The sequence below is a fragment of the Flavobacterium cerinum genome (assembly GCF_024496085.1).
Classification (GTDB): domain Bacteria; phylum Bacteroidota; class Bacteroidia; order Flavobacteriales; family Flavobacteriaceae; genus Flavobacterium; species Flavobacterium cerinum_A.
In genome coordinates, this window is the sequence record NZ_CP101751.1 from 1,557,128 (window position 1) to 1,614,798 (window position 57,671).

Here is a 57,671-nt window from a genome sequence, read left to right on the forward strand (position 1 = left end):
AGAACTACCGGAAGATGTAAAGCCATTAATGGAGCAGGCAGTGGAGATTAGAAAAAAAGCATATGCGCCTTATTCAAGATTTAAAGTAGGAGCCGCAATTTTATTGGATAACGGAAAAGTGGTTGTCGGTTCAAATCAGGAAAATGCAGCTTATCCGTCAGGACTTTGTGCGGAAAGAGTAGCCATTTTTCAAGCCGGGGCATTGTATCCGGATGCTCAGATAGTAAAAATTGCTATTTCGGCAACTTCCGAAGATAAACCGGTTGAATCGCCGATACCACCTTGTGGTGCATGCCGCCAGTCGATAGCAGAATATGAATTCAAACAGGAAAAACCGATTGAACTCTATTTTATGGGAGAAATCGGAGAGGTATATAAATCAGAATCCCTGCAAAATATATTGCCGTTCCACTTTGATAAAAAATTCCTGTAGCGAAATGTTATTCTTGTAACGGTTTTGTGTGGAATTGTGAAGAGATGCTAAGCGGAAATGGTATTGTTTTAAAAAGAAGGGCGTATAAAGGCCTTGTTTTTAAAAGTTGACAAAAAAATAACAAAAATACATTCCGGTAAATTTTTACTTCTTCTTAGTATGTCTTATTTTTGCCCTTCGCAAAATTGTGTAATGTGCCGTGTTCTGTTTTGGCAGATTAATGCAGTGCAACAGCAAAAGAAAAAGCAATATGAAAGAAATCACAAAAGAAGTTTACCTTAAATGGTATGAAGACATGCAGTTCTGGAGAAAGTTCGAAGACAAACTGGCTGCATTATATATACAACAAAAAGTTAGAGGTTTTTTGCATTTGTATAACGGACAGGAAGCTGTTTTAGCAGGTGCGCTTCATGCAATGGACCTAAGCAAAGACAAAATGATTACAGCTTACCGTAACCACGTTCAGCCAATCGGAATGGGAGTTGACCCAAGAAGAGTTATGGCCGAATTGTTAGGAAAAGCGACAGGAACATCTAAAGGATTAGGTGGTTCAATGCACATCTTCTCTAAAGAACACGGATTTTATGGTGGACACGGTATCGTTGGGGCGCAAATCCCGGTAGGTGCAGGTATTGCTTTTGCTGATAAATATTTCGGAACCGGTGGCGTTACATTAACGTATTTCGGAGACGGAGCTGCTCGTCAGGGATCACTTCACGAAGCATTCAACATGGCCATGTTATGGAAACTTCCTGTAGTATTTATTGTTGAAAACAACGGATACGCAATGGGAACTTCTGTAGAAAGAACAGCAAATCATACCGATATCTGGAAATTAGGTTTAGGATATGAAATGCCATGCGGACCGGTAGACGGAATGAATCCGGTAAAAGTAGCGGAAGCGATGTCTGAAGCGATCGAAAGAGCCAGAAGAGGTGACGGACCGACTTTCATTGAAATGAAAACGTACCGTTACAGAGGACACTCAATGTCCGATGCACAACATTATCGTACTAAAGAAGAGGTGGAAGAATACAAAAAAATCGACCCGATTACTCAGGTATTAGATATCATTAAAGAAAATAACTACGCTACGGAAGCTGAAATCGAAGCAATTGATCAACGAGTGAAAGACCTGGTTGAAGAATGTGAGAAATTCGCGGAAGAATCGCCGTATCCGGATTTAAGCGTAATGTATGATGTAGTATACGAACAAGAGAATTACCCATTTTTACCACATAAATTATAATCGATTATGGCAGTAGTTGTTACCATGCCCCGTCTAAGTGACACCATGACTGAAGGTGTTGTGGCGACTTGGTTAAAGAAAGTAGGAGATGTTGTTAAAGAAGGCGATATTCTTGCAGAAATTGAAACAGATAAAGCAACAATGGAGTTCGAATCGTTTAATTCGGGAACCTTATTGCACATTGGAATACAAGAAGGAGAATCGGCTCCGGTAGACGCTTTGTTAGCAATTATCGGTGCGCCGGGTGAAGATATCTCTGCTTTATTAAACGGAGATCACAGTGCAGTTGCTGCTCCGAAAGAAGAAGCGACTTCTAAAACAGAAGAGGTAAAAACAGAAACAAAAACACCAACGGCTGAAATTCCGGCTGGTGTAAAAGTAGTTACTATGCCGCGTCTAAGTGATACGATGACTGACGGAACGGTAGCAACCTGGTTGAAAAAAATCGGTGATGCGATTTCAGAAGGCGATATTCTGGCTGAAATTGAAACCGATAAAGCAACAATGGAATTCGAATCCTTTAACTCCGGTACACTTTTATATATCGGTGTACAGGAAGGACAATCAGCTCCGGTTGATAGTATTCTTGCCATTATCGGACCTGCCGGTACTGATGTAAGTGCTATTGCAGCAAATTATACTGCCGGCGGTGCTTCGGAAGCAGTAACGGAAACGAAAACAGAAACAAAAGAAGCTACGGCTGCACCGGTTGCAACGCAATCAACAGCTGATAACGGACGCGTTTTTGCTTCACCGTTGGCTAAGAAAATCGCTCAGGAAAAAGGAGTAGATCTTACACAGGTAAAAGGAACCGGTGAAAACGGTCGTATTGTTAAAAAAGACGTAGAAAATTATACACCTCAGGCTGCTGCTCCGGTACAACCGCAAAAAGCAGCAGAGTCAGCTACTGTAGCTGCTGCACCTCAGGTGAAACCATTTGTACCGGCTGGTGAAACTTACGTGGAAGAAGTGAAAAACTCGCAGATGCGTAAAACGATTGCCCGTAGATTAGCGGAATCGAAGTTTACTGCACCACACTACTATCTTACTATTGAAGTAGCAATGGACAATGCAATGGCTTCCCGTGAAATGATTAACGGATTGCCGGATACAAAAGTATCATTCAATGATATGGTGATTAAAGCATGTGCGATGGCATTGAAAAAACATCCGCAGGTAAACTCACAATGGAAAGATGATGTAACAGTGATCAATCATCATGTGAACATCGGTGTTGCCGTAGCCGTTGAAGACGGATTAGTAGTGCCGGTATTGCGTTTTGCGGATCAGATGACATTGTCTCAGATCGGAGGAAATGTAAAAGATGTAGCCGGAAGAGCCCGAAACAAAAAATTACAACCTAACGAAATGGAAGGAAGTACGTTTACCGTTTCGAATCTGGGAATGTTCGGAATCACCGAATTTACATCGATTATCAATCAACCGAATTCAGCAATTTTATCTGTAGGTGCAATTGTTGAAAAACCGGTAGTAAGAAACGGTCAGATCGTGGTAGGGAATACAATGAAAGTAACTCTGGCATGTGATCACAGAACTGTAGATGGGGCGACAGGAGCTCAATTCTTGCAAACATTAAGACAATATCTGGAAAATCCGGTAACAATGCTGGCTTAATTCAGAAATATTCTAAATAAATCAATCCCGTCTTGAAATTCAGGACGGGATTTTTATTATTTTAGCGAAAGTGTAAAAACAAAAATCCCCATGAGAAAAACACTTTATCTGCTGCCGTTTCTATTATTGGCATGTGCAACTTCAAATACAAAAAATAACGGAAAAGAAGCGTCAACAACTGCTTTGCCATATGAAGTGAAACAACAAGATGTTGTCAATACATTACAATACTTGTCGTCAGATGAATTAGAAGGGCGCGATAGCGGAAGTAAAGGAATCGAAAAAGCAGCGGTTTATCTGGAAAACCTGTTGAAAGAAAATAAAATCAAACCCTATTTTAAAACCTATCGTGATACTTTAGGGAATTACCATAAACCGGCTTTTAATATCGTTGGCGTAATCGAGGGGAATGATCCGAAACTTAAAAATGAATTTGTTATTATCGGAGCACATTATGATCATATTGGAAGAGTTTCTACAGCTGTAAATGGCGATGATATTGCTAACGGAGCTAATGATAATGCTTCCGGAACAACAGTGATGTCGGAAGTCGCGAAATATTTTGCAAAAAACAAAACCAATAAAAGAAGTATACTTGTAGTGTTCTTTTCTGGAGAAGAAAAAGGGTTATTAGGTTCCTATCATTTAGCTAAAAAACTAAAAGGGCAAAACTTTAATCTGTATACGATGCTAAACTTTGAAATGTTGGGCGTGCCGATGAAAAGAGAGTTTTCTTCTTATATAACCGGATTCGGAAAATCCAATATGTCGGAAAAAATCAATGAATACACAAACAAAAAAACGGTTGGATTTTTAGAAATTGAATTGCAATACCGCTTGTTCATGGCGTCTGATAATTATCCGTTTTTTGTAGAATTTAATGTACCGGCACAAACGGTATGTACGTTTGACTTTGAAAATTATTCGTATTACCACCATCCGTTAGACGAATTTAAATTGATGGATACGGCACATATGAAGGCCTATGCCGAAGAAATTATTCCGGCTGTATTGGGAATGACAAATTCAAAAGGACATGAAATTAAACTAAATTAAAACTAAAAGCGATTCGCTTTTTATAGTAGAATGAAGAATATTATTATTACAGGAACCAGTCGGGGAATTGGGTATGAATTGGCTTTAGGATATGCAGAAGCGGGACACCAGGTATTGGCCTTGTCACGAAAACAACCACAAGCATTACTCGAAAATGAGAATATAAGTTGTTTAAGTATCGATTTGTCCGTTGAAAGTGACTTGGAAAAAGTGCGACAGTTTATCGAGACAACCTGGAAAAAAGTAGATATCATTATCCATAATGCCGGAGCGTTATTGCTAAAACCTTTTGGTGAAATTTCGGCTTCGGAGTTTGAAAATATTTATAAAGTAAATGTGTTTGGCGTAGCCAATCTTACTCGGATTTGTATTCCGCATATGGAAAAAGGAAGCCATGTGATAACGATTAGCAGTATGGGCGGAATACAGGGAAGTATGAAATTTGCAGGTCTTTCAGCCTATAGTTCCAGTAAAGGAGCTGTTATCACGCTATCGGAATTATTAGCAGAAGAATATAAAGAAAAAGGAATTTCGTTCAATGTACTGGCTTTAGGAGCGGTTCAGACCGAAATGTTGCAAGAAGCTTTTCCGGGGTATGAAGCACCGGTAACAGCAAAAGAAATGGCTGCGTATATAGCCGATTTTGCGATAAACGGAAATAAATATTATAACGGAAAAGTATTACAGGTTTCTTCAACAACGCCTTAAAAGGTTAGGGGAGGATAAAGATGAAAGATAAATTAGCACCGTATATACCGGAAAATGCGCTCGATGCGGTCTTTGAACTGATAAAACTCAATCGGGTACATCTGAAAATTGTTAATGAACGGGTAACCCGGCATGGTGATTACCGGAAACATCCGGACGGTTATCATCAGATCACAGTAAATGCCAGTCTGAATAAATACCGGTTTTTAATGACGCTGATTCATGAAATTGCCCATTTGGTCGCTTTTGAAAAATACGGGCGAAACATTAAACCGCATGGCGATGAATGGAAACTTACATTTCAAAGGTTAATGGTGCCGTTTTTACGCCCGGAGATTTTTCCGAATCAGTTATTGCCTTTGTTGGCACGTCATTTCAGAAACCCGAAAGCGAGTAGTGATACCGATTCAACTTTGGCATTAGCCTTAAAACAATTTGATCCTGCTAACGATAAAAATTATATATTTGAAATTCCATACGGAAGCGTTTTCCGGATTCATAATGGTCGGATTTTTAAAAAAGGAGCACAACGTCTCAAACGATTTGAATGTATGGAAGTAAGCTCAGGTAAGGTGTATTTGTTTAATCCCAATGCCGAAGTAGAATTGTTGCCAAGATAATAAACTAAAGAATAAGCCATTTTGTGGCCCCAAACAATGAATAAGAACTATTATGCAATATTAATGGCCGGAGGTGTAGGATCTCGCTTTTGGCCGGTTAGTACCGTAGATTTCCCGAAACAGTTTCACGATATGCTGGGTACGGGAGAAACCCTGATCCAGAAAACGTTTAGCCGACTTTCTAAAATTGTACCGAAAGAAAATATACTGATCTTAACGAATGAACGCTATAATCAGTTAGTTTTGGAACAGTTACCGCAGGTAAAACAAGATCAGGTAATTCTGGAACCGGTAATGCGAAATACGGCACCTTGTATTTTATTTGCTTCATTAAAAATACAACGACAAAATCCGGATGCTTTGGTTGTAGTAGCACCAAGCGATCACTGGATTGAAGATGAAGATCAATTCGTAGCCAACCTTCATAAATCATTCGAATACTGTTCTCAAAATAATGTATTAATGACATTGGGAATTTTACCGACTTTCCCGAATACAGGATACGGTTATATCGAATACAATAAACTGGATAACAATCCGATTAAAAAAGTAGTGCAATTCCGTGAAAAACCGGATTATGCTACAGCAAAAGCGTTTATTCAGAGTCGTAACTTTTTATGGAACGCCGGAATATTTATATGGAGTATCCGATCCATTACCGAAGCCTTCGAAACGTTTTTACCTGAAATGATTCATCTTTTTGAAAAAGGAAAAACATTTTATAATACATCACGGGAACAGGAATTTATCAATGAGATTTATGCCGATGCTGAAAACATTTCAATTGATTATGCTGTTCTGGAAAAAGCCCGAAATGTGTATGTTTTACCGGCTACATTCGACTGGAATGATCTGGGAACATGGGGATCTCTTCATGAAAAACTGCCAAAAGACGAACAGTTTAATGCGGTTGTTAATGCCACGATGATTCTGGAAAACGCATCCAATAACATTATCCGGACAGAAGGTAAGAAGTTGGTAGTGATTAACGGACTTAGTGATTTTATTGTCGTGGACAAAAATGATACCTTGTTAATCTTTCCTAAAGATAAAGAACAGGAAATTAAAAAAATAAGCATGTTGTTAGATCAGAAATAACAAAAATAAATAATAGAGAATACCCCCAAATAGCATAATCTGTTTGGGGGTATTTTTTTTGTTGCTTGTTCATAGGATTCGCATGTAGACTGAAAGATATCGTAAAATCTTAGATTGAGGAAATAAAGATGTTTTTTTTTAAACATTATTTAAAGATCGGACATATTATTTTATGATCAGGTCAATTAGGTGGTAAAAATAAAAGAAAGGAAAGAAAAGACTAATTTTAAAATGATTCGAATCATAAGAATGCCTTTGAGAGCTGAGTGTTAATTTAATAGCAGTTACTCTGTGCTGAAACACTTGAATTATTTTCTCCTGTTCAAATCAAGTGAGCAACAGAAGCAAGATTATCAGAATATCACGATTAATAATAGACATATTGTTGTGTGTTGTGTTCCGATAATCTGCTGAAAAGTTTTGCCTTTTCTAAAATAGATAAGTATAAAGCTTTAATAATTACTAAAAGGTAATTGGAAAACAAAAATCTCCCTAAAACTCTGAAAGCCCTTTTGCAGTTGTTTAAAGAAATAAGCGAAGCTATTATGCATGCCATGCTGGGATTTTATTTGGACTAAAGTAATCAGAGACAGGCTTATTCTTTTTTAGACATGTCACTAATTTATTAAAAACTTTAAAAATTAAATTTTATGCCATTACCGCCACCAAAACCTGTTTTGACTTGGGAGAGACTTCTAAGTGAAATTTTAGAACTGGCAACAAATCAAGAATCCAGAGGAGAACTTGAAACATATTGTAATAACACTTTTAATAGATTAAAAGATAATTTGGATAATTATCATAATCTAACCGATCATCAACAGCTAGGTGAAGAAGGATTTCGTTTGTTGATAATGACACGAGATGAGTTGGAGCTTCTTAAAGACGTATCGATGAATTCTGTTGATCCGATATTTGAAAATAATCCGGAAGCAAAACTGGCATTAGTCAATATAATTGAAGTGCAAACACTAAATATAGGAGAGAATATTCTCTCTTTGGGAACAAATGAGGTAATGTTGGAAGATATATTTCATTTGGTAAATATCTCATATGCATTTTCGAGATATGATGTCGGAAATATTGAAGCTTGGTGCATTGCACAAAGTAGAAAAGCAATACCTTCTACAGTGAACTTTTGGTCGGATAGAAATAATCTGATGGTGCATGATTTATATGACGAGATACATCAACATGTTATGAATCGGGCTACTCTTAATTGGAGAATAAGATATCCGGAACGATTGAACCTCCCACAGCAATTAAATGATATGGAGCAGCAAGAAAGAGAGTTGCAGGCTTTGTATGATAATAATCCAACAAATGAATTATTACATCAGATAAATGCACTACATGTTCAGCTTCTCGAATTAAGAAATACTAGAGTCGTTTATTTAGAAGAGTTCAAAAAGGGTATACCTCCTTTGGAAATTCCTATTCAGGATAATGCCTATAATTTTATAAAAGATAGACCTGTTGAAGAATGGGATAATTTGCGGATACGTTTTATGCAGGAGCAATTAAATTTACCCCAAAATAGAATACAAATGTTTACTGCAAAACTAAATGCTCGAAGAGCTGCACTCAATGTAATACAAGATATTCTACCTCCAAAATATCCTCATTTTGCTTCTCGTGATGTCTCTGAAATACTTGATTCACATCCTGATTTAGCTCGCTATTACAAACGGGAGCTACTCTTACGAATGGATTACAGAGCAGCGCATAATATCTTTTCTTTAATCGTATTAAATACGGAAGGTGGGAATGTTCTTGAAACGGGTTCCTTACCACAATTTAATAGTGGTATAAAGAATATTATTGATCTGCACACGAAGAATAAAGGAGGTTTAGGTAGAAATGCAGAACCGTTTACGATCTCTATATGCGATAATTTGAATACTGTTGAGATGGCAGTTAACGAAATGATTACAGGTAAAAAGCTGTTGCAGACTGCTCAACCTTTGCTTCTTCATTATAATGAAACAACTGCCGGTGATCGACAAAGGGTCGATGCTATTTGGAATGATTTGAAAGAATTACCGATTGAAGGATTTTTTAAAACAATTGTAAATAATCCTATTTTTAAAGATTATGTTAAGCATTCGTACCTTTCTAATAAAGCAAATTTTTTTCCATATCAAAGCATTCTTAGTTCACGTAGTGATTCTGCGGGATTACAGAAAATTATAGATCGTGTCAAGGAACACAACAGACAAATAGAGCAAATTCTGCCGCACCTTTCTGTAAATATGACAGCAGAAAGTCTTATTGCTTTTAAAAATGAGGTGTTTAGTGAAGAAAATTATGAAGGTTTAGATGATGATGCCCGTTTTTTTAAAGATAAAGAGATTGAAGCAATTTATAAATACAGATTTGGAAGATTCTTTGATAGTAGAAAAGATTTTGATGATTTGTTAAGTGGTTTGGGTATTGTAAATGAAGGGCTTACGGAGTATTGTGTTCAACAATATGGAAGGGGTTTTTCTGATTTTATTATTGGGATAATATTTGATGGATTACATCCGCAATATTTCTCTCATTTTGTTAATGATGCTTCTTTTACTCACTCAAATACGTTTTTGAATTTGCCAGTTCATGCTGAAATAAGGGCTGTAAATCCAAATGTGGAAGTCGAATTAGAGACTGTCTTACACTTCCGTGATTTTTTTGAGAGAAAGGCGATGCAGTTTTATGAATTGGGAGAAGCGCATTCCGCGGAATCGATTCAGTTTTTACCACAGGATTTATTGCTGTCTTCCTATGAATATCCGGAAGGATTGTGTTTGAGCTTGTCGTTGCTTCAAGGAATGGCTGATGATTATCTGGAAGGCGCTACTATTTTTGCCTCGGATATTTCGGCAATATCAGCACTTCAGGTTGGTCAGTTACGTAATCAGTTGTCACAATCAGATGCCGGATTGTATACAGAATATTCCCGACAACTACGGGAATTGAATAAAGTGGCCAATAAAAATTTTTTTAATGAAAGCACCTCTGTGTTTCAAAATACCGGAAGTGCCACTTTAGCTACTCTTGAAACCGTGTTAAGCAGCCTTACCTTTGAAAGGGAAGTTCGTTATTTACTGACCACGACCAATCATGGGATGACCTTAAGTCGTAAAGGTGATTTGTATACATTTTATGATTCCAATATCGGATATGTTCGTTTTGATAGCCAAGAGAAAGTGGGTGCCTTTATCCGGGCTCATCTGGATCTAAAGCATGGATTGGGCACCTATTACGGATTAACGGATGCGACTACGGTGAATATCTCCGGCTATACAAACTCCGATTTATGGGCCTTTGATAACGTAAGGTATTTTAGGAGTATCCTTTCAGAAGGAGGAGCTGAACTAACCGTAGACCGACTTAGTTCATTAGATCGGGAAAACGGTATGCTCAGTATCGGTACAGCCCGTTTTAAGCGTACCGAATTGGTGGCTATGGGAGGTAAATATAAAGGCTTTGCGATGGATGAGAACACACCGTTTGCCACCGCCGACTTTTGGGATCAAGTGACTTTTGATAGTCAGAAACTCCTTCGTTTTATCTACGACCATGAAGCGGATACTGCAACAATTAACCGACTGGAGGCGTTAAAACAGATCGGAAAACTGCAAACCGACGGTGGTATTGTATCGCTCGCGGATCTTACAGGCGGAAAAGCCACCAACCATATTGATCCGCTGCATTATACGATCTTAGAATCATCCAAACAGATTGCGGATCTGTATGATCGTTTTTCGATCAGGTTAAAGAACATGGTGGATCAATTAGGTCTCAACCTGGAGGAATACCGATTTAAAACCGGAGAAGTTGAAAAGCTAGCGGATCATCAGTATAAAATGGTTTTGGTTCATAAAGAAACCGGTCAGGAAGTCCCGCTTACTCTGGATGGCAAAGAATTTGAAAATGTCGTGAGTGAGCATATTGCTACTTTGGGCGAAAGCAGTGAATCGGCTCTTGTATTGGGCGGAGCAGGTCTTGGCCTTATGGGTTTAATTCGTGGTGCTACGGCACTTCGTAGCGGTCATGGTAGCGGATATGATATTGCATCGGTTGTTTTGGGCGGCAAACAATTAGCCGATGCGATACTGGGAACTGTCGCCATGACGGTTATCGGTGATACGCTAACGGCATCCGGGACGGTCTTTTCATTTTCGATAGAAGGTACTTTAGCCAATTTGTGTGAACAGACGGCTGTTCGAATAGGCGGAACTATCGGAAAACTGCTGACTTCGGTGAGTATGTTTTTAAAATTACCGTTAATCGGATTAAATGTCTGGGGATTATATGAAGATGTGACGTATTTGAATAGTGCCGATTCGGGTCCTGCCCGTGCAGTAGCGATTAGTCAGCTGGTTACCGATTCTATTGTAACGGCACTAACCCTGGCTTCATTCGCGGTTCCGGAAGTAGCCATTCCGGCTCTTATTGTCGGAGCAGTAGGAATGGGTGTTACAGCGATTGTTCAGAATCTGGCCAATGCTCATGATCGGTATTATAAACTAACCGAATGGCAGGATCGATTACGGGAGATTGCCAACAGTTATAGTCCGGTGCCTAATACCCGAAATCGCAATTTGGCGGATCTGTCTAAAAACCAACTTTGTGGTGATGTCCGTTTGGTATTGAGCGATGATAGAAAAAATCCGCATCAGTTAACCTATACCAAATCCTGCGATACAGCGATCCGTTATGGTCATCATCCGGAGAAGAGCCCGCAAGAAGTGAGAAATGCTATTGGTTACGGTTATAGCTATACGAGTCCGATCGGACCTTTTGCCAGAGAAGAATTTTTTGATCCGATTCGATCACCGTTTAATATCGGATGGGGATTGATTGACAGGGTTATACTGGGCTACGGTAGTCGTTATCAACTCATGACTCAGGTGGAATATATTTCCGACTGGTTGCTTTATGATTCCCGAAACGGCAGAGCCAGCGGTGGTTATTGGGAAACCTTCTATACCCGGGCGAATTATAATTCTATCCAACAGGACGGAGCAAGTTGTACCGTTATCGGGAACAGTTTGGATAACACTTTTATTACACCGGATATTGTGAACTGGTCGGATGCCAGGGAAGCTTCATATATTATAGAACAACATGCAAATTATCAGTTTAACATTACTACCGGACCGGGCAATAATGTGGTGGTGTTAGGACAAACAGGGCGATATCTCCTTGATGGCGGTTCGGGAAATAATACATTGGATCTTTCTCAGGTACAACTCAACTTAAATGTCGATTTGGATATTACCGGTTATCAGCCTGTTTATATGGGAAATGACCGCTATTCAAACTGTATAAAAGTAGCTGTTTCCAATTTTAATATTGTCCGATGTTCGTTGTCTAATTTTGAATTGCATAGAGAAGTTGTGGTCAAAGGACAATCGAATAAACCGAATGTATTTGTTTTAGGTAGGATGTCCCGGGTAAGTGTATACGGAAGAGGCGGAGGAAATACGTATATCTTGAATAAGATCAGTAACCGTAGTGCCGAGTTCAGTCAGATAATTAATCTGTATATACTACCGCCGGTTTCGGGTAATATAGATGTATCGGTGGAGCGTGTTCATTTTGAAGAGTACAAACTCTCGGATTTGAATAACGTTACTTTTTCATTAACCGGCGGAGTAAAACCGGTGTTGACCTTAGAAGGACTCGCCTTGCAACTGCTTTATATTGACGGTTGTAAAGTACATGATAATACGGTAAGCAATGTACAGTTTTCTACTCTGGACGGCTTTTCCTTTTACTACGATCATAAGTTGAGAAAAGGTGTCGTGACTCAGATCGATATTGATAAATGGAATGATAGTAATCGGGAGTTTTATAAACAAGCATTTCATTTTGGTTTATTTGAAACGATATATAAGGGCAAATTTGTTGTTGCTGATGAAGTGATTTGTATTAGTACTACAGGAACTTTTTTCATTAATACCAAGACTAAAAAAGCAGTTTTATTTGCAAACTTAAAAACAAAAGTGTTAACCATACCAGAGGAGTTTAAAGATTTTGCATGGACAGTGTCAGCTAATCATACGGTACATGTAACAGTAATTCGTAGGTATATGTGTAATGCACAAAAGCCGTTGATTGTTTTTGAAGCACATTCATTAGCGAATGTACAAAATACGATTGAAATGTTTGATTTTGGTAAAACCTATACTATGTCGGTAAGTAAGGAACGTAATTCCTTATTAGTTCATTTACTAAACAGAAGTAACTCGAACGAAAGATTAACCATTTTGTTTAGAGATATCTATAATCAGGATATAACACAAACATTAGCCAATACGGATGTTTACTTACGAAGAAGTATTCGTAATAAAATAAAAATTAGTTTTTTATGGGAGCTCTGTAAAGATTTTTCGGATGAAGAGTCTGTAGTTATTCCCTTCTCAGAATAAATTGTGTTCTGACAAAAAAGAAAGCCTTCTGTAAAGAAGGCTTTCGTATTATAATTCCCTGTTTTGGGCTTTTCGTACTTTTTTAAAGAGATTTGAAGAATAAACAAAATCAACAATAGCTTCATTATCGGTTTTAAAGATCTCTTTTTTGGTTCCTTCCCAAGCCAGAATACCTTCTTTTAAAAAAATGATTTTTTCACCGATTTCCATTACAGAGTTCATGTCATGGGTATTGATTACCGTTGTAATATTGTATTCTTCTGTGATTTCCTGAATCAGGTTGTCGATTACAATTGAAGTTTTGGGATCCAGACCGGAGTTCGGCTCATCACAAAATAAATATTTAGGATTGTTTACAATGGCACGGGCAATAGCTACACGTTTTTGCATTCCTCCTGATATTTCTGAAGGTTTTTTTGTATTAGCATTGATCAGTTTTACACGATCGATAACAAAATTAACGCGTTCCTGAATTTCACGTGGATTCTTATTGGTAAACATCTTTAACGGAAAACCGATATTTTCTTCCACGGTCATTGAGTCAAACAACGCACTTCCCTGAAATACCATTCCGATTTCTGTCCGTAAATCCCGTTTTTGATCATTTGTAAGGTCTGAATAAATTCGTCCATCAAATGAAATGGTTCCTTTATCCGGAGTATGGATGCCTAAAAGACTTTTTAATAATACAGTTTTACCGGATCCGCTCTGACCAATAATCAAATTGGTTTTGCCGGTATCAAAAACAGTGGAAATTCCTTTTAAAACTTTGGTGTCACCAAATGATTTCTCGATATCTTTTACTTCTATCATGATTATTTGGTTAATAGTAATTGTGTTAAAATATAATTCGCAAGGATAATGGCAACACTGGTCCATACGAATGAAGTCGTACTGGCTTTACCGACTTCTAACGCACCACCTTTCATGTAATAGCCGTGAAAGGATGGAATAGTGGCCAGTAAAAGGGCAAATACAACGGTTTTAAGAAAGGCATAGGTTACGTGGAACGGATTAAACTCTACCTGTAAACCGGTCATAAATTCATCACTGGAAGCAAAACCTCCGTAAACTCCGGCAATCCATCCGCCTAAAATTCCAAGAAACATACTTAATCCGATAACAAAAGGATATAAAAGCAACGCAATCACTTTTGGAAATACCAGATAATTCAGAGAATTAATTCCCATGACTTCCAATGCATCGATTTGTTCGGTTACCCGCATTGTACCAATACTGGAAGTGATAAAAGATCCCATTTTACCGGCCATAATGATCGAGATAAAAGTAGGAGCAAATTCAAGGATTACCGACTGACGTGTGGCAAAACCGATCAGGTATTTCGGAATTAATGGATTGGTAAGGTTTAAAGCAGTTTGAATGGCAACAACACCACCCACAAAGAACGAAATGAACGCTACAATTCCCAGTGATCCGATAATTAAATCATCTATTTCTTTGAAAATTAGCTGCTTCATAGCCGACCATTTTGTCGGTCTGTTGAAGACTTCTTTCAACATCAGGAAATATTTCCCTATTTGTGACAGATATCTAAGCATAATATTTAATAAATCTTGGCTAAAATACCAATAAGTTACGAGTTATGTCGTATTGTAGCGTAGTTTTTTGGATTATAAAAGCTTTGACTTCATCTTTTGAAACCGGTAATTCCTGATAAAACGACCTTGTTCCGGTGTGACCAAATACGGTTTTTTATTTTTCCGGGCTTTTAAGAAACCAACGATATAATCAATAAATAGTAAGGGTTTCTTTTTCATCATTGCGAGCTTTAAGGAAGCAATTGTTGTAATAAGAAAACCGTAACGAAGACTGTAAAATGCTTCGCCTTGTTTGTAACGTGCCGTTTTGTTATAGTTGGCTCCGGTTGGTTTTAAATGTTTTACGATAAGACTTTCGTCGGTTACCACTTTCCAGTTGTAAAATTTACAAAGCAGTTCGTCTACAGTGTCCCAACCCATAGCTGCTTTTAAACCGCCGATTTGTTGAAAACAGTCTTTTCGATATGCTTTAAAGGCACCTCGGATATGATCTTTGTCGGTAAGATTTTCCAAGATCCAATGACCGTTTTTCTCAATATAAGCAAATCCGCCGGCCATACCGACAGTCGGATCACTCTGGAATTTTCCGATGATTTTTTCAAAATAATCCGGCGGTAAAATTAAATCGGCATCCAACTTTACAATCACATCATAATTGTTGTCCAGTGTATCAAAACCTTTTTGGAAAGCCTGAATGACTTTGCTTCCGGGTAAATGAATCGCATCCGATTTTTTTTCGATGATCGAGATCCAGGGATGTTTAGCTGAAAAATCGCTTACAATTGCATTGGTGTCATCCGTAGAATTATCGTTAACCACAACTACTTTTTGCGGTTGCAGTGTTTGTTCAACCAACGATTGTAGTGTTAAGGCGATAAAAGCCGATTCGTTATGAGCAGGAATAACAATATAGTATCTCATTATTTTACTTTTTCAGCATAAACAATGTAATATCTCGGTGTAAAACGACGAAGTAAAGGGCGAATACCAAACTGTTTTACCGGGTTGGTAAACTTTTGGCGATCCAGGATTTTCCATCCGGCCTTTTCCAGTAACCAGTCCAGTTGCCAGTCTTCAAATTCGTGATAATGACGATCCCACATATCGGTTTTGCTGCGATATGCCGGTGAAAACCACAATCGCATCGGAATGGAAAGTACCAGTTTATCCGATTGGATATGCTGTAAAACCGTATAAGGATTCAATAGATGTTCGAAAATTTCAAAAGCAGTGGTTACCTGGTATTTATTTTGCGAAAGCGCACTTTGATCGATGTCCAGATCTTCGCCTTTCGTATTGGTTACCGTATAGCCGTTTTCTTTCATTATTGTAGAAAACGGATTTTCTACGCCCAAATCCAAAATAGATTCGGAAGTCGTTATGTGTTTTTGAAGAAACTCTAAAGTGTGTTTGAACCTTTTGTTCGGAAACGTTTTTTCGTACATAATTATAATCGGTAAACGAAGGCGTTTATGTTCATGCCTGCGCCTACGGATGCAAAGATAATAACATCTCCTTTATGAAGTTCCTGATTTTCAATTTTTCCTTTTATCAGCAAATCATATAAAGTAGGAACCGTTGCTACACTGGAATTTCCGAGTTTATGAATACTCATCGGCATTACACCTTCCGGCGGTGTTTGTTTGTATAATCGGAAAAAACGCTGAATGATCGCTTCATCCATTTTTTCATTAGCCTGATGAATCAGTACTTTTTTTACTTCACTAATGTCGATTCCGCTGTTATCAAGACATTCTTTCATGGCTTTGGGAACCTGACTTAATGCAAATTCGTAAATTTTCCGACCGTACATTTTAATATAACGTACATCGGGATCGTGTGTGTCGTTAAACGAATTTCCGAAATATAGAAAATAGGCTTCATCATGGGTGAAAGAAGCGGTTTCATGGGCTAATACACCGGTAGTTTCCTCTTCGGTAGCCTCAATTATTGTTGCTCCGGCACCATCGGAATAAATCATACTGTCGCGATCGTGTATATCCACTACACGTGACAATGTCTCGGCACCGATAACCAGACATCTTTTTGCCATCCCGGATTTAATATAGGCATTGGCTTGAATTACGCCTTCAATCCATCCCGGACATCCGAATAAAATATCATAGGCGACACATTTCGGATTTTTGATTTTTAAGCTGTGTTTAACCCGGGCGGATAAACTCGGAAGAATATCAGTCTGAATAGCACCTTGTTTTACGTTACCGAAGTTATGTGCGAAAATAATGTAATCCAGTGTTTCGGGATCAATTCCGGCATCGTCAATGGCTTTTTGAGCAGCAAAATAAGCAATATCCGAAGCTAACAAGTTGTCTTCAACATACCGGCGTTCTTCAATTCCGGTAATCTCTTTGAATTTTTGAGCAATTACATCATTAGGGTAAGGAAAAGGAGAACCGTCTTCATTTAAAAACTGATGTCTGGCAAAATCAAGATTGGTTACGGTAACGTTTGGAATATAACTTCCGGATCCGATTATTTTACTATTCATAAGATTAACTTTGTACTAAGTTATTGATTTTAAACGCTTCCGATTGGTGAAAAATTTTGTTTAAAATAATTATTATGAAATAGTTATTTAAAAGAGTTTAAAATTATGGATAGTGAAATTAATTGTGACTTTTTTGAGAAATCTTTAGCTGCATAACCGTAGCAATAGAGAGGGCGCGTGTCTTGATCAGTTCTGAACGATCGCCTTTAAAGTTTTCATCAACTGTTTTGTTGAAATGTTCGAGCCAAACGGTAAAATGTTCAGGCGTAAGTTTTTCTTTGGCATTAAGATCCAGATGAAGTTGCATTACGTTTTTTCGATAACTTCCCTGATGTAAGATTGTCTGTTCCCAGAAATCAGTTAGATGAGGCAAATGGGCTTCCAGATCAATCTGAGCTATGTCGGTAAAAATATATTGGATACGGTTATCTGATAAAAGCTTGGCGTAAAACTTTTGCATTAACAGAAAAAGGTCAGTTCTGGAAGTAATGTCGTGCATACTGTGGAAATAAAAATTTGGATCGTCTTTATAGGATATAAAAAGAGCCGCTTTATTGCGGCTCTCTTAGGTGTTTATTTTAGTGTTCCATATAAGCCTCGATCGGCGCACAAGAACAAACTAAGTTACGGTCTCCGAAAGCGTCATCAACACGACGAACAGAAGGCCAGAATTTATTTTCAGCAATGTACTCCAACGGATAAGCTGCTTTCTCTCTTGAATAAGGGAAATCCCATCTGTCAGCAGTTAACATAGCTAATGTATGCGGTGCATTTTTCAATACGTTGTTAGTATCATCAGCAGTAGCATTTTCAATTTCTTTACGAATCGAAATCATAGCATCACAGAAACGATCCAGTTCTTCAAGATTCTCACTTTCGGTCGGTTCGATCATTAACGTTCCGGCAACCGGGAAAGAAACTGTAGGAGCGTGGAAACCGTAATCCATCAAACGCTTAGCGATATCGGTTACTTCAATTCCGTTTTGTTTGAAAGAACGACAGTCTACGATCATTTCGTGAGCAGCACGTCCGCATTCGCCTGTGTATAGAATCGGGAAGTGTACTTCTAAACGCGCTTTCATATAGTTGGCGTTTAAGATCGCATGTTGCGTTGCCTGTTTTAAACCTTCAGCGCCTAACATCGTAATGTAACCATAAGAGATTAAACATACTAATGCCGATCCGTATGGTGCTGCAGAGATCGCAGAGATCGCCTGATCACCACCGGTAGCTACTACAGGATTCGTCGGAAGGAACGGAACTAAGTGCGAAGCCACACAAATCGGTCCAACACCAGGTCCTCCTCCTCCGTGAGGAATTGCAAATGTTTTGTGTAAGTTCAGGTGACAAACGTCAGCTCCGATTGTAGCAGGATTTGTCAAACCTACCTGAGCATTCATATTAGCACCATCCATGTATACCTGACCACCGTTTTCGTGGATCAGTTTTGTGATCTCGATAATAGAACTTTCATATACACCGTGTGTAGACGGATAAGTAACCATTAAACAAGATAAATTGTCTTTATGCTGAATTGCTTTCGCTCTTAAATCTTCAACATCAATGTTTCCTTCCGGAGTTGTTTTAGTAACGATGATGTCCATTCCGGCCATAGCAGCAGAAGCCGGGTTGGTTCCGTGAGCCGATGACGGGATTAAACATACATTACGATGTCCTTCTCCTCGGGAGATATGATAAGCGCGAATTGCCATTAAGCCGGCATATTCACCCTGAGCACCTGAATTAGGTTGTAAAGAGGTACCTGCAAAACCGGTTACAACGTTTAATTGTTCTTCCAGTTTTTTAAGCATGGTAAGATAACCTTCTGTCTGGTTAGCCGGAGCAAAAGGGTGGATGCTGTTCCAGTTAGCCATGCTTAAAGGTAACATTTCTGCAGCAGCATTTAGTTTCATCGTACATGATCCTAAAGAAATCATAGAATGATTTAATGCTAAATCTTTTCGCTCTAATTTTTTGATATAACGCATTAAAGCGGTTTCAGAATGATGACTGTTGAATACATCATGTTGTAAAAACGTTGATGTTCTAACTAGTTTTTCCTGAATATGAGTGCTTTGGTCTAAATTCGTTACTACAACGGTTTCTTTTCCGGCAACCTCAGCAAAAATAGCTACGATCTGGTTGATGTCGTTTAAGGAAGTTGTTTCGTTAAATGAAATCGAAATGGTATCGTTGTCGATATAGTAGAAGTTTACTTCGTTTCTTTCTGCAACTGCTTTTACTTTTGCAGCATCTGCTTTTACAGTAATCGTATCGAAGAAAGCCGAGTTGATTTGAGAAACACCGATTTTAGCTAAGGCATTGGTTGTTGTTACAGCTGAAGCATGTACTTTATCAGCAATATATTGTAATCCTTTCGGACCGTGATATACGGCATACATACCGGCCATAACAGCTAATAATACCTGAGCCGTACAAATGTTTGATGTTGCTTTTTCACGTTTGATATGTTGCTCACGTGTTTGTAAAGCCATACGTAAAGCGCGGTTACCGTTTGTGTCTTGTGAAACTCCGATAATACGTCCCGGCATACTGCGTTTGTATTCTTCTTTTGTTGCAAAGAAAGCTGCGTGAGGTCCGCCAAATCCCATTGGAATTCCGAAACGTTGTGTAGTTCCTACAACCACATCAGCTCCTAATTCTCCCGGAGAAGTTAATTTTACAAGGCTTAAGATATCGGCAGCAACAGCTACTTTTATTTCTTTCGATTTAGCCGTATTGATAAAACCGGCATAATCGTAAACTTGTCCGTGTTTGCCAGGGTATTGTAAAATAGCACCGAAGAAGTCATCTGAAAAATCAAATGTTTCATGATTTCCTACAACTAACTCAATTCCGATAGGAGTAGAGCGCGTTTCTAATACCGATAAAGTTTGCGGTAAAATTTCTTCGGAAACAAAGAATTTATTAACGTTATTTTTTTTCTGATCTCTGGTTCTTACATCAAAAAGTAAAGCCATAGCTTCAGCAGCTGCGGTACTTTCGTCAAGTAAAGAAGCATTGGCAATTTCCATTCCGGTTAATTCAATAACCGTAGTCTGATAATTTAAAAGAGCTTCTAAACGTCCTTGCGCGATTTCAGCCTGATACGGTGTATAAGCGGTATACCATCCCGGATTTTCAAAAATATTACGTTGAACAACCGGAGGTACGATAGCCGGGTGATAACCCAATCCGATATACGATTTGAATACTTTGTTTTGGGCACCCAGTTGTTGGATATGCGTTAAATATTCATATTCAGTTAAGGCCGGGTCCAGTTGTAAATCATTTTTTAAACGGATTCCGTCCGGAAATGTTTCATACAATAATTGATCCATGTCTTTCACCCCAATGGTTTGGAACATGTGCGGAAGGTCGCTCTCTCTTGGACCTAAATGTCGTAAAGCAAATGCGTCTGTTTTCATCAGTTCTTAATGTCCTGTTTATAAACGTTTGATATTCTCTTAACGTGAAATAAATCAAACTGTCGTTAAGTTGTGTTTTAAGCGAACAAAAATAACTATTAATCTCTTAATAAAATTCTTTTTTAACTCCATTTTTTGTTGAATTTTCAACCAAATTTAAATGTTATTAACATATTGATTATTTTTGTAAGTATGCAACTACTCAAGAAATTACTTGATTTTTATATAAACGGAAGTATCCATGTTGCCGTTGCCGTATTTGCACTGGTACAAATGACCTTTCATTTTTTTCATATTCCTTTTGACGGACCGATGTCGTTATTTGCATTTTGCGGAACGATTGTAGGTTATAATTTTGTGAAATATGACGCTTTAGCTCGTGCTAAAAAGTTGAAAATGAGTCGGCAGTTAAAAGCAATTGTAGTCTTAAGTGCGATTGCACTCGGCGGAACATTGTATAGTTTTCTTTTATTACAACGGCAAACACAAGTATTGGCATTGGCCTTTTTAGGTTTGACATTGCTTTATACGCTGCCGGTTTTTCCGAAGCTCGGAAATGCGCGAAACTGGGCCGGTGTGAAAATATATATCGTCGCATTTTGCTGGGCCGGAATCACGATGTTTTTGCCGGTCTTAAATGCCGGACTGGATTTTTCACCGGACGTTTTCCTGAAGTTTTTTCAACGATTTCTATTGGTAATAATATTGATCCTTATTTTTGAAATTATTGACTTAAAACAGGATAATGTTGCGCTGCAAACAGTTCCGCAGCGATTGGGCGTACAGCGAACGAAATGGCTGAATTTATTTTTATTGATCCCGTTTTATTTACTGGAATTTTTTAAAAGTGATTTTCAGATCATACAGTTGTGGATCAATTTGATACTGATAATTGTAATTGCACTTTTTACACTTTTTTCTAGTCCGAAACGCTCGGATTATTATACTTCTTTCTGGGTCGAAAGCATTCCCGTTTTCTGGTGGCTGCTGGTTTTGTTACTGCGATAATCTTTTCATAAGAGCAATAGATATTGATGACTTACCCTGTAGGCTCATCTGTTTTTATGGACTTTAAAAAGTTTTTAAAGAAAAAACCTACGTTGAAATTATTTTACCTGTTTTGATTTTTGGGGGAAATCACGCTGTTTTTCTCGGGTTTATCGTAATAGCTTTGGAATTGTTAAATCGAAACAAAGTGAACCGAAACACTAAAATGGCGGGGCGGAAACTGAAAAGCCTATGAGTAAGTATGCAACCAAATCTTTATACATTATGGAATTAGAAGTAGTATCACAGGGAATGGTGATTAAAACTTTCGGTGGAACCGGAGGTTCTGAATTTGCCGCAGATTATATCCAGTCAATCGGATTATATTGCGGAAAAGAAGTAGACTCTATTACAATTAACGGAAACAAACACGGCGGTGGCGGTGGCGGTGATGCCGGAGCACTTATTTTAAGTTCGGATGAGTATATCAGTAAAGTAGTAATCCGTTCAGGGGAGCGTATCGATAAATTAATGTTAACAACAAACAAGGGTAGAACCATCGGTGGCGGTGGCGGTGGCGGAAGTGAAACCACTCTTGATAATATCCGTGTAGTCGCTATCGGCGGAAAATCAGGTACCCGAGTAGACCAGTTAAAAATCACGTATGTTGAAAATTATGAGCCTTCATCATTGGTTGAAAAAAGAGGACAGTTTGTTGTTGGTTTTACACCACAGGGAACAATCTTAAAAGAATATACTGAGTCTACGTCTAAAACATCGGATAGTTATGAAAATGTAACGGAGACAATGTTAAGTCAGCAATATAATGCCAGCGTAGAAGCAGAATATTATGCGAAAGTGGCTTTTTCTACTGAAATCAAATATGTAAATACGCAGCTAACTACAATTAAAAAAGAATTGTCTACTCAGTTGATCAACCAACAATCGAAAGAAGTAACGATCGAAAAAGGTATGGTTGGAGTATTACTGGTTGACGGTGCTGTAATGAAAGGATCAGACGGAGTGTACTGGATGTATCCGAATACATTATTAAGTTATGCGGTTATTGCCGTGACAGATTATCAAAATATCCTGAATCACTATGATCTTACAGGAGAATTGGCGACTCAAATGCCGGAATTGCTGAAATATAAAACAGAGAAAAACGACTATGTGTTTTACGAAAAAACACCGGTACGTTAATATAAGTGTCAGCTAAGTTAATGTGAAAACCACGAATTATGTTCGTGGTTTTTTTTATGAATAATCGAAATTTAATTTTCAGCGATGTACTTCAACAGTTTGTTCCGTTTTCGGATCATTGTGCGTAAATATCTTTTGAGGATAAAAAAATCAAATAGTTTTCCGATACTACCAAAAGGCACTTTGTATTGTATCTTATCAGTCATTATTGTGGCATCCTCCTGAATCTCAAAAATGTGTTCATGTCTGAAAAAGCTAAAATGACCTTTTATCATCTCATCTGTAAAATAATCCGGTGCGGACATTTCCGTAATTTGACTTTGATGTGTCAGATAAATACCAAAATGTTTTCCGCGAAAGGTAACGGTTTCATTTAGACCGATGAGTCCGGATGTGGTGCCGGCTATTGCCTTTTCATTCGTATGAGCAACGGAAAGTTGATGAATTTCAATATTCCGGGATACATCGAAAACAATTTTTGACGGCGCTTTTATACGTGTGATTATTGTTAATGAGGTCATGTAAAAAGGATTTTTAATTTAATGATCAATAATCCGGTGAATACAGTGGCAAATAATAAAAACAAGGCATTCATAAAGTAGCTTCCGATTTTAAAATGCCATTGCTGCGGAATACTGTACATCGGATAGTAAGCGATTTGTGTAGCCACTTTTCCGGTCCAGTAAGCAGCGATCAATGCGGTAAGAGCCAATGCAAGGCGTGTGTTTTGTTGCAGATCATCGTATAAGAAAATAGCAATCAATCCGAAAGAAAAATTTAATCCCTGGATATATCTGCCATACGTTTTGGCAATTTCCTGATTGAGCGGTTTTAGTTTTTTTACATCATTGTACCAATCAAAAACCTGATGTCGGATGTAAGGATAAATCATTGCGGTAAAAATCTGCCCGATTCCTGCTATAATAATCAGCCAGTCCGGAATTTTGGTTATCATGATATTAAGCTTTAAAGATTATTTTTTCTTCCTGTGTAACGGTTCTTGCTTTTCGTTTTCCTCTGAAAAAGAAATAGAGATTTAGAAAAAGCATTAATCCGAGGTAGATCGCAAAGCCGCCTATTTTATAACTCAATGCTTCGATGAGGTTTTGGTAGGTGTCGTTATAAATATTCATTTCTAATATCATCAGAGCAAAGCCCAGATTAAGAAGATAAAATCCGGTTTCAAATAATTTGTTGGTAGCGGTAGCGATTTCTTCTCTTCCCTTAAAAATGTCCAGCATATAAATCTTGCTGTTTTTAAAGAGTGTTTTTGAAACATAATAAGTGAGAAAAAGTGCTATTGGTAAATAAATGGCATAACCGATAAGTGTTTTGGTAGTTTCCATAATGATATAGTTTAGTTATTGAATTAATTTCTGAACATAATTTTTAATGATAAAAAGATTGGCATAGTGTAAAACGGCTAGCATAAAAAGTATGATGGCGGCTTTATAGGTGAGTACTTCTATTAGTATTTGAATAGAAAGAATCGTTTGCCAGTTGGCTATCGTTACAGCACAATATCCGATATTGATTAAATAATATCCGATTAGTAATAGTTTGTTGATTCGTTGGCAAAGCTCGATATGACCCGGAAGTAAAGTGGCAACAAAAATATTTCCGTTTCGGTAGCAGATTTTCCCGATTCTAAAGATGATAAAAATCATAAGGCTCAGGAATATAAGGTAGGCGATGATATTATAATTCATTACTTATTGATTTTATTAAACTTTCAGAAAAAAATGAAACTTTTGTTTAAATTTTTTTTATTTCATGATTTTGATAACCAGTTTGGTTAGCCAGTTGTCTTTGTATTCGGTAATCTTATCCAGTACATTATCGGCTTTTAAAACAAAGTCGTGTAATTTGGTGGTTTGTTCTATAAAATGCTTCGCTTCAGCAGAACGGTTATCATCAATATTCGAAACCTCTTTTAGGATTTTTAAGGCGGGTTTGATTTCTCTTTTACTTCTTTCCTGTGAAATTTTTACAGCCAATTCGTCCAGATCTTTTTCCGCAGTAAAAAACTCTTTTCGCTCACCGGCTTTGTATTCTTTATAAACAATGCCCCAATCGATCAGACCTCTTAAATTCATACTGGCATTCCCTCTGGAAATCTGTAATTCTTCCATGATGTCTTCCATCGATAAGGGTTCTGAGGAAACCATTAATAGTGCATGAATCTGAGCCATCGTTTTGTTGATGCCCCATTGTGATCCCAATGCGCCCCAGGTTTGTACGAATTTATTTTTTGCCTCTTTGAATTCCATACCACAAATGTATATATAATTTCTAAACTTTCAAAAATAATTGAAAGTTTGTTTTAATAAATAACCCGAAATAAATCGGGTTATTGTTTTATAGTAATCCGGCGCGTTTTAATAAAGCTTCCGGTTTTGGCTCCTGACCTCTGAATTTTTTGTAAAGTGTCATCGGATGATCCGTTCCGCCTTGTGATAATATATTCTCTTTAAACAGTTTTGCTACTTCCGGGTTGAAGATTCCTTTTTCCTGGAAATAAGCAAAAGCATCAGCATCCAATACTTCCGCCCATTTGTAACTGTAGTATCCCGAAGAATAACCGCCCTGAAAAATATGTGAAAAAGCCGTGCTCATTGCGTTTTCGGCTACATCAGGGAATAATTTAGTCGATGCGAATTGTTCGTTTTCAAATGTTTTTACATCTCGGATTCCGGATGGATCCTGTCCGTGCCAACCCATATCCAGTAAACCGAAACTAATTTGACGTAACGTAGCCATTCCTTCCAGAAAACTGGCACTCTCTTTAATTTTGTTTACATATTCGATAGGGATGATTTCTCCGGTTTGGTAATGCTTAGCAAACAAAGCCAATGCTTCCGGTTCGTAACACCAGTTTTCCATTACCTGACTTGGTAATTCTACAAAATCCCAGTATACGCTTGTTCCGGATAAGCTCGGATAAGTGGTATTGGCTAACATACCGTGTAAGGCATGGCCGAATTCATGGAACAGGGTTGTAACTTCGTTAAACGTAAGTAATGACGGTTTGGTTGTTGTTGGTCGCGTAAAATTACATACTATTGATACATGGGGTCTTTCGTTTACACCATTCTGAATGGATTGATGTTTGAAAGACGTCATCCAGGCACCGTTGCGTTTTCCTTTTCTCGGGAAAAAATCAGCATAAAAAACTGCGACAAGATCGTTATTGTTGTCTTTTACTTCAAAGGTTTGTACTTCCTCGTGGTATTTGTCAATGTCGAAAACTTCTGTAAAGGTAATTCCGAATAATTTTTGTGCGACAGTAAAGGCGCCGTTCAGGACATTTTCTAACTTAAAATACGGTTTTAGTTTTTCATCATCCAGATTAAAAAGCTCTTGTTTTAGTTTTTCGGAATAATAGGAACCGTCCCATTTTTCCAAATGATCAATATTGTCCAGTTTTTTGGCAAAGTTGGTCAGTTGAGCAAACTCCCTTTCGGCAGCCGGTTTGGCTTTTGATTGCAGGTCATTTAAAAAAGCGGTTACTTTTTCCGGATTTTGAGCCATACGCTCCTCTAAAACAAAATGCGCATGTGTTGGATAACCTAATAAGTTGGCTCTTTCATGTCTTAAATTGGCAATCCGAATTACAATTTCCTGATTGTCGTATGCATTATTCTGAAATCCTTTTCGGCCGAATGCGATGGCAATTTCCTTGCGAAGTTCGCGGTTATGAGCATAGGTTACAAAAGGAAGATAGCTCGGATGATCGAGTGTGAAAATCCAACCGTCTTTATCCTGACTTTTAGCAATAGCGTGTGCCGCTTCGATAGTGCCTTCCGGTAAACCGTCAAGGTCTTTTTCGTTCGTAATATGCAATTGATAGTCGTTGGTTTCAGCCAAAACATTTTCACCGAAAGTCAATGATAATTTAGCCAGTTCCGTGTCGATTTCACGTAAACGTTCCTTTTTATCGTCAGCCAACAAAGCTCCGTTACGGGAAAAACCCTTGTACTTTTTAGTTAAAAGCGTTTGTTGTTCTGTGGTAAGATTTAATTGATCAATTTGTTCGTATACCGCTTTTACCCGTTGGAATAAATCGGCATTTAAAGTAATATCGTTACCGAATGCTGTTAAAAGCGGAGAAACTTCCTGCGCTATTTTCTGCATTTCGTCACTGGTTTCTGCTGAATTCAAATTGAAAAAAATAGAAGACAAGCGTTCCAATGTGTCTCCGGCATAATCCAATGCTTCGATTGTATTCTCGAAAGTAGGAGACTCCGGATTATTAATAATAGCATCAATTTCCGCTCGGGCTGTTGCGATATTAGTCGTAAAAGCCGGCGCGTAATCCTCAATTTTGATTTGTGAAAACGGCGCGGTATTGTATTTGGTGTTGAATTTTTCGGTTAAAATGCTCATAATGGTTTTATTAGCTTTAATATGGGTATTCCCTGTCCGGGTAAGACAAGGTATAAATAAGCTTTTTTTAATCCAAATCCGGATAACGGAATGTTATTTCAGGTCTTCCGAAGCTTTTAAAACCGCTTGTTTTAATCCTTCTTTATAGTCGGTTATTTTTGATAAAACAGAATTGTCCTGGCTACCGATAATCTGAGCGGCCAAAATACCGGCATTTTTGGCTCCGTTTAGGGCTACAGTTGCCACCGGAACCCCTCCGGGCATTTGTAATATGGAAAGTACGCTGTCCCAACCGTCGATTGAATTACTGGATTTAACCGGAACTCCGATTACAGGGAGTGGTGACATAGATGCGACCATTCCGGGTAAGTGTGCTGCTCCTCCGGCTCCTGCAATAATCACATTGATACCTCTTTTATGGGCATTTGTGCTAAAATCAAATAATTTTTCAGGTGTACGGTGTGCCGATACAATGTCGACTTCTGTAGTAATTCCGAATTCTTTTAGTATTGCAATGGCATCTTGCATTACCGGCATATCCGAAATGCTACCCATGATAATGGCTACTTTGCTCATAGTGTGTTGTGTTTTTAATTAGAAGCGCTAATTACTTTTATGGTGTTTTTGACTACTTCGGCGATTTTACGTGCTTCGTCTATGTTTGCATTGACAATAGTAACATGTCCCATTTTTCGGAAAGGTCTTGTTTCTCTTTTTCCGTAAATATGTGGTGTCACACCGTCTATGGCTAGTATTTTTTCGATGTTTTGATAAATAACCGGTCCGGAATAGCCTTCTTCGCCTACCAGATTGACCATGATACCGGCAACTTTACTGTCGGTATTTCCTAAAGGAAGATCTAATATCGCACGGATATGTTGTTCAAATTGGGATGTATAACTCGCTTCGATCGAATAATGCCCGGAATTGTGTGGTCTTGGAGCGACTTCATTAACCAGTATGTTGTCGTCTTCGGTTTGAAACATTTCTACAGCCAGTAAGCCAACGTGATTGAATTTCTCGGAAACCTGTAAGGCAATAGCTCTGGCTTTTTGAGCAACCGATTCAGCTATACGAGCCGGACAGATTACGTATTCTACCTGATTCGCTTCCGGATGAAATTCCATTTCGACAACAGGATACGTTTTTATAGCTCCGGAAGGTGTACGGGTTACAATCACAGCCAATTCATTTTTAAACGGAATCATTTGTTCCGCAATACATTCCGTATCAGGTAATGTTATAAGATCAGTCTGTGTTCGGATTATTTTTACGCCGTTTCCGTCATAACCGAACTGAGCACTTTTCCAGACAAACGGAATTGTAGTCGTATTATTTTCAACTGATGTTATAAGTGCTTCTTTATTGGTGAAACGTTTATAAGGAGCTGTCGGAATATTGTGTTCGGAATAAAAATCTTTTTGTTTGCCTTTGTTTTGGATCAGACGAAGTGTTTTGGGAGACGGATATACTTTTAAACCCTCTTGTTCCAATTGATCTAATGCATCTAGATTTACATTTTCAATTTCAATGGTCAGAAGATCTACGTTTTTGCCGAATTGATAAACAGTGTTGTAGTCCATCAGATCACCTTGAAAAAAAAGGGTAGCTCCAAATTGTGACGGCGCTTCAGCACTCGGATCCAGAATATACGTTTGGATGTCAAATTTTCGGGTTTCGGTCAGCAGCATTTTACCTAATTGACCGCCGCCAAGTATCCCTAATTTAAAATCAGAAGAGAAATAATTCATTGTGTTGTTGTTTGTGCAAAGATACTTATCATAATAGAAAACACAATCTATAATTTTTGTTTTTCTGTTTTGTGCTTTTTGGTGGTATTTTTCTTAAAAATAACATATTGTACATTTTGTAACTTTATCAAATTAAACCGTTGTAAATATTGATTTTAATTGTTAATTAAATATTAATGTTGTAAATTGTGTGCTTGTTTAATTGTAAAAAGATTGAAATTATGATCAAAAAACTACTTTTAATGCTCGCTTTTGTCCCGTTTATCAGTCACGGACAATTTTTGCAAAATTTTGACGGAGGTACTACAACCCCGGCAGGTTGGACCGTAATAAACGGAGGTGATACTGCTCAGACCTGGCAGATTGTTAATTTTGCAAGTGCCGAAATTAGCGCACATAGTGGAACTAATGCTATGTGTATCCGATATTCAGCTGCTGCTCATGATGATTATTTGATCACTCCAGCCGTAACAGTTACAGCAGGTGTTTCAGATTTCTTAACTTTCTGGGGAAGAAGCCGTGATCCGCTATATCCGGAAACAATCAGTGTGAAAATTTCAACTACGGGAACTGCTGCAGCCAATTTTACTATTACGCTTGATCCAAATGTGGCTCCTGCGAGTGGTGCTTCTTTCTATAAATATCAGTACGATTTAACGCCTTATCTAGGACAAACGATTTATATCGGGTTTCATTCTACTACTACAGATAAATTCTATTTTGATATTGATGATGTTGAAGTTACTGCATTACCAAGTTGTGTGGCGCCTGTAAACCCGTTGGTTGTTGATGTTACATCGGTAACTGCTGACTTGTCGTGGACAGCTGGTTCCGGAACGACTAACTTTGAAGTACAATACGGAGCACCTGGTTTTACTGCTGGGTCAGGAACAGCAGCACCTCCGGTTACAGGAGCTACAACTACAACATTATCCGGTTTGTCTGCTAATACAGATTATGAGTATTATGTAAGAGCAAACTGTGGAAGTGGTGTTTTTAGCGCATGGTCCGGACCTAAAGCATTTAAAACAACTTGCGCGTCGGTAACAGCATTCCCTTTTGTGGAAGGATTTGATGCAGCCACAATACCTTCTTGCTGGTCAAATCAGACGGTTTCCGGAACAGCAAACTGGGCTTATGTAACTGCAAACGGAAACAGTTCTATTGCGCCGAGAACAGGTGCGAGAATGGCAGAATTCAGAACTACTACAACCGGAAATAAAACAAAATTAGTTTCGCCTCCGTTAGATTTAACAGCTGTTACAAGTCCGCAATTAACATTCTACTATGCTAACGTAAACTGGTTCGGAGATATCGATGAATTACGTGTTTACTATAGAACAAGTGCTAACGGTGCCTGGACACAAATCGGAAGTGATTATATTACTGAGCATACAGCATGGACTCAGGTAACTTTACCGTTGCCAAGCCCGTCCGCTACTTATTATATTGCTTTTGAAGGAACTTCAAACTGGGCGAGAGGTCTTAATCTTGACGATGTGACTGTGGCAAGTGCTTTATCAACGGCAACTTTTGATAAAGGTAATTTCAGAGCGTATCCGAACCCGGTTAAAAATATGTTGAACCTGGCGTATAACGAAACGATTTCGGCTGTTGAAATTTATAACTTACTTGGACAAAAAGTATTGTCTCAAAATATCAACCTTTCAGAAGCTCAGGTGGATATGAGTAACTTATCTGCCGGAAACTACCTGGTAAAAGTATTTGCAGGTGATGTTGTAAAAACAATTAAGATTATCAAAGAGTAATTTTTGATAATTAATCCTGGAAAAACGACTCTTAGCAATAAGGGTCGTTTTTTATTTTGGAGCTTATATTTTCTTTAGAATCTTGCGGGCAACACTTTGATAGGCGGGAGAATGATCCGGAAATCCCTGAGATAAAATCTGTTTTAAATCAGGATAAATCCAGGGTGTATTTTTGCCGAGTAAATACAAAGCTTGCATGGCATAAGCCTTTGAAGCTACTTTTGTGTCATTGATAAGCCAGTCGAAACAAGCCTCGGTAATGCTTTCGATATTTTGATCCGATAGCAATGCGGAAGATTGATTTTGTTTTTGCGTGTGATGTTGTATCAGAAATAGCGCGATTTTGGATATGGAACGGATAGCACTTTCGCTATTATACTGACCTAACATCTGACAAAAAATATCTTTTTTCGGGAAAAGCAGATCAAGTTGATTTTCCAGAACTAATTCCATGATCCAACAGGCTTTATGGTGGTTTTTGTCCGTAAGAGTCGTGGCTACAATAAACAAATCCTGAAATAATTCGGGGTTGCGGATGATGTAATCGGTGTTTTCTTCCCGGCTGGCCCGATGAGCAGTACTGATGCTAATTTTATTATATAAAATTTTATTCATTTTTTTCTTGAAATCATCATCGAAAATACAAATTAATTTAAAAATTTATAATTCTTAATTGTTAATTATCAATTGTCCAACGGCAATTGTTATCTTTGCCAATTATTCTAAAGCATACAATGGAAATACAACTTCACGATAAACAATTTGTGCCGTTTCTTTCGGCAAAAGAAATCGATGCGGCTATTGCTAAAATGGCAGATGCCGTTGCAAAAGATATGAATGGTGAAATACCGGTTTTTGTCGGCGTGCTAAACGGAGCCTTTATGGTAGTGTCCGATTTTATGAAACATTATAAGTCCGATTGCGAACTTAGTTTTGTGAAAATGGCATCATACGAAGGAATGGAAACAACACACGAAGTAAAGCAATTGATCGGTTTAAATCAGGATATTACAGGTCGGACAATTGTTATTATTGAAGATATTGTAGATACCGGAAATACGATTGTAGAATTACAGAAAATGTTTGCGGATAAAGGTGTAAAACAATTAAAGTTTGCTACGCTTTTCCTAAAACCGGAAGCTTATGATAAGGATATTGCCATCGATTATGTAGGATTGGAAATTCCGAATAAGTTTATCGTTGGCTTCGGACTGGATTATGACGGACTGGGACGAAACATCCCGGAAGTATATCAGTTAAAATAACACCATCTAAAAATAAATAACTATAAACCATCATAACAACAATTTTAATAAACTAAAATGATTAATATCGTATTATTTGGAAAGCCTGGAGCTGGAAAAGGGACGCAAGCAGAGTTTTTAAAAGAAAAATACAATTTAGTACACATTTCAACCGGAGACGTTTTTCGTTACAATATTAAAAACGAAACGGTATTAGGAAAAGAAGCAAAAACCTATATCGACCGTGGCGATTTAGTTCCGGATAGTGTGACAATTAAAATGCTTCAGGATGAAGTAGAAAAAAATAGTGAGGCGAGAGGTTTCCTTTTTGACGGGTTTCCGAGAACAATCGCACAAGCCGAAGCATTGGATGCGTTCTTAGAATCTAAAGATTGGGATGTAACAGCAACAATCGCGTTGGAAGCAGATGATGAAATTCTGGTACAACGTTTACTGGAAAGAGGAAAAACTTCAGGAAGACCGGATGATCAGGATGAAGAAAAAATCAGAAACCGCTACCAGGAATATAATGAAAAAACAGCCCCGTTAATCGAATATTATAGCGGTCAGCAAAAATTTCATGCCGTGAACGGAATCGGATCTATTACTGAAATTACAGAAAGATTAAGCGAAGTAATTGAGAAATTATAAGCGGATTCCGATAAAGAATAAATAAACGAAATACTAACAATAAAAATAATTAAAAAAGTCAGGTCAAACTGGCATGCTAACTAATACGCAATCCTAACTTTGGAAATAATAATAATTTTCTTTCTAATCCTTTTAAACGGAGTATTTTCCATGTCGGAAATCGCTCTTATTTCAGCTCGTAAAAACCGTTTGGAAACAGCGGCTAAAAAAGGAAATACCAGTGCAAAAACAGCTTTGGAACTGGCTAATTCTCCCAATAAATTCCTATCAACGGTTCAGATCGGAATTACCTTGATCGGGATTTTGACCGGTATTTATAGTGGAGACAATGTTACCGGTGATGTAAAACTGTTTTTAGACGGATTTGAAATGTTCAGACCGTATTCACAAACACTGGCAGTAGGAATTGTGGTAGTGATTTTGACGTTCTTCTCATTGGTTTTGGGCGAATTGTTACCGAAAAGAATCGGATTAAATTACCCGGAAGCAATTGCTAAAACGGTAGCGGTTCCGATGAAAGTGGTTTCGATTGTAACGGCTCCTTTTATCTGGTTGCTTACAACTTCAACGGATTTTATACTGGACGTGCTGAAAATTAAACCGACGGCCGACGGAAAAGTGACCGAAGAGGAAATTAAAGCCATCATTAAAGAAGGTACTGAAGGCGGAGAAGTACAGGAAATCGAGCAGGATATTGTGGAACGTGTTTTCCACATCGGAGATCGTAAGGTAAACTCGCTTATGACACACCGGAAATCGGTAGTGTATTTAACTTTGGAAGACAACGTTAACGAACAGAAAGAAAAGGTACTGGAAGAAATTCACTCCGTTTATCCGGTTTGTGATGATAATCTGGATGAAGTAATCGGGGTTGTTTCTTTAAAAGATCTGTTCTCCATGTTTGAAAAAGGGGATTTCGATCTGAAAGCGATTGTAAAAGAACCGGTTTATCTGATTGAACATACTTCGGCTTATAAAGCGCTCGAGATTTTTAAGAAAACAAAAGTACACTATGCTTTGATTACAGATGAGTATGGTGTTGTACAAGGAATTATTACGCTAAATGATATATTAGAAGCGCTTGTAGGGGATGCAGCTGAATTTTACGAAGAAGAATTCCAGTTGGTTGCCCGTGAAGATGGCTCCTGGTTAGTAGACGGACATTATTCATTACACGACTTCCTGACGTATTTCGATATGGATGATCTGATTAATGATTATGATGTAACAACGGTGAGCGGATTGATCATGACGGAACTTTCTTATATTCCTAAAGTCGGTGAAAAACTGATCTGGAATAAAATGGAACTGGAAGTGATCGATATGGACGGTGTAAAAATTGATAAAGTATTGGTACGTTCGTTAAAAGAATAATCGGATAACGACTTACGATTGAAAAACAAAATAAAATTAAATGACTGAAGGGAATTTTGTAGACTACGTAAAAATTTATGTTTCTTCCGGTAAAGGAGGGAAAGGGTCTACGCATTTGCATAGAGAGAAATTTATTGAAAAAGGTGGTCCTGACGGAGGAGACGGTGGTCGCGGAGGCCATGTTTATCTGGTAGGAAATAAAGGACTATGGACTTTGTTTCACCTGAAATTTGCACGTCACATCAAAGCCGGACACGGAGGAGATGGTGGTAGTGCAAGAAGTACCGGTGCTGATGGTGATGATAAATTTATCGAAGTACCGTTGGGAACTGTGGTACGTGACAAAGAAACCAATGAAATACTTTTTGAAGTAACCGAAGACGGTGAAAAAAGAATCTTGGTAAAAGGAGGTAAAGGAGGTTTAGGAAACTGGCATTTCAGAAGCTCAACTAATCAGACGCCGCGTTATTCGCAACCGGGTATGCCGGCCGAAGAACTGGATGTAATTCTGGAATTAAAAGTATTGGCTGACGTCGGACTGGTTGGATTTCCGAATGCAGGAAAATCAACATTATTGTCGGTTTTGACTTCTGCTAAGCCGAAAATTGCCGATTATCCGTTTACAACATTAAAACCGAATCTGGGAATTGTAGCTTATCGTGACTTTCAGTCGTTTGTAATTGCCGATATTCCGGGAATTATCGAAGGGGCTGCAGAAGGAAAAGGATTAGGGCATTATTTCCTGAGACATATAGAGCGAAATTCAACATTGTTGTTTTTGGTGCCGGCCGATGCGGATGATATCAAAAAAGAATACGATATTCTATTGGACGAGTTACGCCGATACAATCCGGAAATGCTGGATAAAGATCGTTTGGTTGTCATTTCAAAATCAGATATGCTGGATGATGAGCTAAAAGCCGAAATGAAAACACAGTTGGATAAAGAATTTAAAGGTATTCCGTATATGTTTATCTCATCTGTTGCCCAACAGGGACTAACGGAATTAAAAGATAAATTATGGCAAATGCTTAATTCATAGTGTAATATAAAATAAAAGCAATAAAAGAGGTGTCCGTTTCGGATACCTTTTTTTGTTTTAAGACAATTTCGCCGCTTTTGAACTAAAATAAAAAGTTAAAGTTATTTTGTTATAGATTTTTATAAACCCTTTTTTTTATAAAATTCTTAAAAAGAGGTATATTCGCGTCACTAAAAATAACAGATTTATTATGAAAAAAATTATTTTATCCTTAATTGCTACCATACTGCTTGTGCCTGCAAGTGTTAGAGCAGACGAAGGTATGTGGTTTTTGATGTTCATCGAACGTTTGAATCACAGGGATATGCAAAAAATGGGATTGCAGTTAACAGCTGAGGAAATCTACAGTATTAACAACCACAGCTTAAAAGATGCAATCGTACAGTTCAACGGAGGTTGTACTGCTGAAATGATTTCAAAAGACGGATTAGTATTAACAAACCACCACTGTGGTTATGATGCTATCGCAGAATTGTCGACTCCGGAAGCGAACTATCTTAAAAACGGTTTCTGGGCGGCTAACAGAAAAGCGGAATTAAAACCGAAAAGCTTATTCGTGCGTTTCTTTGTTCGTATGGACGATGTGTCAAAACGAATTTTATCAAAAGTAAACGATAAAATGACAGAAGCAGAACGTGAAGCTGCAATCAACAGAGAAATTGCTTTAATTGAAAAAGAAAACAACGAAGGTGGAAAATATACTGTTTCCGTTCGTCCGTTTTTCCAGGGTAATGAGTATTACTACTTCGTATACCAGGATTATAAAGACGTACGTTTAGTAGGTACACCTCCTGAAAATATCGGAAAATTCGGTGGAGATACAGACAACTGGGAATGGCCACGTCATACAGGTGACTTCTCTATGTTCCGTGTATATGCTGATGCAAACGGAAACCCGGCTGACTATTCACCAAACAACGTTCCGTTACAACCAAAACACCACTTACCGGTTAACTTAGGTGGCGTAAAAGAAAATGATTTCGCTATGATCTTAGGATATCCGGGTAGAACAAACCGTTGGATGCCGGCAGGTGGAATCGAGCAAAACGTAAAATTCGCTTACCCGGCATGGGTAGAAGGATCTAAAATGGGTATGGATAAAATGAAAACCCATATGGATGAAAGTGATGCTGTACGTTTAATGTATGCTTCTAAATATGCATCATTGGCTAACTACTGGAAAAACCGTCAGGGTATGATCGACGCGTTAACAAAATTCGGTACTGCTAAAACAAAAGCAGCTCAGGAAGCTAAATTCGACAAATGGGCGAATCAGAAACAATACAAAGATAAGTATGGTCACGTGGTGGAAACCATCAACAAATACTATGCTTTAACAAATGAGAAAGCGCGTCATGACAACTATTTAATGACGTTATTACGTTCAAGTTCTTTCGGAACAATTTCCAGAACATTAGGAAGACAATTGGATAACTACGCGAAAGCTGACGAAGCAAAACGTAAAGAAATGTACCCGGGTCTTGTAGAAATGATCGACGAATTCTACAAAGAAGCTTATATCCCGGCTGAAAAAGATATCTTGGCAGGTCAGTTAAATCTTTATGCTACTAAAGCAGGATATACATTGGCTCCGATGGTTGAAAAATTAGGAAAAGAAAACAATAACAACTTTACAAAATATGTAAATAATGCTTTCGATAGCAGTGTTTTCGCTTCTCCTGAAAAAGTAAAAGCCTTTTTACAAAACCCGAATTCGGCAACTATCACAAACGATCCTTTAGTAGTATTATCTAATGATTTACTAAATCACTACAATGCAAAATCGGAAGTGATCTCTAAAGCACAAAACGATTTCGGAGCTTCTTTCCGTTTATTGGTTGAAGGTCTTCGTGAATCAAAATTAGCTCCGATCAAATATCCGGATGCTAACTCTACATTGCGTTTAACGTACGGAAAAGTTCGCGCTTTACCGGCTGACAAACGTAACGATGCAAAAGTGAATAACTATACTACAATGGACGGTATGGTTAAAAAATACAAAAAAGGTGATGAAGAATTCGACTTACCGGTTCGTTTAATGGAAATGAATAAAGTGAAAGATTACGGTCGTTATGCAGATAAAGACGGTTCTATGCACGTAAACTTCTTAACAGATAACGATATTACAGGTGGTAACTCAGGTTCACCGGTATTAAACGGTAAAGGAGAATTAATCGGTTTGGCATTCGACGGAAACATCGAAGCAATGGCTGGTGACGTTATCTTTGATAAAAACCTACAAAGAACAATCAACGTGGATATCCGTTATGTATTATGGGTAATCGACAAGTTCTCAAATGCAAAACACATTGTAGACGAAATGACAATCGTGAAATAATTCCGATTTGTTTTACAATAAAAACCGCTTCAATCGAAGCGGTTTTTTTATGCCCGTACAGCAATAAATTTCCTGAAATTTTGTTTTGTGGATATAGGGTAATTTTGTAGGTTTAATGCTATATCCGATAAAAGAAAGTTTAATTTAAAGGAGATAAAATGATCAAGAAATATTTTAAAAAAGTACTGGTTGGATTTAGTCTTTTAGCAGGCGTTACCTATACGGTTATTTATGCCTGTGCCGATGGTTATTTCGGATACGATTCGGAGTCTAGTTTTACTCCGGAAACATATGTAGATCAATCGTATTTACCCTTGTTTTATACTGACGAAATGTTCTATGAAATAGGGCATGACGAAGCTTATTCTTCGCGATTCAACGATGATATTGTTGCGGAGTGGGACACCTACCTCGGAGGAAAAATCAAAAAAGAAGAGCTGACTTATTTGATAGTAAATGACAGTGCACATACCGAATTAGCAAATCTGTATGATGTAGCGTTTAATAAAAAGAAAGCAACATTCCCGGATAGAAAAATTGACCTGAAAAATAAAAAGGTAAAAGACTTTCTGGAGTTTATGTATTATGCGAAACAAATTGAAAAGCATACCACAATTTCATATAATTACTGGGATTATGAAAACCGGTCAATTCCGCAGGTAGCGCCTCAATTGATTCGTACAATGGAGCAGAAATTTGAACAAACCCGGGATGCGTTTCTGAAAAACCGTTATTGGTTCCAAACGATGAAAGCCTGTTTTTACAGTACTTCCAGAGCACAGACAATTTCATTTTTTGAAAAGACCAAAAATTTAGTACCGAAAAACACCTTGTATTACAGAGGCCTTTCCTATGTAGCCGGGATATATTACAAGGAGAAAAACTATGCAAAATCAAATTATCTGTATGCATTGGTATTTGATAAATGTCCGGCGTTACGAGTGGTAACGGCCTATAATTTTCATCCGCAGGAGCAAACCGATTTTGAAGCGGCATTAAAAATGGCGCAGAACAACGATGAAAAAGTAGCTTTGTGGGCCATGCTGGGATATTATACCGATGAACGTGCCGCGATTGAAGCTATTTATACGCTTAACCCGAAAAGTGAACATATGGAATACCTGTTAACCCGTTTGGTTAATATAGAAGAAGTACGACTCAATCAGGAAACATTTAAATCGGTACCGGAATATAAACGAACCGTGAGAACAAAGTTGGATAAAGGGAAATTGGCTTTAGTTAATAAAATTGCCGGTGAAGAAAAAACGGCAAAACCTTATCTATGGCATATTGCTGCGGGATACCTGAATGTTTTTAACGGTGATTATAAACAGGCCGATCAACTATTTGAAAAAGCAGGAAGTAAAGCTCCGAAATCAGAATTGTCGGATAAACAACTGCGACTTTTAAAACTGATTAACAAATTAAGTAAGCAGACAAAAATGAATGCCGAAGCGGAAGCCTTGCTTTTGCCGGATCTTAAATGGTTATTTCAGGAAGTGCCCAATACACATGATTATGAAAATCCTTTCCGTTATCAAAAAGCATTAGATTGGAGTAAACAATATGTAGCATCGTTATACAAAGAGCAGAAAAACGAGGTGATGTCAGAATTGTTTTTCCGGGATGGGAGATTTTTCGAAACGGTAAAAAATCAGGAAGCCATGAAAGTCTTCTTAAGTAAATCCAATAAAAGCGAATGGGAGCAAATGGCTGTCAAACTTTATGATGTAAACCTATCGGATATTTATCAATATCAGGGTATGATGAGTGCCTATGCCAATAAAATGGATCAGGCCATCACTTATATGGAACAATCCGAAGGGAAAAAAGATACCTTGCCCGGAAATCCGTTTAACGGAAAAATAAAGGATTGTAATGATTGTGATCATGTGGCCTATCAAAAGATAAAATACACACGCCTTTCGTTTTTACAAAAAATAAAAGAAATGCAGGATAAACTGGCAACGGGAGAAGATGTCTATAGCAATAGTCTTTTATTGGGTAATGCCTTTTATAATATGACCTATTATGGCAATGCACGTGCTTTTTACTATGGAAATATAAGCAACCAATGGGGAAATTTTATCGACGAATTTTACAAACCGTATTTGTTAAATCCGACTTTGGCAAACGACTATTACAAAAAAGCTTTTGAAGCAGCGACTACACCGGAGCAAAAAAGCAAAATGCCTTTATTTGATGGCAAAATGTGAACGCAATAAGTTCTATACAGAGCGTTACCACACAAGAGAATATGCTTATCGTGATCCGGAAGTAAACTTTTTGGCCTGGGACGGATTTAAAAAATTAAAATCAGATTATTCAAATACGAAATATTATAATGAAGTAATCAAAGAATGCGGGTATTTTAGAAAATATCTCGGAATGGAATAACGAGAAAAGAACGCATAAAAACGGTTTCCAAATACGATGGTGTTTTTTGGAAACCGTTTGTTTTTATTTTTCTAAATAGTGTAAGAAATTTTGTAAGTTTAATGCCAATTATTTTAAGATAAAAGTGAAGCAGTTAATTGCACTTATTTTATTGGTCGGATTTTTTTCGGCCTGCTCGGATAAACCGGAAAAAGACAATCCTAAAGTGGCTTTTTATTACTGGAAAACGGTTTTTAAATTAACGGAAAATGAAAAAAAGGCGCTGACAGAAAATGGTACGCAACGAATGTATGTTCGCTATTTCGATGTCGGATTAAAAGGGAAAGAAGCTGTTCCGATATCACCAGTGACTTTTGCCGAAAAGCCGGGCGATTATGAAATCATTCCCGTAGTATATATCAAAAATGAAGTAATGCTCGAACCTACAGTCAAATTACAAGAACTGGCGGAAAATATCAATCGGTATATCGGGCAAATGAATACCAAAAACAAAATTGCCTGGAGTGAAATTCAGGTGGATTGCGACTGGACATTAAACAGTAAAGACCGTTACTTAAAATTTGTTACGCTTTTAAAATCGGTTAGTGCCAAAAAAATGTCGGCGACAATACGTTTGCATCAGGTGAAATATTTTAATAAAACCGGAATTCCGGATGTAGACAAAGGGGTTTTGATGTATTACAATATGGGAACTATTGCTGCCGATAACCAAAATTCTATTTACGACAGGGAGATTGCAAAACGCTATCTTAAAAGCCTGAAAAAATTCCCGCTACAACTTGATGTCGCTTTACCAATTTATGCCTGGGGAATTCATATCCGGGATCATAAGGTGATAAAATTAATCAGTAAAATGGATGCCGCTTTACTCGAAAAGGATCCGCATTTTAAACGAACGGACGAAATGTATTTTCAGGTTGTGAAAAGTGTGATCCGCAACGGAAACTATTTTAAAGAAGGCGATCAGGTGAAGATAGAAGCAATAACGAAAGCGGATTTAAAAACAATGGCAGAAGATATGAGTGACAATCTTGCTAAACGACCGGATGAAATAATATTATACGATTTGGATACTTTTAACTTAACAATATATAATGATGATCAAAAGTTTTTTAAAAAAGTGGCTGGTTGGTTTTAGTCTTTTTGCCGGGGCTTTTACAGTTGCATATGCTTGTTTCGATGATTCAGAAGGATATGATAGGCGAGGCCAATCCAATTTTACACCGGAAGTTTATGTAGATAAATTGAATATGCCGCTTTTTAATATGAGCTGGTATAATGATTTTCAGTATGCTTCCCAGTTTAACGATGATATTGTAGCAGATTGGAACGGCTTTCTCGAAGGGAGAATTAATAAAACGGATCTGGAATATTTTATAGTTGCAGATAGTGCGAACGCCGAATTGACGAATCTTTATGAAGTGGTTTTTAAAAAGAAAAAAGCGACTTTCCCTTCCCGTAATCTGGATTTAAAAAATAAAAAAGTTAAAGACTTTCTGGAGTTTATGCATTATGCCCGACAGGTGGAACATTTTGCTACAAATGGAGAGGGAACCTGGGATTATGAAAAAGATAAAGCGATTCCTTTACCGGCAGAATTAGTACGTCGGATAACGGCCAAATATGAAGCAACCGAAGATAGCTTCCTGAAAAACAGGTATTGGTTTCAAACAATGAAAGCTAATTTTTATAGCGGAACAAAGCGGGAAGCCATAACTTTTTTTGAAAAAACGAAAAATCAGGTACCGCAAAATACATTGTACTACAGAAGTCTTGCTTATGTGGCCGGTGTATACTATCAGGAGAAAAATTATGTAAAATCCAATTACTTGTATGCTATAGTATTTGAGAAATGCCCCGCATTACGCAGGGTGATGCTATATAATTTCCATCCGCAGGAGCAAGCTGATTTTGATGGTTCTTTACAAATGGCACAAAATAATGATGAAAAAATAGCATTATGGGCCATGTTGGGGTATTATGCGGATGAACGTAAAGCAATTGAAAAGATATACGGATTAAACCCGAAAAGTGAACACCTGGATTATTTATTGGTATTCTTAATTCAAAATGAGGAAGAGCGTTTAAAAGACATTAGTTATGTGTCGACTACAGAATACAAGCAAAAGATAAAAGAAAAACTGGACAAAAAAGTACTGGAATTGGTTCGCAAAATTGCCGGCGATGGACAAACGGCAAAACCCTATTTATGGCAGACCGCAGCCGGTTATCTGAATACAATTAACGGAGATTATAAACGGGCAGAACAAGAATTTAAAAAAGCGGAAAGTAAAGCGCCGAAATCGGAATTGTTTGAAAAACAAGTACATCTTTTACGAATGATCAATACTTTAAGCCAACAAACAAAAATCAATGCAAAAGTGGAAAAGCTATTGTTACCGGATTTAAAATGGTTAAAAGAGGAGATTAACAAAAAACATAAGAATGATGATGATGATAATGATGATAATGATAATCCTTTCCGTACTTCAGAAGGTATAACATGGAGTGAAAACTACATCAGTCTGCTATATAAAGAACAGAAAAACGATGTGATGGCCGAATTGTTTAACCCCGATATTGATTTCTACAGCGAAGAAAAGAAACTTGAAGCGATGAAGACTTTTTTAAGCAAATCGGATAAAAGTGAATGGGAGCAACTTATTGCAGCAGACTATAGTATAAAATTGCCGGAGATTTATGAGTATCAGGCCGTGAATTATACATACGCAAATAAAATAGAGCAGGCTATTGCTCTAATGGAAAAGGCGGATGAAGGAAAAGAGAAGGTTTTATTAGGAAATCCGTTTAACGGAAAGATTAAAGATTGTAATGATTGTGACCATATGAGCAATCAAAAAATAAAGTACACTAAACTTTCTTTTTTACAAAAGATAAAGGAGATGCAGGACAAAGTGAAGCAAGGTGAAGAAGTGTACAGTAATAGTCTTTTATTAGGAAATGCTTTTTATAATATAGCCTATTATGGAAATGCCCGACTCTTTTATGATGGAAATATTTTGTATTATATGGAAAGGGGTTGGAATAGAGATCGGTATAATCCGCGACTCGATTTACAAGATCAGTCACTGGCATATAGTTATTATAAACAAGCATTTGAAGCAGCGACTACACCGGAGCAAAAAGCAAAATGTGCTTATATGATGGCCAAATGTGAACGAAATACCTACTATAATAAAGAATGTAAAGATCCGAGATACGGTTGTGATGAAATGGAAAAACACTTTTTAGCATGGGATGGATTTAAAAAACTAAAAGCAGATTATTCGAATACACGATACTATAAAGAAATAATCAATGAATGCGGCTATTTCAAACAATATGTAGCCAAACAACGATAACAAAAAAGGCTGTCTCTGATTCTTGAGACAGCCTTTTTTATTCGTTAACGTTTAATCTGAACCCGCATTCCTTTCGTATGGCTCGTAAATTCCGGAGCATACATACTTTGTATTGTAGTAATACCGTTGGAGAAATGACCACTGTTATTAGCGCGTACATCATATTCGATAACATAGATTCCTTTTCGGATGTGATCAAAAAAGAAATGGGTCGCGGCATCGCGGGTACTTTGCGAGTAACTCAGATCTTCTTTCCATTGATAACCGGAAAGTACATTTACCGGCTCAAAACCGGAAGCTCTCATATCTTTTAAATGAATATATTCGATATCCTCAGTCGCTTTGATGATAATGCGAACGGTAACAAGATCACCGACTTTAATGCTCTTTTCCGGTGTGATTAATTCCAGTTGTGTGCCTTTATCGGTTGTTTTCTTTAGATATAATTCTTTAGAAGTTGATAAACCGCTTCCGCTTTGTGTTTTAATTTTATCAAGATCTTCAAAATATTGCCAGTAGTAACCACCATATCCCGGAACTTTGGATTTATTTTCGATGCTGATAGTCGCCATATCCGGACTGATTTCTTTTTGATTCCAGTTGAGTTTGATATAACCGGTTTCGGCCTCTTTCTGATTTTCGTTCAGTTTTTTAGACATTATTTTTTCATTTCCGACTTTAAAAACGGTGTTGTCCTTTTCCGAAAGCCAATTGTCACCGTACGATAATAAAGCATAAATCGCTTCGGTAGTGGCTTTGGTCGTTGGCCAGCTTTGTCCTTGTTTGTTTTTTAGTAACCATACTTTCATCGCTTCAATTGCGGTTTTATCGTCGGTTATTTCAGCGAATGCTTCGATCAGCATTGCCTGAGTTTCTATCGGCGCCTGATACCAGTACCATCCGTGTTTATTGGCAATCCAATACATACCGAAATCAGTATTGTTAGCTGCCGTTTCTTTTAAACCGGTTATAATAGTTGCCGCCGTTTTCGGGTCATTAAAACGATTGAAAACTAATGCGGCTAAAGCTTTTTCGTAAAGCGAATAATTCAGCCAGTTTTTTCGCGAAGCTTCCAGCTGTAAGTTAATCGCGTTTTGCTGTTCTGTATTTAAAGGATGACTGTCCAGATAGAAACTTCGGGCATAGAGGTAATAGAGATTATCACAATTCTGACGATTTAGTCCGGAAGTTTTTAATTGCTCTTTATGATCGGACATAAACTTGGAATCGATATACTGAATTCCCGGATCTGTGATGCTTTTAAATCGTGATTTGATATCTTCTTTGAGCTGCATTTTGGAAAGATGCCCGAAACCGGCCATAATATGACGTGTAATATAATAGCTTTCATTTCCGTTTTGGAACCACGGAAAACCTCCGGATGCTTTTTGTTTTTCTTTTAGCTTATCAAAAATAACATCAGTGGACGTCGCCATTTTGTCCAGGTCGAATAATAAAGCCAGATTTTTTTTCTTTTCAGCGTCAGACTGAGAATCGCGTAACCACGGTGTTTCAGCCAGTATAATGGATTTTAATTCTTCATTTTGTTCCAGTTTGGAAATACTTTTTCCGTCTTTTCTCCAGTTTTCAAAAAGCGTTGCAATTTTAGGATTACTGTTTATAATCTGCGCAGCCAGTACATTGGAATAATAACGGGCAAATGTTTGTTCAGCGCATTCGTGTTCGTATTCCATTAAGTAGGGTAGCGCCTGTAATGCCAGCCAGGTCGGATTGGAAGTATATTCCAATGTAATCTGGTGGTTGCGAAGCGTTTTTGAAGTATTGTGCTTTAAATTGTCAAGTGTATATGTTTTTTTACTGTCGCCGCGAACCCATAACGGGATACTTTCGGTAACAAATAATGTATTGGTAAGCACCGGAAGTATATTTTCTTCACCATCGCTAAAGTTGCCGGATTTGGCTACTACTTTGTATTGGATACCTTGAACGCCTTCCGGAATAATGATCTTCCAGCTCACTTCCGAATTCCCTTTGGCCGGGATAATAAAGTTTTTGATGTTGTTTTGATTGGCCGTTTTATGATCGATCGGTTCCATTGTTGTAGCGTCAAAAAGTTGTAAAGCCGCAATTCCGGATTTTGAATCGAAGGTCATATTGGCAATTTTAGCGCTGATCAATAGCGTGTCTTTCTCACGGAAAAAACGAGGAAAGTTAGGTGTTACCATCAGCTCTTTCTGTGTGATGATCTGATCTTCATAATAAGCTGATTTTCCTTTTTTGTTATGACCTAAAAGACGAAGTTTCCATTTCGTTAATGACTCCGGTGTAGTAAATGAAAATTTGATTTTTCCTTCTTTATCCGTTTTTAAATGCGGATAGAAAAAGGCCGTTTCATTAAAGTTTTTCCGCGTTTTTACCTCAGCAATTTCCGTTAGCGCTTTTTTTGTTGTTATCACTAAAACACCGTTAGCACCTGCGGAACCGTACAAGGCTGTTCCTTGTGAACCTTTTAACAGGGTAGTCGATAAAAGTTCGGAACCGGGTAGATTTTCCAGTGTACCGGCATCGACTATTTTTCCGTCGACTACAATTAAAAGCGGCTTGTCGTTTTCATTTATAGTACGCGGCGCTCTGATCGCAATAGGTGGTGCCTGACTAACCTGAAGACCGCTTACTTTTCCGGTTAGCGCCTGAAGCATGTTTGCGTCCGATGATCTGTTAGCCAGATTAGCCTTTAGCATCTCGTCTTTTCTGGCCTTTATTCCCAGAGCACCGACAACCACTTCATTGAGTTGTTTGGACTCAGATGTTAATACGACATCTTCGGTAGTAGCTTTTACAATCACTGACTTGGTTTCCATTCCCACAAAACTATAGGTCAGTATATCACCTATAGATGCCGTTATCGTATAATAACCATCCATGTCGGTCTGGGTACCCCGTTTTGTTCCGTTGACAACAACGGAAACGCCCGGTAACGGTAATCCGCCTTCCGAAACCGTACCACTAATCGTTTTGGCATTGGCCGGTGTTTTGGTTTTCCCGGAGTCAACCAGTTTTTTATAAAGTAGTAGGGCGTAAGGATCATTCGGGTTCGCAAAATTAAATCCGAACCAGATAAGGCTGTTAGTTTTGTCTGAGATATCCGAATAATAAGAAGCGGTATCGGAATAGAAAGACAAAGATCCGTACTCATTCCCAAAACCTAATTTCGATTTTTCCGGAACATAACGGTTGTAATAACGGAAAGATGCCAGTTGTTCCCACTCGGTTTTGGTAAACTGATCCAGTGAACTGTCATACATGGAGGCTAAAACTTCGGCTTCTTTTTTGTTTTTTATCCGGAATATCCAGTTTTCATGACTTCCGGGCTCGATCTTATTTCGGATACTTTCAACTTCAAAAGCTAAAGATTCTTCTTCTTCCTGAATGTCGGAGATAACGGTTTCCGTAATAACTTCATTATCAAATAAAGTTTGAAATTCTATTTTGATCATTCCTTTGGCACCGGTTTTTACAGGAACCTGTATAATCGCTTGTTTGTTCCGGAGTTGGAATGTTTCTCTGTAATATTGTATGCCGTTAGAATAAACATCGGCATTCAGATACAAATCGGCAAAATTGGACGCAACTTCCAATTTTATAAATCCGTCTTTTAACGGAGTAGGGTTGACTTGTTTCACCGTAAATAAACGGTCGGATGGTTTTTGTTTGTCCTTTTGTTGGAGTAATTTAAAGTTAGCTGAGTTTTCAATCGAATGGCCGAGTGAATCTTTAGTTGAAAACGTAACCGTGTAATTTCCGGTTTTCCAATCCGACATAAAGTCCAACGGGATTTTCCGATCCGATTGTGTATTCACATTTCTTTTTAGGACAACGGTTTTAGGAATCGAATCATTGTCGCGTTTTTCATAAGGGAATACTGAATCGAACGTACTGTCGTCTATCGATTTTATTTCCGGATTATATCCTTTTCTTTTCCATTTGTTGTTTATCGGAGCGGTATAATAAAATGTCAATGTGCCTTTAACAGGAATAAACGAATCATTCAGGTTTTCACTGTTCAATTGCAGGAATTCTTTCTTTTCGGTTTCGATTACCAGCGGAAGATTAAGTTTCAGGTTTAGCATATGATAACCCGCTTTTACCGTGGTTTTTTCGCTTCTGGTTTCCCCGTTAATGTCAGTTACGTCAACCGTAACTTCATAATTAAATACCGGACGTTTTTCCGGTCCGTATTCTGTGTCCGGTTCCGCATTGAAGACAACTGTAAAATTACCGTTGCTATCAGTTTGCGTTTCGCCTTTGGCTATAAAAGGCCCCTCTTCCTGATAGTAATATCTTGACCGGGCAAATCGTTTGATAGTGTAGGTTACTTTGGCATCACTGATAGTACTGCCCGAAAGCGCTTTGGCAGTTCCTTTTACGGCAATTTCCTGATTAACGGCATATGTTTTTGTTACAGGCGTAAAAGTGATCTGAAAGTTGGGTCTTTTGTATTCTTCGACGTTAAAATCGATGGTTTTGTTATAGGAGTTCATATTGTCCCAAAACGGATGTTCATCTTCTGCTTTATTATAAAGAGGATCGTTTTCAACCATATCCGGTTCTTCAGCTTCAATCGAATATGACCCGGTAGCACCGCTTTTAGGCAAAATAAATTTACCGGAGAAAGACCCGAATTCATTTGTTTTGACTTCTAATGTTTCTATTGTTTTGTTATTCGGATCAGTAAGATTAACTTTTACAGTAAGATTAGCTATAATTTCTGTTGTGTTGTTTTTGTCCCACAATGCGATTCCTTTATAATAAACGGGTTGTCCGGGTCTGTAGATCGCCCTGTCCAGAAAAAACCGGATTGTCGCATTGGAAATGGAATCGTTTGTTCTGTTATCCCGGTTAAAATAATCGTTAACATAAGTTTGGCTTACATATAACGAATCGTTATTTTGTGTTGCCAGAATATAATCATCATAGGAATAATTATATGGTTCCCATTTAATGCTGGCGCGACCTTCAGTATCGGTTTGTGTCGTAAAATTTGCACCGGAAATAATCACTTTTTCCAGTGGTTTTCCGGTTTTTCGATGCAATGCTTCAAAGTATAATTGTTCGTTTTTGATATAACTCAGTAATCCGATATCGCTCACAATTAAAACATTTTCGTTTGTTTCTTTGGAATAGGTTTTATCCGGACTATCATAATCAATCATATACATTCCGGTTGTCAGATCCGGTAACATTATTTCGGTAGTATATTCAAAATAATCACCTTTGTTTTGTAACGGATACGTGATGGATTTTGTCGGTTTTCTGGAGTCACGGATTGTTTGTTGGATACTGTCTCTTTTAGCAGAAGGAATGTCATATAAGGAGTTGACTTCCCGATGGTTTATTTTATAAAAGGAAAGTGTGCAATTATTCAGGTTTTTATAACGGATAAGCGCTCGCGCATGCTGCTCGTTGTACGTGTATTTTACTAACTGAATTGAAAAAGATTCCCGTGTTAAAAAGTAACGGTCGTTTGCCGCTTTTTTATAGGTATTGGACTTTCCTAAAGCCAATAAACTGTCATATGTTTTTAATGCCAGTTGGTTATAATCCGGATGGTCTTTTTTAGAAGCATATGACTTATATAGTGATGCTTTTCGATATAAAACATTTTGAAGAGTCAATGTATCTGTATGTTGTTTCGGGAATCGATCCAGTATTTTAAGATATTGGAGCCCTTCGACGTTAAAAAGAGACTGTAAATCGTCCAGTCGTTTCAATTGGTATTTTGAGCGTAAAACAGGATTGTTTTCCAGTTTTTGATATAAGCTTATGCTGTTTTTTAAAGCATCATTTTTGATTGACTGTAGGTTGTTTTTACGGAAATTATCGGAAGTGTCAAATAATGATAGCCATTCCTTTTCTGTATTTTTCAGATGAGAACCTTTTATTTCTGCGATATAACGCTGAATAGCCTCACTAGCTAAAAAATCATAAAGCGTATACTTTTTAAAGTCTTCGTATTTTTCAAAGTCAATAACATTTTCATACTGCGTTAACGGTGTTTTTAATAATACGGTTTCCGCTTCTATTGCTTTCTGATAAGCAGTTTGTATCGTATCCTGAAGCATGTTAAGCGGCCAGGTTCTATAGTCGGCATCAGGAGTATAATCGACATTAGATAGTTTAGCGATTTTATATCCGTTTTTGACTAAATGGGATTCAAGACATTTGGCGTAGATATAGTATAATAGTGATTGTGTGGGAATACTAGTGTTTTTGATATCGTTTTTTAAATTGGTAATAATTTTAACACCGGCATCTTCTTCCAGTACCTGCATATACTTGGAGGTATAAAAAAAAGTTTTGACCATTTCGGCTTCATCCTTTCGGTTTTTCGCTTTTTTATAAATATGCTGTACTTCTTCATTTGCCGAACGGATTTTACCTTCCTGTTCCAAAGCCACGACTTTTTTCCATTTCGTATCGAATTTTTGTGCCGATAGTGAAACGGAAAGCAACAGACAAATAATAAAAATAATTTTTCTCATAAGGATGAATTTTGAGCCAATATACTACAAAGTTTAAATATTCTCTAATCGTTATAAAAAAGGATGTATTTTGTTATTTTTGAATGATGAAGCAATGGATTTACATAGGGTTGTTTGTACCTTTTTTATCGTGGTCACAAGGTGATTTGGGAAAGGGCGTGCAGTTGTTTGAACAGGCGCGTTATGAAGAAGCAAAACCTTATTTCAATGGGATTGTAAAAGAAGATCCGGATAATGGCAAAGCAATCGAATATTTAGGGGATATTGCGGCTCATCAGCAACGATGGGACGAAGCTATTTCGCGCTATCAGCAACTAAAAGTGCGATACCCTAAAAATGCGGAGTACTATTATAAGTATGGCGGTGCTATGGCGATGAAAGCTAAATCGGTTAGTAAGTTTAAGGCACTGGGAATGATCGGTGATATAGAAGATGCCTTTCAGACAGCTGCTAAATTAAATCCGAAACATATAGAATCGCGATGGGCTTTGGTCGTCTTATATCTGGAATTGCCGGGTATAGTAGGCGGAAGTGAGAAAAAAGCACAACGGTATGCCGATGAATTGATGGCGATTTCTCCGGTAGACGGTTACTTGTCGAAAGGCCATATCGCGGAGTATTTTAAACGCTATCCGGAAGCGGAAAAATATTTTATTAAAGCAGTACAAATCGGTCAGTCAAAAGTGACTTACCAACGTTTGGCAGATTTGTATAAAAATAAAATGAAGATGCCGGAAAAAGCAAAACAAACCTTAGATTTGTATCAAAAGAAAAAAACATAAAAATGCGTACACATTTTATCGCTATCGGAGGAAGTGCAATGCACAATCTGGCATTGGCTTTACATAGCAAAGGATATAACGTAACAGGAAGTGATGATGCTATTTTCGAACCTTCCCGAACCCGGTTAGAGAAAAAAGGATTATTGCCGGAAGAAATGGGATGGTTCCCGGAAAAAATAACATCCGATATTGAGGCGGTTATTTTAGGAATGCATGCTAAAGCGGATAATCCCGAATTGTTAAAAGCTCAGGAACTGGGACTGAAGATTTACTCGTATCCGGAATTTTTGTACGAACAATCAAAAGATAAAACAAGGGTTGTGATTGGCGGTTCCCATGGGAAAACAACGATTACTTCGATGATTCTTCATGTAATGCATTATCATAATATCGATGTCGATTATATGGTGGGAGCTCAATTGGAAGGATTTGATACAATGGTACACCTGACATCGGATAATGATTTTATTGTTTTGGAAGGAGATGAGTATTTGTCATCGCCAATGGATCCGAGACCGAAATTCCACCTGTATTATCCTAATATTGCATTGATCAGCGGGATTGCCTGGGATCATATCAATGTGTTTCCGACCTATGAAAATTATGTAGAACAGTTTTCAACTTTTATTCAGAAAATCACAAACGGCGGTATATTGGTTTATAATGAGAATGATCCTGAAGTGAAAAGAGTAGCAGAAGAAGCAACCAATCCGATTCGTAAAATTCCATATCATACACCGGACTATACGGTTGAAAACGGAATAACATTACTGGCAACGCCGGAAGGCCCTATGCCGATTGAAGTTTTCGGAGCACATAATCTGAATAATCTGGCCGGAGCCAAATGGATCTGTCAGAATATGGGAGTTGATGAAGCTGATTTTTATGAAGCTATAGCAAGTTTTAAAGGAGCATCCAAACGATTGGAAAAAATAGCCGAAGGCAATGGAAAAGTCGCTTATAAAGATTTTGCCCATTCTCCGAGTAAAGTAGAAGCAACAACCCGAGCGGTAAAAGAACAGTATCCCGACAGAAAGTTAATCGCCTGTCTGGAACTGCATACCTACAGCAGTTTAAATGCTGCGTTTTTGAAAGAATATCAAGGTGCTTTAGATGCAGCTGATACAGCTGTGGTGTTTTATTCACCCGATGCTGTAAAAATTAAACGATTAGAAGAAGTTACCTATGAGCAGATTGCTAAGGCATTCAATAGAGAAGATCTGATTATTTATACTAATCCGGAAGATTTTAAAAATTTCCTTTTTGACCTTAATCTGGATCATTCGACTCTTTTATTAATGAGTTCCGGAAATTACGGCGGACTCAATTTTGATGAGGTAAAACAATTGATAGAATAGAATAAAAAGGGGCTATCTCAAAAGTGAGTCAGCCCCTTTTCTTTTATATGAGAATGTAGCTTATTCCGAAAAAGGAATTATCAGTTTTTCATCCGTAAAATCTTTGCAAAACTCTTTTAAGGCGTTGATTTGTATTTTATTACGAATACTTCTTTGAATCAAAACATTGGTGTTTGCAATTGTTTGGTTGATATCCTGATTATAAACATCTTTAAACAAAAGGGTTACGGTTTTATTAGAGTTGCTTCTGTTTAAAATACGAATTAATAAGGAATTCCGCTCTCTACGGGCTGAGAAGGTATAGGTACTTTCAAAATCAGAAAAATCGATTGTGCTTTTATTACCGGACAAGGAATGTGTTTCAAAAACAATCAACGGTTTTTGCAGATTACACATATAACTTGGAATTAGGATAGTACCGGCACTGTGATTTAAAGCTATTGTCCATGCAAAATCTTTAAATTCACCAGGTATCGTGGTAACTTTGGTTTTTAAGTTGACCAGTAAGATGGCTTTTTTAGTACTTAATTTCAGGTATATCGTTCCCATGTTATTGATACAAACCACTTGATCGGCTACAACAAATTTGTTTTTGTACAACGTTTCAAATAAGTCGAAGTTAAAATAACGCGTGCGGTACCAGTGTCCGCTATTGATGCCTTCCTGATCTTGATTGTACTCTTTCCATTTCTCATAATCAACCTGAGTCACGACACCTTTTTTCAACTTATGATCATAGTAAAAGGAAAAGCCGTCCAGAGTAGAAAACTGCACATTGCTTACCGCATTATCATGTACTTTACAGCCACCAATGTGAATCAGTTGCAAGGCGAGTCCTTCTAAGGTCAACACCGGTTTTACTCCGCCGGTTAATGAAAAAGTAACGTTATTCAGATCCGCGAGTTTGTACTCTTCAAAATAAACGCGCTCCACCGATACATCCGTATTACCTGAAACAGGTGCCTGGATATACAGATTAATTATCTGACGGAACTCGGCACTACGGTTACTGATCTTATTCAAGATATACGTATTTCCTCCGCCTCTTCCGTATACACTTACCCGGGACATCCTACCTAAAACAAATACATTCGGTTTATTCGATTGTCCTTTGACCACAACTTCTCTATGCAATTCAAAATTAGACAACGAACATCGGACAATATTAAAATTGGAAACAGCTACTTTTATACAGTTTGAATAGCGGTCATTTCCCATATAAACAGGCTGATAACCGGTAATATCCAAATCGACATTTAAGTTGAGTTGTACCTGAGAAAGATCCAATGTATTATTTCCCGAACCGCCATCAAGGAGATATCGTCCTGTTTGTCCTAACACCACCACATTATTACCCGCTCCGGTAGTAATGTTAAACTGATAATTTGCATGTTGTTCTATAATATATGAAGCTTCCCTGGCATCCGACCAGTTCACAATATCCGGTGTAATAAAAGTGTTATCCAAACTGTTCCCGATAACGGTACAACTTGCTCCGTCCTGTTGAATAGAATTATAATTCGCCCGGGTATAGAAGGTTTCCCAATAACCACCGCTGGCTCTGCCGTTTCGGGAATCATAAAGCAACCAGTCGGAAATATATTCCACCTGAGTCATGAGTTGATAACGACTACCGTAGCCCAGTATAACCCTGTCAATCAATCCCCATCCGATATTAAACGGTGATCGAATCGGATCAAAAAATTCTTCTCTGGCAAAAGGCCCGATCGGACTCGTATAGCTATAACCGTAACCAATAGCATTTCTCACTTCTTGCGGGCTTTTCTCCGGATGATGACCATAACGGATCGCTGTATCGCAGGATTTGGTATAGGTTAACTGATGCGGATTTTTTCTATCATCGCTCAATACCAAACGGACATCACCACAAAGTTGGTTTTTAGACAGATCCGCCAAATTGCGATTTCGAGTGTTAGGCACCGGACTATAACTGCTGGCAATCTCCCGCAATCGATCCTGCCATTCGGTTAGTTTATAATACCGATCATGAGCATTGGCCAGATTCTGAACAATCGCTGTAACACCCATTCCTACTGCTCCGACAATAAGAGCCGGAATGGCTACTTCCGGAACCGCGAATGAAGCCAGGGTTAGTGCCGTTACAATAGAATCGGTAACCAGCTGACTAATAGCTACTGCACGAGCGGGACCCGAATCAGCACTATTCAAATACGTCACATCTTCATATAATCCCCAGACATTTAATCCGATTAACGGTAATTTTAAAAACATACTCACCGAAGTCAGCAGTTTTCCGATAGTTCCGCCTATTCGCACGGCCGTCTGTTCACACAAATTGGCTAAAGTACCTTCTATCGAAAATGAAAAGACCGTGCCGGATGCCGTTAGCGTATCACCGATAACCGTCATGGCGACAGTTCCCAGTATCGCATCGGCTAATTGTTTGCCGCCCAAAACAACCGATGCAATATCATATCCGCTACCATGACCGCTACGAAGTGCCGTAGCACCACGAATTAAACCCATAAGGCCAAGACCTGCTCCGCCCAATACAAGAGCCGATTCACTGCTTTCGCCCAAAGTAGCAATATGCTCACTCACGACATTTTCAAATTCTTTGCCATCCAGAGTAAGCGGGACTTCCTGACCGGTTTCTTTATGAACCAAAACCATTTTATACTGATGATCCGCTAGCTTTTCAACTTCTCCGGTTTTAAATCGGTATTCCTCCAGGTTGAGACCTAATTGATCCACCATGTTCTTTAACCTGATCGAAAAACGATCATACAGATCCGCAATCTGTTTGGATGATTCTAAGATCGTATAATGCAGCGGATCAATATGGTTGGTGGCTTTTCCGCCTGTAAGATCCGCGAGCGATACAATACCACCGTCGGTTTGCAGTTTTCCGATCTGTTTTAACGCCTCCAGTCGGTTAATTGTTGCAGTATCCGCTTCATGGTCGTAGATAAAACGAAGGAGTTTCTGACTATCAAAAGTCACTTGATCCCAAAAGTCGGCGGTGGCAAACGGTGTGTTCTCATCCATCGCAAAGCCTTTATATTTACCTCCCATGGCCACCAATTCGGTACGTTTAAAACCAATAGTACCGGATTTTACCGTTCCGTTTTCCCGATCTAATGCGCCAAGTCGGTCTACTGTTAGCTCAGCTCCTCCTTGTGAAAGGATACTCCTAAAATACCTTGCGTTTTCAAATGCCCATAAATCGGAGTTTGTATAGCCGGAGACATACACCGTAGTCGCATCCGTTAATCCGTAATAGGTACCCAATCCATGCTTTAGATCCAGATGAGCCCGGATAAAGGCACCCACTTTCTCTTGACTATCAAAACGAACATATCCGATATTGGAATCATAAAACGTATACAAATCGCCTTTACGACTTAAGGTCATCCCATGATTGGGCGTGGTCAGTAAATAACGAACTTCCCCTTCAAAGGTAAGGCTGCTTAACACGGTTTCAAGAGTAGCTAAGGTGGCACTTCCGGTATTTTGAAACACAGAGGTGCTTTCATTAAAAAAATTTTTATTGGCCGCTTTATTCAATTCCCGTAGTTGTCGGGAATATTCTGTATACAATTGAGCATCTGATTGTGACAACTGATTGCGGAACTGATCAACCTGAAGTCCCGATATTGCCGAAATATCCGAGGCAAAAATAGTAGCGCCATCCAGATAATCATCAGCCATTCCCTGAAGTAACGACAAGCTCAAACACAATCCTTCCGGATATTCATAGGAGGATAGCAATAAATCCTGAGGTAAAAACTGAATCGATTCCGCGGAATGCTCTTCTCCCAATTCATAAAACTGCATCGCCTTTCTGTCAAAAAAATCACGAAAACGTAAAACTTTTTCTAATTCTATAAAATCGCTAATTTCAGAATATTCAGGATTGAAAATGATATCTTCAATAGAGGAAGTATTGATTTGGGTATAAGAATGATCGTTAATCAGATAAGAAGTATATGCGGTATATTTGTTAGGATCATATTTTGAACTGGATATTAATTTATTATAGATCTCATTGTAATTTTGACTGAAATATTTATTTTGTATGGATTCTATAGCATGATTACCGGTTAGAATAAAATTGTTATAATTGTTTTGAGAATTAAATCGCGAGAGTCGATAATGATAAATAATATTTATTAGTTCATTTCCGGGACCATGACCGGAAGGGTCATCCTTTCCAAAATAGACCACACTTGTGTTTTCATTGCGGAATGCTCTAATACTGGCAGCTGTTATTTTTGTTGAAAGTTGTGGTAATATTTGTTCAATCTGACTGTTTATTTCCATTACACGGTATATGATTTGTTGTAATCCTATAGCATCGGCACGTGAGCTGATCATGTTTGTGGAAGGTCTTTGACTAGACATATTGATTTCAGAGGTATGTTTGACATAATCTTTAAAAATAGGATTATTTTCAATTGTCTTAAAGAATCCTTCAACCGGTAATTGCTGTAGGGCATCCCAAATGGCATTGATTTTTTGTTTGTCACCGAAAGTTGCAATGTTGTAATAATCATCAATAGGTTCAATATCGGATAATATTTTTTCTGTAGCGATACGCTGAATAATTGCGTTGATTACATTCGATTTGTCGTCACATATTGAAATGTTTATTGATCGTCCTCTTGTTAGATTTCGAGTTGTCGTTGTATGTAAATCAATAATATTAGTTATAGCGCTATTAAATTGAGGTAATGCCGCAGTTTCCAGTACATTTCCGCCTTCCGCTTTTAAAACCATTAAGGAGAAGATGTTAAATGCTGCCCGTTTATCCATTCGTAAGAGCATTTCCCGATTGTAATAACGTGCTAAATCCGGATTTGTATCCAAAATTTCCAGAACATTTCGCGGAGTAAAATTCGAGTACTTTTGAGAAAGCTCAGTTTTTAGATTATCTAAAAATTCCAAGTAGTTATTTCTTTTGTTATTATATTTCTCTAAAAAAAGAGGAGAAGTTTTTAATTGTTCCCGCATAAAACGTATTCGTAGGTTATCCCATTCTACACGAGGTTGATTTTTAATAAGATTATAGGCCTGATCCTGAAGAGGAATGATGATAGGAGGAATCAGTGACTTAAATTCATCGTAAATAGGCCGGTTTTGAACTAGCAATATCGAAAATTGATTTTCCAATTCAGAAATTTGATTCCTTAATTCAACTGTTTGATTCTCTGTCTGTTGCTCTTGTAATTCCTCTATTTGTTTTTCTAAATTATTAAGATTTTTAATTATTGCAATACGTTCCGGGTATCGTACTTTCCAATTTTCGATTAATTGATCGGTAGCATTTAGGTATAATTCGGCGAATAATTCATGAACGAGAATATTGTGTTCGTCTAACCAAAAAAATATTTCTGAAGGAGTCTTTTTTCTACTTTGAGTAATACACCACGCTTCAATATTCGTTTGATCATGAGCTGTAAAAGTTATTGCAATATTGACTAAATGGAATATGTCTTCCAGATTAGGCCCCTGAGTTCCGTAAGAGAGGATATTGTTGCCTACATTTAGACTTATGTTTTCCAGTTTCTGAAAAAAAGATTGTTTTCCTCGAGGAATATTGTCCAGTAATGTAGTAATAGGCTCGAGTGATAATTCATATATAGAAGTTAAATTATCGGCTATGATAAGAAGCAGATGAAGTCCGGTTTCCCCCATTCGTTCATGATCGGTAAGATTGTGATACGTGTCTATATTTTCTTTTAAGTAATTGAAAATACCGCTATTGAAATAGGTTTCAAGCTCCTCTCTGGATTCCGGAGTTATAGCAATTTCTAAAATTGGATTTA

The 57,671-nt window shown here is 37.9% G+C and carries 40 protein-coding genes (2 of these 40 running past the window's edge); 22 read left to right on the forward strand and 18 right to left on the reverse strand.

What is annotated here, in order from left to right:
• The 8 genes from cdd to NOX80_RS06880 all read left to right on the forward strand — a co-directional run.
• On the forward strand, positions 1-433 hold the 3' portion of the coding sequence (gene cdd, locus NOX80_RS06845) for a cytidine deaminase (RefSeq protein ID WP_256552562.1). The gene continues 50 nt to the left of window position 1, outside the view; only the last 433 of its 483 coding nucleotides appear in the window; the start codon falls outside the window, past its left edge; the stop codon is at positions 431-433.
• A 250-nt stretch (positions 434-683) separates the two neighbouring features.
• Complete coding sequence (gene pdhA, locus NOX80_RS06850) at positions 684-1,682, forward strand: pyruvate dehydrogenase (acetyl-transferring) E1 component subunit alpha (protein ID WP_256552563.1); 999 nt, start codon at positions 684-686, stop codon at positions 1,680-1,682.
• Positions 1,683-1,688: 6 nt separating this feature from the next.
• Positions 1,689-3,317 (forward strand): pyruvate dehydrogenase complex dihydrolipoamide acetyltransferase, encoded by a 1,629-nt coding sequence (locus NOX80_RS06855; RefSeq protein WP_256552564.1) that lies wholly within the window; start codon positions 1,689-1,691, stop codon positions 3,315-3,317.
• Positions 3,318-3,407: 90 nt separating this feature from the next.
• Positions 3,408-4,373, forward strand: a complete 966-nt coding sequence (locus tag NOX80_RS06860; RefSeq protein ID WP_256552565.1) for a M28 family peptidase — start codon at positions 3,408-3,410, stop codon at positions 4,371-4,373.
• 30 nt (positions 4,374-4,403) lie between these two features.
• Positions 4,404-5,081, forward strand: coding sequence for an SDR family NAD(P)-dependent oxidoreductase (locus NOX80_RS06865; RefSeq protein ID WP_256552566.1), 678 nt, complete (start codon positions 4,404-4,406; stop codon positions 5,079-5,081).
• A 20-nt stretch (positions 5,082-5,101) separates the two neighbouring features.
• Positions 5,102-5,701 (forward strand): SprT-like domain-containing protein, encoded by a 600-nt coding sequence (locus tag NOX80_RS06870; protein WP_256552567.1) that lies wholly within the window; start codon positions 5,102-5,104, stop codon positions 5,699-5,701.
• A 36-nt stretch (positions 5,702-5,737) separates the two neighbouring features.
• The gene (locus NOX80_RS06875) at positions 5,738-6,799 is read left to right on the forward strand and encodes a mannose-1-phosphate guanylyltransferase (protein ID WP_256552568.1); all 1,062 of its coding nucleotides are present in this window, start codon (positions 5,738-5,740) and stop codon (positions 6,797-6,799) included.
• A 650-nt stretch (positions 6,800-7,449) separates the two neighbouring features.
• Positions 7,450-13,218, forward strand: a complete 5,769-nt coding sequence (locus tag NOX80_RS06880) for a TcdA/TcdB catalytic glycosyltransferase domain-containing protein (RefSeq protein ID WP_256552569.1) — start codon at positions 7,450-7,452, stop codon at positions 13,216-13,218.
• Between the two features lie 48 nt (positions 13,219-13,266).
• Here the strand turns inward: NOX80_RS06880 and NOX80_RS06885 are convergent, their stop codons facing one another.
• The 7 genes from NOX80_RS06885 to gcvP all read right to left on the reverse strand — a co-directional run bounded on the left by NOX80_RS06885 (position 13,267) and on the right by gcvP (position 20,714).
• On the reverse strand, positions 13,267-14,031 hold the full coding sequence (locus NOX80_RS06885) for an ABC transporter ATP-binding protein (RefSeq protein ID WP_256552570.1): 765 nt from the start codon (positions 14,029-14,031) through the stop codon (positions 13,267-13,269).
• 2 nt (positions 14,032-14,033) lie between these two features.
• Positions 14,034-14,777 (reverse strand): MlaE family ABC transporter permease, encoded by a 744-nt coding sequence (locus NOX80_RS06890; RefSeq protein ID WP_256552571.1) that lies wholly within the window; start codon positions 14,775-14,777, stop codon positions 14,034-14,036.
• 72 nt (positions 14,778-14,849) lie between these two features.
• Positions 14,850-15,698: a glycosyltransferase gene (locus NOX80_RS06895; RefSeq protein WP_256552572.1), complete on the reverse strand. Its 849-nt coding sequence runs from the start codon at positions 15,696-15,698 to the stop codon at positions 14,850-14,852.
• The gene (locus tag NOX80_RS06900) at positions 15,698-16,222 is read right to left on the reverse strand and encodes a class I SAM-dependent methyltransferase (RefSeq protein WP_256552573.1); all 525 of its coding nucleotides are present in this window, start codon (positions 16,220-16,222) and stop codon (positions 15,698-15,700) included. The genes NOX80_RS06895 and NOX80_RS06900 overlap by 1 nt, the downstream gene beginning before the upstream one ends.
• Before the next feature lie 2 nt (positions 16,223-16,224).
• Positions 16,225-17,286, reverse strand: a complete 1,062-nt coding sequence (locus NOX80_RS06905) for a 3-oxoacyl-ACP synthase III family protein (protein WP_256552574.1) — start codon at positions 17,284-17,286, stop codon at positions 16,225-16,227.
• A gap of 118 nt (positions 17,287-17,404) precedes the next feature.
• Positions 17,405-17,785 (reverse strand): group III truncated hemoglobin, encoded by a 381-nt coding sequence (locus NOX80_RS06910; protein WP_256552575.1) that lies wholly within the window; start codon positions 17,783-17,785, stop codon positions 17,405-17,407.
• Positions 17,786-17,864: 79 nt separating this feature from the next.
• Positions 17,865-20,714: an aminomethyl-transferring glycine dehydrogenase gene (gene gcvP, locus NOX80_RS06915; protein WP_256552576.1), complete on the reverse strand. Its 2,850-nt coding sequence runs from the start codon at positions 20,712-20,714 to the stop codon at positions 17,865-17,867.
• A gap of 192 nt (positions 20,715-20,906) precedes the next feature.
• Between gcvP and NOX80_RS06920 the strand changes: the two genes are divergently transcribed.
• Both NOX80_RS06920 and NOX80_RS06925 read left to right on the forward strand, forming a co-directional pair.
• A complete protein-coding gene (locus tag NOX80_RS06920; protein ID WP_256552577.1) occupies positions 20,907-21,722 on the forward strand; it encodes a hypothetical protein in 816 nt (271 codons plus the stop codon).
• A 231-nt stretch (positions 21,723-21,953) separates the two neighbouring features.
• A complete protein-coding gene (locus tag NOX80_RS06925; RefSeq protein ID WP_256552578.1) occupies positions 21,954-22,904 on the forward strand; it encodes a jacalin-like lectin in 951 nt (316 codons plus the stop codon).
• A 71-nt stretch (positions 22,905-22,975) separates the two neighbouring features.
• Here NOX80_RS06925 and NOX80_RS06930 read toward each other — a convergent pair whose 3' ends face one another.
• From NOX80_RS06930 to NOX80_RS06965, 8 genes are all read right to left on the reverse strand, one after another.
• A complete protein-coding gene (locus tag NOX80_RS06930) occupies positions 22,976-23,425 on the reverse strand; it encodes an SRPBCC family protein (RefSeq protein ID WP_256552579.1) in 450 nt (149 codons plus the stop codon).
• Positions 23,422-23,859 (reverse strand): hypothetical protein, encoded by a 438-nt coding sequence (locus NOX80_RS06935; RefSeq protein WP_256552580.1) that lies wholly within the window; start codon positions 23,857-23,859, stop codon positions 23,422-23,424. Before NOX80_RS06935 ends, NOX80_RS06930 begins: the two co-directional genes overlap by 4 nt.
• 4 nt (positions 23,860-23,863) lie before the next feature.
• Positions 23,864-24,250, reverse strand: coding sequence for a hypothetical protein (locus NOX80_RS06940; protein WP_256552581.1), 387 nt, complete (start codon positions 24,248-24,250; stop codon positions 23,864-23,866).
• Between the two features lie 15 nt (positions 24,251-24,265).
• Positions 24,266-24,613 (reverse strand): hypothetical protein, encoded by a 348-nt coding sequence (locus NOX80_RS06945; protein ID WP_256552583.1) that lies wholly within the window; start codon positions 24,611-24,613, stop codon positions 24,266-24,268.
• Between the two features lie 57 nt (positions 24,614-24,670).
• On the reverse strand, positions 24,671-25,174 hold the full coding sequence (locus NOX80_RS06950) for a GbsR/MarR family transcriptional regulator (RefSeq protein WP_256552584.1): 504 nt from the start codon (positions 25,172-25,174) through the stop codon (positions 24,671-24,673).
• 88 nt (positions 25,175-25,262) lie between these two features.
• On the reverse strand, positions 25,263-27,290 hold the full coding sequence (locus NOX80_RS06955) for a M3 family metallopeptidase (RefSeq protein WP_256552585.1): 2,028 nt from the start codon (positions 27,288-27,290) through the stop codon (positions 25,263-25,265).
• Between the two features lie 93 nt (positions 27,291-27,383).
• Positions 27,384-27,866, reverse strand: a complete 483-nt coding sequence (gene purE / locus NOX80_RS06960) for a 5-(carboxyamino)imidazole ribonucleotide mutase (protein ID WP_256552586.1) — start codon at positions 27,864-27,866, stop codon at positions 27,384-27,386.
• A 14-nt stretch (positions 27,867-27,880) separates the two neighbouring features.
• Positions 27,881-29,041, reverse strand: coding sequence for a 5-(carboxyamino)imidazole ribonucleotide synthase (locus tag NOX80_RS06965; protein ID WP_256552587.1), 1,161 nt, complete (start codon positions 29,039-29,041; stop codon positions 27,881-27,883).
• Positions 29,042-29,262: 221 nt separating this feature from the next.
• Here NOX80_RS06965 and NOX80_RS06970 point away from each other — a divergent pair, with 221 nt between their 5' ends.
• On the forward strand, positions 29,263-30,810 hold the full coding sequence (locus tag NOX80_RS06970) for a T9SS-dependent choice-of-anchor J family protein (RefSeq protein ID WP_256552588.1): 1,548 nt from the start codon (positions 29,263-29,265) through the stop codon (positions 30,808-30,810).
• A gap of 63 nt (positions 30,811-30,873) precedes the next feature.
• Here the strand turns inward: NOX80_RS06970 and NOX80_RS06975 are convergent, their stop codons facing one another.
• The gene (locus tag NOX80_RS06975) at positions 30,874-31,425 is read right to left on the reverse strand and encodes a hypothetical protein (RefSeq protein ID WP_256552589.1); all 552 of its coding nucleotides are present in this window, start codon (positions 31,423-31,425) and stop codon (positions 30,874-30,876) included.
• A gap of 119 nt (positions 31,426-31,544) precedes the next feature.
• Between NOX80_RS06975 and NOX80_RS06980 the strand changes: the two genes are divergently transcribed.
• The 9 genes from NOX80_RS06980 to NOX80_RS07020 all read left to right on the forward strand — a co-directional run bounded on the left by NOX80_RS06980 (position 31,545) and on the right by NOX80_RS07020 (position 43,218).
• Complete coding sequence (locus NOX80_RS06980; protein ID WP_256552590.1) at positions 31,545-32,075, forward strand: phosphoribosyltransferase; 531 nt, start codon at positions 31,545-31,547, stop codon at positions 32,073-32,075.
• Between the two features lie 57 nt (positions 32,076-32,132).
• Positions 32,133-32,705, forward strand: coding sequence for an adenylate kinase (locus NOX80_RS06985; protein WP_256552591.1), 573 nt, complete (start codon positions 32,133-32,135; stop codon positions 32,703-32,705).
• A gap of 99 nt (positions 32,706-32,804) precedes the next feature.
• Positions 32,805-34,079, forward strand: a complete 1,275-nt coding sequence (locus NOX80_RS06990) for a hemolysin family protein (RefSeq protein ID WP_256552592.1) — start codon at positions 32,805-32,807, stop codon at positions 34,077-34,079.
• Between the two features lie 40 nt (positions 34,080-34,119).
• Positions 34,120-35,121 carry a GTPase ObgE gene (gene obgE / locus NOX80_RS06995; protein ID WP_256552593.1) on the forward strand — a complete coding sequence of 334 codons (1,002 nt, stop codon included), beginning with the start codon at positions 34,120-34,122 and terminating at the stop codon, positions 35,119-35,121.
• Positions 35,122-35,311: 190 nt separating this feature from the next.
• Entirely contained in the window at positions 35,312-37,459 is a 2,148-nt protein-coding gene (locus tag NOX80_RS07000) for a S46 family peptidase (protein ID WP_256552594.1), read from the forward strand.
• Positions 37,460-37,617: 158 nt separating this feature from the next.
• Entirely contained in the window at positions 37,618-39,675 is a 2,058-nt protein-coding gene (locus NOX80_RS07005) for a hypothetical protein (RefSeq protein WP_256552595.1), read from the forward strand.
• The gene (locus NOX80_RS07010) at positions 39,662-39,856 is read left to right on the forward strand and encodes a hypothetical protein (RefSeq protein ID WP_256552596.1); all 195 of its coding nucleotides are present in this window, start codon (positions 39,662-39,664) and stop codon (positions 39,854-39,856) included. The genes NOX80_RS07005 and NOX80_RS07010 overlap by 14 nt, the downstream gene beginning before the upstream one ends.
• Positions 39,857-39,980: 124 nt before the next feature.
• A complete protein-coding gene (locus tag NOX80_RS07015; RefSeq protein ID WP_256552597.1) occupies positions 39,981-40,994 on the forward strand; it encodes a hypothetical protein in 1,014 nt (337 codons plus the stop codon).
• Positions 40,951-43,218 (forward strand): hypothetical protein, encoded by a 2,268-nt coding sequence (locus NOX80_RS07020; RefSeq protein WP_256552598.1) that lies wholly within the window; start codon positions 40,951-40,953, stop codon positions 43,216-43,218. The genes NOX80_RS07015 and NOX80_RS07020 overlap by 44 nt, the downstream gene beginning before the upstream one ends.
• A gap of 44 nt (positions 43,219-43,262) precedes the next feature.
• Here the strand turns inward: NOX80_RS07020 and NOX80_RS07025 are convergent, their stop codons facing one another.
• Entirely contained in the window at positions 43,263-49,721 is a 6,459-nt protein-coding gene (locus NOX80_RS07025) for an MG2 domain-containing protein (protein WP_256552599.1), read from the reverse strand.
• Between the two features lie 83 nt (positions 49,722-49,804).
• Between NOX80_RS07025 and NOX80_RS07030 the strand changes: the two genes are divergently transcribed.
• Positions 49,805-50,503 carry a tetratricopeptide repeat protein gene (locus NOX80_RS07030; protein ID WP_371926081.1) on the forward strand — a complete coding sequence of 233 codons (699 nt, stop codon included), beginning with the start codon at positions 49,805-49,807 and terminating at the stop codon, positions 50,501-50,503.
• 2 nt (positions 50,504-50,505) lie between these two features.
• Positions 50,506-51,861 carry a UDP-N-acetylmuramate--L-alanine ligase gene (locus NOX80_RS07035; RefSeq protein ID WP_256552600.1) on the forward strand — a complete coding sequence of 452 codons (1,356 nt, stop codon included), beginning with the start codon at positions 50,506-50,508 and terminating at the stop codon, positions 51,859-51,861.
• A 60-nt stretch (positions 51,862-51,921) separates the two neighbouring features.
• Here NOX80_RS07035 and NOX80_RS07040 read toward each other — a convergent pair whose 3' ends face one another.
• A protein-coding gene (locus NOX80_RS07040) for a TcdA/TcdB catalytic glycosyltransferase domain-containing protein (protein WP_256552601.1) crosses the window boundary here: on the reverse strand, positions 51,922-57,671 show its 3' portion. The gene runs 52 nt beyond the window's last position; 5,750 of the gene's 5,802 nt are visible here — the last part of the coding sequence; its start codon lies off the right edge, out of view — the gene reads right to left on this strand; its stop codon occupies positions 51,922-51,924.

What these genes read in the sequence shown, in the direction of transcription:
- pdhA (WP_256552563.1), top strand. Translation starts at nt 684, where the DNA reads ATGAAAGAAATCACAAAAGAAGTTTACCTTAAATGGTATGAAGACATG.
- NOX80_RS06855 (WP_256552564.1), top strand. Translation starts at nt 1,689, where the DNA reads ATGGCAGTAGTTGTTACCATGCCCCGTCTAAGTGACACCATGACTGAA.
- NOX80_RS06860 (WP_256552565.1), top strand. Translation starts at nt 3,408, where the DNA reads ATGAGAAAAACACTTTATCTGCTGCCGTTTCTATTATTGGCATGTGCA.
- NOX80_RS06865 (WP_256552566.1), top strand. Translation starts at nt 4,404, where the DNA reads ATGAAGAATATTATTATTACAGGAACCAGTCGGGGAATTGGGTATGAA.
- NOX80_RS06870 (WP_256552567.1), top strand. Translation starts at nt 5,102, where the DNA reads ATGAAAGATAAATTAGCACCGTATATACCGGAAAATGCGCTCGATGCG.
- NOX80_RS06875 (WP_256552568.1), top strand. Translation starts at nt 5,738, where the DNA reads ATGAATAAGAACTATTATGCAATATTAATGGCCGGAGGTGTAGGATCT.
- NOX80_RS06880 (WP_256552569.1), top strand. Translation starts at nt 7,450, where the DNA reads ATGCCATTACCGCCACCAAAACCTGTTTTGACTTGGGAGAGACTTCTA.
- NOX80_RS06885 (WP_256552570.1), bottom strand. Translation starts at nt 14,031, where the DNA reads ATGATAGAAGTAAAAGATATCGAGAAATCATTTGGTGACACCAAAGTT.
- NOX80_RS06890 (WP_256552571.1), bottom strand. Translation starts at nt 14,777, where the DNA reads ATGCTTAGATATCTGTCACAAATAGGGAAATATTTCCTGATGTTGAAA.
- NOX80_RS06895 (WP_256552572.1), bottom strand. Translation starts at nt 15,698, where the DNA reads ATGAGATACTATATTGTTATTCCTGCTCATAACGAATCGGCTTTTATC.
- NOX80_RS06900 (WP_256552573.1), bottom strand. Translation starts at nt 16,222, where the DNA reads ATGTACGAAAAAACGTTTCCGAACAAAAGGTTCAAACACACTTTAGAG.
- NOX80_RS06905 (WP_256552574.1), bottom strand. Translation starts at nt 17,286, where the DNA reads ATGAATAGTAAAATAATCGGATCCGGAAGTTATATTCCAAACGTTACC.
- NOX80_RS06910 (WP_256552575.1), bottom strand. Translation starts at nt 17,785, where the DNA reads ATGCACGACATTACTTCCAGAACTGACCTTTTTCTGTTAATGCAAAAG.
- gcvP (WP_256552576.1), bottom strand. Translation starts at nt 20,714, where the DNA reads ATGAAAACAGACGCATTTGCTTTACGACATTTAGGTCCAAGAGAGAGC.
- NOX80_RS06920 (WP_256552577.1), top strand. Translation starts at nt 20,907, where the DNA reads ATGCAACTACTCAAGAAATTACTTGATTTTTATATAAACGGAAGTATC.
- NOX80_RS06925 (WP_256552578.1), top strand. Translation starts at nt 21,954, where the DNA reads ATGAGTAAGTATGCAACCAAATCTTTATACATTATGGAATTAGAAGTA.
- NOX80_RS06930 (WP_256552579.1), bottom strand. Translation starts at nt 23,425, where the DNA reads ATGACCTCATTAACAATAATCACACGTATAAAAGCGCCGTCAAAAATT.
- NOX80_RS06935 (WP_256552580.1), bottom strand. Translation starts at nt 23,859, where the DNA reads ATGATAACCAAAATTCCGGACTGGCTGATTATTATAGCAGGAATCGGG.
- NOX80_RS06940 (WP_256552581.1), bottom strand. Translation starts at nt 24,250, where the DNA reads ATGGAAACTACCAAAACACTTATCGGTTATGCCATTTATTTACCAATA.
- NOX80_RS06945 (WP_256552583.1), bottom strand. Translation starts at nt 24,613, where the DNA reads ATGAATTATAATATCATCGCCTACCTTATATTCCTGAGCCTTATGATT.
- NOX80_RS06950 (WP_256552584.1), bottom strand. Translation starts at nt 25,174, where the DNA reads ATGGAATTCAAAGAGGCAAAAAATAAATTCGTACAAACCTGGGGCGCA.
- NOX80_RS06955 (WP_256552585.1), bottom strand. Translation starts at nt 27,290, where the DNA reads ATGAGCATTTTAACCGAAAAATTCAACACCAAATACAATACCGCGCCG.
- purE (WP_256552586.1), bottom strand. Translation starts at nt 27,866, where the DNA reads ATGAGCAAAGTAGCCATTATCATGGGTAGCATTTCGGATATGCCGGTA.
- NOX80_RS06965 (WP_256552587.1), bottom strand. Translation starts at nt 29,041, where the DNA reads ATGAATTATTTCTCTTCTGATTTTAAATTAGGGATACTTGGCGGCGGT.
- NOX80_RS06970 (WP_256552588.1), top strand. Translation starts at nt 29,263, where the DNA reads ATGATCAAAAAACTACTTTTAATGCTCGCTTTTGTCCCGTTTATCAGT.
- NOX80_RS06975 (WP_256552589.1), bottom strand. Translation starts at nt 31,425, where the DNA reads ATGAATAAAATTTTATATAATAAAATTAGCATCAGTACTGCTCATCGG.
- NOX80_RS06980 (WP_256552590.1), top strand. Translation starts at nt 31,545, where the DNA reads ATGGAAATACAACTTCACGATAAACAATTTGTGCCGTTTCTTTCGGCA.
- NOX80_RS06985 (WP_256552591.1), top strand. Translation starts at nt 32,133, where the DNA reads ATGATTAATATCGTATTATTTGGAAAGCCTGGAGCTGGAAAAGGGACG.
- obgE (WP_256552593.1), top strand. Translation starts at nt 34,120, where the DNA reads ATGACTGAAGGGAATTTTGTAGACTACGTAAAAATTTATGTTTCTTCC.
- NOX80_RS07000 (WP_256552594.1), top strand. Translation starts at nt 35,312, where the DNA reads ATGAAAAAAATTATTTTATCCTTAATTGCTACCATACTGCTTGTGCCT.
- NOX80_RS07005 (WP_256552595.1), top strand. Translation starts at nt 37,618, where the DNA reads ATGATCAAGAAATATTTTAAAAAAGTACTGGTTGGATTTAGTCTTTTA.
- NOX80_RS07010 (WP_256552596.1), top strand. Translation starts at nt 39,662, where the DNA reads ATGGCAAAATGTGAACGCAATAAGTTCTATACAGAGCGTTACCACACA.
- NOX80_RS07020 (WP_256552598.1), top strand. Translation starts at nt 40,951, where the DNA reads ATGATGATCAAAAGTTTTTTAAAAAAGTGGCTGGTTGGTTTTAGTCTT.
- NOX80_RS07025 (WP_256552599.1), bottom strand. Translation starts at nt 49,721, where the DNA reads ATGAGAAAAATTATTTTTATTATTTGTCTGTTGCTTTCCGTTTCACTA.
- NOX80_RS07030 (WP_371926081.1), top strand. Translation starts at nt 49,805, where the DNA reads ATGATGAAGCAATGGATTTACATAGGGTTGTTTGTACCTTTTTTATCG.
- NOX80_RS07035 (WP_256552600.1), top strand. Translation starts at nt 50,506, where the DNA reads ATGCGTACACATTTTATCGCTATCGGAGGAAGTGCAATGCACAATCTG.